This is a genomic window from Pseudoalteromonas sp. P1-7a, from assembly GCF_001401855.1.
In the GTDB taxonomy this organism is placed as follows: Bacteria; Pseudomonadota; Gammaproteobacteria; order Enterobacterales; family Alteromonadaceae; genus Pseudoalteromonas.
The window spans coordinates 56,734-107,624 of the sequence record NZ_LKDU01000012.1; the positions used below are offsets into that span (position 1 = coordinate 56,734).

Here is a 50,891-nt window from a genome sequence, read left to right on the forward strand (position 1 = left end):
CGCGTTTATGATCGCCAAGCACAATTCCGCATGCGTTATAAACCAACGTGGCAATGTCTTTAAAATCTTTATCGGTACATAAAAATTCTTTCATTGTTATACCTTCCCTTGTAAAACTGGCTTGCTGGCATCTTAACTAGCAAGCCAATAGTGGCTAAAACTCTTCCCACTCATCTGCTGAGTCTATAAAGTTTTCGCCTTTGGGCTGGGTATTTTTTAAATAACCGCTGGGTTGACGCGCTGGGGCTTCAGAACGTTCAAAATGTGCATTGGGCAATGTATTCATACCTTGCTGCCCGAGCGAGAAAAAGTGCAGTAATTGGCGCATCTCATTGGCTTGCTCAGCCATGGACTCACCGGCAGCTGAGGCTTCTTCTACAAGTGCCGCATTTTGTTGCGTCATTTCATCCATTTGCGCAACGGCTTTATTAACTTGCTCAATGCCAGCGCTTTGCTCTTCAGAGGCCTCGGTTATATCCGAAATCATTTGCGTAACACGTTGTACGCTTGAAACAATTTCTCTAAGCGTTTCGCCCGACTCATTAACCAGCACAGTACCGTCGGTGACTTTTGCTACGCTGTCTCTAATGAGCTCTTTAATTTCTTTGGCCGCTCCTGCTGAGCGCTGCGCTAAGTTGCGCACCTCGCCAGCAACCACAGCAAAACCTCTGCCTTGCTCACCCGCTCTAGCTGCCTCTACAGCCGCGTTAAGCGCCAGTAAATTAGTTTGAAAGGCAATTTCGTCAATAACACCTATAATGTCAGCAATTTTTTTACTCGATTCGTTAATAGCCGACATACTCGTTACTGCTCTATTAACCACTTCTCCGCCTTGAATTGCTTTGTCGCAGGTTTCTTCGGCCAAATCGTTAGCAACTTTTGCGTTATCTGCATTTTGCCTTACGGTACTGGTCATCTCTTCCATACTCGATGCAGTCTCTTCAAGCGATGAAGCTTGCTCCTCGGTACGCTGACTTAAATCTGCATTACCTTGTGAAATCTCCTCTGCACCACTGGCAACAAGTGTGGCTGAGGAGTTTATGCGATTTATAACATCAGTGAGTTTATCTGCCGTGGTATTAGCATCTTGCTTGAGCTTATCAAACGAGCCTTGATACTCTTTCTCTATGCGCTTTGACAGATCGCCATTGGCCATTGCATCAAGCATTAGAGCGGTATCGCTAACGGCATCATCCACAATTTCCACTAAGCTATTTAAACCCTGCGCCAAGCGTAAGAAAAAGCCTTCTTTACCTGTTTCATCTACACGCGTATCTAAATCGCCTTTACCAGCATTACTCACTAACTGCGCAATTTCCTTTTCTATGGCGACTTCACTTGTTCTATCTTCCCACTCAACTACCGTCCCTATACGTTCTTGCTCTGGTGTGAAAATAGGGTTTGCCACTAACCCAAAGGTTCGTCCGCCTACTTTTATTTCAGCGCGATATGTTGTTGTAAGCTTAGCTAATAAGTTTTGCTGGTGGGCCGGGTTTTTGTGGAATATATCTATATTTTGCTTAATTAAATTAGTGCTATCAAAGTTAGGCAGCTCTTTTTTCAAATCATCTTCAGCAATACTCATCATCGATTTAACCGCGTTGTTCATATAAACAATCACATTTGAGGCATCGGCTATCATGGTGTTTGTTGCTACGGTATCAAGCGCCTGTTTTACTCTTAAGTTTTCTTGAGCTTCAGCACGCTCTTGCTCTGCTTTTGCTACGCTATCGGTAATATCTTCCCATTCAACAATGGTGCCTAAGTGTTTACCTTCATGATTTATCCACGGTGTGGCAATCAAACTAAAAATAAGCCCTGCTAAACGTAACTCAGTTTTGTAAGGTTGCTTTAAGTTTTTTAATAGCTCGCGTTGATGAGCTGGGTGCTTATGAAAATCATCTACACAGGTGCCGATTAAATTATCGACAGAAAAACTAGGTAGCACACTTTGCAAGGCCGTTTCACGTGCTTTGAGCATTGACTTAACTTGATCGTTTACAAATACAATATTGAGATCTTTATCGGCAATCATTACATTGGCTTGGCAAACGGTTAACGCACTTGCTAAGTCCGCAGCCTTTTTAGACTCACGCTCTAGCTGTTTTTGCGCGGTGATATCACTTGCGTATTTAATAACTTTATAAGGCTTGCCATTTAAATCGTATATAGGGTTATAAGAGGCTTGAATCCATATTTCTTGCCCTTGTTTACCTATTCGCATGTACTCGCCCGAGTCGTACTCTCCACGCCCAAGCTTTTCCCAAAACTGTTTATACTCGTTTGTTTTAGCGTATTCTGGGTCCACAAATAATTTATGGTGTTGGCCTTTTATCTCGCTAAGTTGATAGCCTAAACCGTTTAAAAAATTGTCATTGGCAGTAATAATTGTGCCATCAAGATTAAACTCTATCACCGCCTGCGATTTACTAATTGCCTCAAGCTGACCTTGTGCTTCAGCGGCCTGTTTTTTTTGCTCGGTAACATCTGTGGCAAATTTAATTACTTTTAGCACTTGCCCTTGGCTATCAATAATCGGGTTATAGGTCGCTTGAATCCATACCTCACGACCTCCATTTGCAAGGCGTTTAAACTCGTCAGAAATGAACTCACCGCCGCGTAAACGTTGCCAAAAATTTTTATACTCGCTGCTTTGTGCTTCGTCTGGTTCAACAAACATAGAGTGGTGCTGGCCTTGCACTTCTTCTAAGCGATATCCCATTGCATTTAAAAAGTTTGAATTGGCGGTAATTATTCTGCCACTCGGTTCAAACTCAATAACTGCTAATGATTTATTTAATGCATTAACGATTAAGTCATTACTTGATTCTGATTGCTTCGGATTACTAAACCATCCCATGCCCATCACCACCTTTATGTTTGTTTTTGTTGCTACATAGCACTGCGGCTATATATCCATTGTTCTTTGTAAGTCAATTAACGAGACCATTTTTTCACCTACGTTTACCAGCCCTGCCACATACTCACAATTACTCGAATCAGACAGGCTAGGGACGGGCTTGGCGTCTTGCTCTGCAATGCTGTAAACATCAGAAACCGCATCTACTGCGATGCCCATTACTTTTGAATCGTTTTCAAAAGTAACTTTTACAACAATAACAACCGTTAAAGGCCCATATTCAGTACTTGGCAAACCAAAACGTAAGCGCAAATCTATTATTGGCACTATGGTGCCGCGAAGGTTTATCACTCCTTTAACAAAATCAGGAGCATTGGGCAGTACGGTAATTTCTTCCCAGCTTCTGATTTCTTGCACGGTTAATATATCTACACCGTACTCTTCATCAGCCATAATAAAGGTTAGAAATTGCTTAACGCCTTGCTGTTGCTCTAAATCAATTTTGTTATTTAACTCGCTTTGTGCGCTAATCATGAAGCCTCCAGGGGTGTTTTAGAGTCTATGATTAGCTCTTGGCTACCTGGTTTTTTAAGTCCTGATAGTTTTATTAAGCCACTAATATCAACAATTAACGAGACACGCCCGTCGCCTAAAATAGTTGCTCCAGACACGCCATCCACTTTTTGATAATTCGCCTCTAAACTTTTTATTACTACCTGCTGCTGTGAAAGTAAGTCATCAACCAGCAAGCCCACTTTTTGGTTGTCGGTTTCAACAACCACCAGCAAGGTTTTGTCTAATGACTCTATGGCGTTTTGATGATTAAAAATTTGATACAAGCGTAAAATAGGGATGTATTCGTCACGCAGTCTTAGTACATCTAAGTCTCTACCCACTCGGCTTACTTTAGTGATATCAATCTGTAGCGATTCAACAATTGAAATGAGCGGAATAATATAAGTATGCTGCGCAACCTTAACTAATTGACCATCTAAAATGGCAAGCGTAAGAGGTAGCCTTATTGTAAAAGTAGAGCCAACGCCAGCTGCTGATGAAACCTCAACGGAACCATTTAAAGATTGAATATTGCGCTTAACAACATCCATTCCTACACCACGCCCAGATAAGTCGCTAACCGCATCGGCGGTAGAAAAACCGGGCATAAAAATAAGCTCATTGATTTCGTCATCGGTTAAATTACAGTCAGCGGTAATTAGCTCATTAGCAATGGCTTTTTCTTTTATTTTTTGCGTATTTAAGCCTTGTCCATCGTCCATTATTTCTATTACGATATTACCGCCTTGGTGAAAGGCATTTAAGGTCACGGTGCCCACGGGGTCTTTACCTGCGGCAACCCGCTGTTCAATTGTTTCAAGGCCATGATCGAGCGAATTTCTGACAAGATGCACCATGGGGTCGGATATTTTTTCCATTACCGTTTTATCAAGCTCGGTTTGTTCCCCTAATAATTTCAACTCCACCTGTTTATTTAGTTTTTGGGCAATGTCGCGCACTAGTCGCGGAAACCGGCTAAATACAAAGTTAATCGGTAACATACGAATGCGCATCACATTTTCTTGCAGGTCTCGGGTATTGTGTGCCAGCTGCGCAAGGCCTTCTTGTAACGACGTAATGGTCGATTCGCTAATTTCTTGCTCGCTCAACTGATTTAACATGGCTTGTGTTATCACCAGCTCCCCAACCATGTTTATTAATGAGTCTACTTTGTCTATTCCTACTCTTATGGAGGTAGACTCCGGTGCTGATGTTGGCTTTTTATCGGCTGAGGGTTTGCTTTTAGGTTTATCGGGTGCTTTTTTGGCATCGCTAATAGGCTGTGTTTGAGCTGTGCTGTGGTTGCTCTTTTCGTCCGTGTTTGCGGTGTGAGAAGTGTCTTCATCAAATAACCCGCCACAGAGCTCTATTTTTATATCAGCATCATCCTCTACCCATTCAAATACCTCTTTAATGGCGGCTTCTTTTTCGCTGGTATTTAAAAAAAAGCGCCAGTGCAAGTAGCACTCGTCACTGCTTAAATCTTTAATATCTGGGATATCGTCTAAAAATGCCTGCGTTTCAAGCTCGCCGAGTTCAGCTAATTCGCTGATCATGAATAAAGGCTCATTGCCTGTTTTAAAAAGGTGATGATGCGGTTTAAAATCAATTTGAAAAGTATTTATCTCAGCAGCAGTCTTTACTTCGCTTGCCTCGGTTGGGGGTGAATCGGCTTGCATTTCGAGTACAATTTCAAACTGTTTTTTTAAGGTCGTAGCGTGTGATAAATCAGGCTCTTGCTCAGCTTGCAGCTCACCAAGTAACCCACGCAAGCAATCAACAGCTTTAAGCAATAAATTAACATGTTCGGTGGTTAGCTCGCGCTCGCCTTGGCGTATTTGATCGAGTAAGGTCTCAAGCACATGAGTAAACTCAGCGACAGAGTTAAAGCCAAAGGTGCCACTGCCCCCTTTAATTGAGTGCGCAGCTCTAAAAATAGTATTTATTGTTTCTAAGTCTTCTTCGCCGGGCTCTAAATTTAGTAGCTCGGCCTCCATTGTATCTAGGCCTTCAAAACTTTCTTCAAAGAACACTTCAAAAAATTGACTTAAATCTATACTCACGCCGCACTCCTCAGTTAACGAATTACTTTTTTAAGCACCGCTAGTAACTGATCCGGGTTGAATGGCTTTACAATCCAGCCTGTTGCGCCAGCTGCTTTGCCTTCTACTTTTTTATCTAATCCTGACTCGGTAGTTAACATTAGCAGCGGCGTAAATTTGTAATCAGGAAGACCTCTGAGTTCTCTGATAAGCGTAATGCCATCCATAATGGGCATATTTACATCTGAAATGACCGCATCAAAACTTTGCTGCTTGGCAATCGCAAGAGCCTCGCTGCCATCTTTTGCTTCGGTAACATCAAAACCTGCGGTTTTAAGCGTAAAGCTCACCATTTGACGCATTGACGCAGAATCATCAACCGCTAAAATTTTCTTCATATAAACCTCTACCCTTTACTATCAAGTATTAAATATTGACTTAAGCCAAGTTGATTAATGGCGTTTTGAAGTGCATCACTGTTGCCTACCCATACAATTTTGTGATGTATGGTAAGAAGGTGTTTTTGCAAAGCACACAAAAGTTGAATTGACGCGGTATCGGCTGAAATAACCTCACTGACATCTAAACAAATATCGTTGTTGCTATTGAGTTCTTGTAATAAATCTTGGTGAAGAGTCTCTACATGCATAATTGCAAGTTCGCTTGGAAGTTTTAGCATTTTTTCAGGGCTTTCCCTGTCAATTCAATTCATAACAAAAGCTTAGCCTTAGTTATTAAAATTGCCATAAAAGGCTCAAAAAAATTAATAAAACTTTTAAAAGTGGCGCTAAAAAGCAAAAAAGGAGCCTAAGCTCCTTTTAAAATTCGTGAAAAGTGTAAAACTAGTTTTTATAGTAATCCGCTATTTGCTTAAATTCGCTAATAAGTTGAGTGGTATTAATAAGAGGTACATTGCCTTGTTGGAACTCAGGCTTAAATATGGCTCTTACCGCTCCATTTGCATCAACTAAAGCCACCGAAGCACTATGATCGACCGCATACTCTGATTCTTGTGAGTCACTAATGGCATAAATTAGTCCAAGCTCTCTCACCACTGGGAATAAGTTTTTGTGCTCACCTGATACAGCTAAAAAATCAGGGTTAAAATAATCAATATAGGCCTTTCGTTTTACCGCTGTATCGCGCTGGGGGTCTACCGACATAAACCAAATTTGCAGTGGGTATTCGTTATGTAACTTTTTATACACACTATTTAGCTTCGCAAGCGTTAATGGGCAAATATCTGGGCAGCTGGTATAACCTAAAAATACTAAGTTCCACTGCCCCATAAATTGCGCCTTGGTGACTAACTCACCGTTTTGGTCATTAAGCGTAAAATCTGAAAGAGGCTTTGCTTGCTCATACACTAAAGCTTGCACATCGGGTGCACTATTTTGCTCTGAGCAAGCAACAAGTAAAAACGAAAAAATTACAACTAAGCTAATCCGTAACTGCTTCATAAGGGGAGCCATTTATCTATAAATAAGATCACGAAGAGTACCATTAAATGCACAATTGAAAAGCGAAATAAGTCCATGGCATTACTATTATCAGGGGCTAGCTTTAGCTTAACCGCTTTATATAAAAAGAGTGCATTGAGTACACATGCGCCAACCAAATAAATACCGCCCGACATACCAATTAAATACGGTAACACGCATACAAGCGCCAGTAATATGGTATAAGCCACAACACACGTTTTGCAAAAATCGATACCATGAGTCACTGGCAACATAGGAATTTTAGCGCGTTCGTAATCGCTTTTGCGTGCTATTGCCAGTGCCCAAAAATGCGGTGGGGTCCACGTAAATATAATCATTACAAGTAACCATGGTGCGGCTGCCATTTGATTTGTTTCAGAAACCCAACCCAATAAAGGCGGCATTGCGCCAGCTAAACCACCAATCACAATGTTTTGCGGTGTGGCACGCTTTAAAAAAGAGGTGTAAATAAAAGCATATCCCACTAACGCAAACAACGTAAGTACGGCCGTTAGGGTGTTGGCCCAAAGCATTAGCATTATAAAACCGGCAAACCCTATCACACCTGCAAAGCTTAACGCATGGGTTTTACTAAGCCTGCCTTTGGCTACAGGGCGTTGGCGTGTTCGCGCCATTTTTGTATCTATTTCGCTATCAACAACATGGTTTATTACCGCCGCAGCGCCAGAGAGCAACCCAATGCCTAATAAACTAATAAACTGTACTGTAATGCCTCGCCCTACATCAGGCGCCAGTGCCAAGCCAACCCAGGCAGTAAGTACCAACATAGCCACTACTTTAAACTTGCTAATAGCTAAGTAATCTTGCAGTAAATTATAAGCACGTTGAATAAAAGGGTGTGCGCTAATAACTTGTAGTTCTTTTTTGTCTAGTGTGAGTGCCATTATTATTCCCCTTTAAGTGCGTGCTTTTAGGTAGTAACACAACCTAACCATAGTCAATAACAAGATAGCTGCCATTAAATTGTGTGCCAGCGCCACTCCTAGCGGAAAATGCCAATGCACCACCGCAAGCCCCAAACTAATTTGGCACAGTAGCGCAACGAGCACGCTGACAGTACAGTGTTTTATTTTTGCAGATTGCGCCTGACTGTATATACGCCACATAATTAGTGCCAACACAACGCATGTAACTAGCGCCCAAATTCTGTGTAATAGGTGAATAGACATACGCGCCTGTTGCGATAGCACTCCGTACTCATAGTTACTGTGCTCAAGCGGCAGCTGAAACACACTACTGAGTGAAAATGGCTGCGCATAACTACACAGCGGTAAGCCATTACAGTGCGGCGCTGCATAATTTGCTGCAAGCCAACCACCTAATGCAATTTGTATAACCAATACAGCCAATGCAACTAAGCTCAATGAAAAGTAGCGTTTAGCGCTACTATCTCCGCCCTCTATGGGTTTACTGGTTAAACGCAGGTATAAAAGAGTGATTAGCGATAAAATACTAAACCCTCCCAGTAAATGCCCCATTACAATGAGCGGTTGCAAGTTCATAGTAACGGTCCACATACCCAGCGCTGCCTGAAATATAACTAACAACAATAATGCTAGCGGTAATTTAACCGGCGTGTTTGAGTTATGGCGCTTTACAAAAGCCAACACAAATAGCGCTAAAATAAGTAATCCCAGCGCACCTGCAAAGTAACGGTGGATCATTTCTTTCCACGCTTTGGCGGTTTCAAACATCATATCTGGGTAACTTTGGGTAGCCAGTGCGATATCGGCTTCATGCTTTGGTACAGTTAAAAAGCCATAGCAACCTGGCCAGTCTGGACAACCAAGACCTGCGTCACTCAAACGTGTATAAGCGCCTAGCCCTACCACTAATAACGCAAGCAACCCCGTTGCAAGTACCCAGTGTTTATAATTTTTATACATAGGAATCTCCCATTAACAATGCGCTATTAGTTAGCTTGAACGAGAATAATTAAGTAGTTTTTTTAAATCTTTTAATAACCCTTTTTGTACTAAGCGGTTTTCTTGAGGCTGCTCTTTAAACGGATACTCAAGCACCACTAACCCCCTATGATCAATTAAATATAAGCTAGCGGGCTGTAAATTTTGTTGCGCGTTAAAGGTTTTCCAAGGCATGTTCTTAACATTAGGCGCCCCCATTACAGCCATATCAACCTTGCCTTGGTTTTTTCCTAAGGCGATATATAAGTTATCAAGCGCATTGAGCTGCTCATTACACGATGCACTACATTTATTGGAGTAATTAAGTGCAATTGTCCATTGCTTAGGGTTATGTTGCTGCCAGTTTTCAAGCTTTACTTCGTGCTGTAAAAAATCGCCATTATTGGTAATAGCGCTTGGCAACCAGTCTAGTTTTAGCGCACCGTATGCGAGTACGAGTGGTACAGCGCAACATACAACAAATAAAACTAAGGGATTATTCTTCATTGTTAGTCCTCTTTTTACTGGCAAAAATGGCCACCACCACACAAGCTAAGGCTATTAAAAACCATTGCACTGCATACGCTTGGTGCTTTTGCGGACTCATCACCACCGCTGTATAATGCGGTATTGCTAGCGCATCTCCAGTACCTTGACGATAAGCCATAAAGTTAAATAACGATTGATTACTTTGCTTACTTAGCTTTTGTAAATCTATTGATTGAATTCGTTTTTGAAAGTCTTGTTTTGTCGAATTGGTTTGTAAGTTAAAGCTCGCTAAGTTTTGCTCTTTTATTTGCGCTTTAAACATAAGAGTACTTTTAGGAAGTTGGATGTTCGGTAATTCGCTGCGTGAAATAGGCGCTTTTACCCACCCTAAATTAACGAGTAAAGCGCCACTTGCTTGGCTTGGCTTAAATAAAACCAATAAATCGTAACCCACTTGCCCTTGGTAAACTTGGTTATCTAAAAGCCAGTATTGCTGATTTATTATTTTTCCGACAAGCTCAACCTCTACACCTGTTTTATTCCACTTTGAAGGCATGGCCTGTAATTGCTGCCAGCTCATTACGCCTTGGGTTTGCATGTTAGCTATAGCTGTTAACTGTTGCTGCTTTTGCTCAGCCCTTGCTAATTGCCAGTACCCTAAACGTACACATACCAGCACCACAGCTACCACAACGCAAAGTGCGATAAATGAGCTAAGCTTTTGTTTACGCCTTAAAATTAACTGCATAAAGGGTCAACCCAGTGATTATTAAAATTATTATTGTGCTGCTGTTACTATTTATACTTTTCAACTTGTTTAGAGCGCTATTTATTATGGTGACCGATAAATCTGGCAATCGGCCTATGTCGCATTTTTTAGGCCGTCGCGTACTGTTCTCTGTGGTGGTTTTGGTGATGGTGATAGCCGCTGTAAAACTTGGTTTTATAAAGGCTAACCACTCACCACTGACCGTTACAACACATACACAAAAACAAATAAACACAGCCACACCACATCAACAAAATGCCAATACCAAGCCGCTGCTTGAAACGCAAAATGTTTATCTTTCGTAAAATGGCCTTTTAAAATACGCACAAATACAACAAACAAAATAATGGCGCCAAGGGTCACATGCATGCCATGAAAACCTGTCAGCAAAAAGAATGTGTTCCCGTAAATGCCTGCATCTAGTGTTAAGTTTAATTCGTTGTAGGCATAAATATATTCTTCCACCTGCAATGCTAAAAAGCACACACCCAATAAAATGGTTGCCCCCAACATCACTTTTAGCGGTTTACGTTTATTGTTCTCAATGGCTACGTGAGCAAAATGCAAAGTAACCGAAGACGCTAATAAAATAAGCGTATTAATAAGGGGTAAGCCTTGCCACCCCATAGCTTGCGTGGTTTCACCTGCTGGTGTGGTTAGTAGTGGCCATACGGCCTCAAAGGTAGGCCAAAGCACTTCGTTGGTCATCGCATTATTCCCAGCGCCGCCAAGCCAAGGCACCGACAGTATGCGGGCGTAAAATAATGCGCCAAAAAAGGCCATAAAAAACATAACTTCAGAGAATATAAACCAGCTCATTCCTTGTCGAAATGAGCGGTCCATTTGCGCTGAATACAAGCCCTGATCAGACTCGCTAATTACATTTTTAAACCAACTAAAAATCATATACAGCAGCACTGCAGTGCCTGCATATAGCAGGTACACACCGCTGCCCCCTTCACTTTCTAAATTCATAACTGTTAACGCCGCACCCACTGCAATAAAAAATAACGCCACCGCGCCCACTATGGGCCAAGGGCTTTGCTCGGGTACGTAGTAGTTTTCATAATCTTGATTCATGTTACTTGCTCCTAGTTTTACACTAGACATGCAGGCTAGTTATTACTTGCTACTAGCTGCTCACTAATATCAAATACGGTGTACGATAAAGTTAGCTCTTCTACATCGCTCGGCAATGCGGTATCAACATAAAAAAGCAGCTTAAACTCAAGTTCTTCACCCGCTTTTAGGGGTTGTTGATCAAAGCAAAAGCACGCTATTTTATGTAAGTACTTAGCCGCCTTTCCAGGCGACACAGAAGGCACCGCTTGCATTACTTTATCGATATCACTGGTGTTTTTTGCGCTAAACATTACCTCACGCATAGCACCCGGTTTCACATCAACACTGTATTCTTTTGATTTAACAATAAAGGGCGCACCACTTTGCGCATGGGTTGTAAAGCTCACACCTATTTCTCGGTTTTCAGTGATTTGTGTACTTTGCTTAGCTTGCTCAAGCGACGGCTTGCCATTAAGCCCGGTTATGTCGCAAAACACGTCATATAAGGGCACTAAGGCAAATGCAAAAGCAAACATACCTATACAAATAAGAATTAGGCGCTTTAATAGCGGTGCATGTGTCATTATTTAATTTCCGGCGGTGTAGAAAAAGTATGATACGGCGCAGGAGAGTCTACTTCCCACTCTAAACCTTCAGCACCATCCCATACTTTTGCAGGGACTTTATCGCCCCCTCGGGCACATTTAATTACCACAGCCACAAAGAGTAACTGCGATAAACCAAAGGCAAACCCACCTACACTAATAATTGCGTTAAAGTCAGCAAACTGCAGAGCGTAATCGGGAATGCGGCGAGGCATACCTGCCAGCCCAACAAAATGCATAGGGAAAAACAGCACATTAACGCTTACCAGCGATAACCAAAAATGCCACTTAGCCAAGGCAATGTTGTACATATTGCCCGTCCATTTAGGCAGCCAATAATAAGCCCCTGCCATAATAGAAAATATTGCCCCCGTAACTAACACGTAATGAAAGTGCGCCACCACAAAGTAAGTATCGTGATACTGAAAATCAGCTGGTGTTATAGCCAACATCAACCCCGAAAAGCCCCCTAAGGTAAATAGCACAATAAATGCAATACTAAATAACATGGGTACTTCAAAACTTATTGAACCTCGCCACATAGTGGCCACCCAGTTAAAAACTTTTACCCCTGTAGGTACCGATATAAGCATGGTCGCGTACATGAAAAATAGCTCGCCAGCAACGGGCATACCGGTCGTAAACATATGATGCGCCCACACTATAAAGCTCAGTAATGCGATAGAAGAAGTGGCGTATACCATGGAGGCATAACCAAATAGTTTTTTACGAGAGAACGTAGGCACGATGGTCGAAATAATACCAAAGGCGGGTAAAATCATGATGTACACTTCGGGATGGCCAAAAAACCAAAATATGTGCTGAAACATCACCGGATCGCCGCCACCTGCTGCATCAAAAAAGCTGGTTCCAAAGTATTTATCGGTCAGCACCATAGTGACCGCTCCGGCCAATACAGGCATAACAGCAATTAATAAAAATGCGGTTATTAGCCATGTCCAAACAAATAATGGTAGTTTCATCCATGTCATGCCTGGGGCACGTAAGTTAACAATGGTCACAATCACGTTTATTGCGCCCATAATTGAGCTAATCCCCATAATGTGCACTGCAAACACAAACATTGCGGTGTTATCGTTACTGTACGTTGTAGAAAGCGGCGCATAGAACGTCCAGCCAAATGCGGGGCCGCCTCCAGGCATTAATAACGATGCCAATAAAATTAAAAAAGCGAAGGGTAAAATCCAAAAGCTCCAATTGTTCATTCTGGGCAGTGCCATGTCTGGCGCACCAATCATGAGCGGTACCATCCAGTTAGCAAGCCCCGTAAAGGCTGGCATTACAGCACCAAACACCATAATTAAGCCGTGTACTGTGGTCATTTGGTTAAAAAAGTGAGGATCTACCAATTGTAATCCTGGCTGAAATAACTCAGCCCGAATAACCATAGCCATTGCACCACCAATTAAAAACATCGTCAGCGAAAAAATTAAGTACATGCTGCCAATATCTTTATGGTTTGTTGTATATAACCAGCGTTTAAAACCTTTGGCTGGATGGTGGCCGTGGTGAGCGTTATTGGCGTGTGGTTGTTCTACTATGCTACTCATTAGTTCGCCTCCCCATCAGCATCAAGTGCTGCCTGAATTTCACTAGGTTGGATAACATCACCCGTATCGTTACCCCACGCATTGCGTTTGAAGGTAATTACTGCCGCAAGTTGCTTTATAGATAACTGCTTTGCAAATGCCTGCATTGCAGTGCCAGGACGGCCATGAATTACAATATCTATATGATCTTTTATATCACCAAGCACAATGGGGCTACCTTTAAGCGCTGGAAACACACCCGGTAACCCCATACCTGTTGGCTGATGACACGCAGCGCAACTTGCCATATACACTTGCTCGCCTAGCGTCATTAACTCTTCTTTAGGAATCGTTTTCTCAAGTAGGGCTGCATCGGCTAATGCCGCTTTCTGCTTAGCTTGCTTAGCATCTGCAAGCCACGCGTTAAAATCCTCTTGCGACTTAGCTTCAACTACCACGGGCATAAAACCATGATCTTTACCGCATAGTTCGGCGCATTGGCCACGGTAAATACCCTCTTCGTTGATGTTGGTCCACGTTTCATTAATAAACCCTGGGTTGGCATCTTTTTTAACGGCAAAATCAGGTACCCACCAAGAGTGAATAACATCATCAGAGGTCATTAAAAAACGCACCTTTTGATTAATTGGCAGTACTAAAGGTTTATCAACCTCAAGTAAGTAATTGGGGTTTTTATTAGCAAGGTTGGCTATTTCGTCTTGAGGGGTAGACAAAATAGAATAAAACTCCACGTCTTCGCCCATATATTCATAATGCCACTTCCACTGTGACCCAGTGATCTTAATGGTTAAGTCGGCCTTACTGGCATCTTCCATTGCAATCAAGGTTTTAGTGGCAGGGATTGCCATGGCAATTAAAATAACAAACGGAATGGCAGTCCAAAGAATTTCTACTTTGGTACTTTCATGAAATTGGGCAGGAACTGCCCCTTTAGATTTACGGTGATGAATTAGTGCCCAAAACATAATTGCGAACACTATCACCCCAATCACACAACATATTAAAAATATTGTCATGTGTAGCTGATATACATTATTACTTATATCGGTTACGCCCTTGCGCATATTGTATTGGCTATTAGCCAGCACTTGCTGCGGGAACATAATCAATACAAGCCACAAGGCAGAGGTCAGTTTACCCATGTGACGGCTCCTTTGATGCTATTGCGAATGCAAAGCGAAGAGGCATACGGCTTAAACGCCAATTCGTTATTTTTATTATTTAACCAACCTAATTTGTTTTGATTGGTATAGCTGCGCCGACAAAGAATATGTATTTGTGTGTTCTCAAAACCAAAAAGCTATGAGTTATTGTTAGCCCAGCACATTAATGATTAGCTAAAAAACGTACAACAAGCAAGTTTCAGTATAAAAAACAAACAAGTTGTATTTTAAAATAAGCTTTAATTACGCCAGCTTAAACACAAGTTAGTTGCTAAATAGCGAGTAAAACTAGAGGGTGCATCATATAAAAGAGGAGTTAAATGCGAGTGCAAAAAAGTTTACAGGCTAAATAATTTTAGGGCGCTTTGAGGTAGCGGAAGGTCTTTTTTAAAACAAAAATGCACACTTAAAAGTGCGCATTTATAAAAAGTTACTTAAAAATAATTAAAGATTACATCCAGTCGGCATTTCTTATTACGCCAACAGCTAAACCTTCAATATTAAAAGATTCGTTTTCAAGGTCTACCTCTATAGGCGTAAACTCTTCGTTTTCGGCGTGTAATAATACTTTTCGGCCTGCTTTTTCGAGGCGCTTTACGGTTACGTCTTCATCTACCCGCGCAACCACAACTTGGCCATTTTCAGCTGTTTGAGTACGGTGTACAGCAAGTAAGTCGCCGTCCATAATGCCTATATCTTTCATACTCATACCGTTAACACGCAGTAAAAAGTCAGCGGCAGGTTTAAACATAAGTGGGTCTATTTTGCAGTGACTCTCAACATGTTCTTGCGCCAAAATAGGCGAACCCGCTGCAACTCGACCTATTAATGGTAGCCCTAGTTGCTCTGGCTCTTCTTCTTCAACCAATTGAATACCACGGCTTGCGCCTGGCTTCATTTTAATAACACCTTTTTTGGCAAGCGCTTTTAAGTGCTCTTCTGCGGCATTGGCACTTTTAAAACCTAGTGTTTGCGCAATTTCGGCACGTGTAGGAGGCATACCAGTGTCTTTAATAAAAACTTTTATTAGTTCGAGTATTTGAGCTTGGCGTTTAGTTAATGGTCGCATACAACTGGTTTTCCATACAGTACATTTAACTGTGAGTATATACAGTTAAATAAAAATCGCAAATTTAAATTGCGCTTTAAAATAGCTAAACACACCGCACTTGGATATATTTTAGGTAATTACAGACGTTCAGTATTTAAAATGCTATAAATTTGCTTTCAACATAAAGGAGTAATTATGAGTATTTGGCATCAACCCATCACATTAGCGCTTTGCAAACAGTTAGATGAGGGAATAAACGGCCAAGGCACGCTAATGAAAACCATGGGTATAGAAATAACCGAAATAGGCGATGATTACCTAGTAGCTACCATGCCCGCTATTCCTGAGCATCATAACCCTATTGGTATGGTACATGGTGGCGCAAATGTGGTACTTGCCGAAACCGTAGCAAGCTACGCCGCTAACTTTGTAGTGGACTTTACAAAATTTTATTGTGTTGGCCAGGAAATTAGCGCCAGCCATTTAAAGGCCTCTCGAAATGGCACTTTAACCGCTGTTACTCGTGCATTTCATATTGGTAAGCGCAGTTCTGTATGGGAAATAAAAATAACTAATAGCCGCGGCGAACTTTGCTGCGTATCAAAAATGACCGCAGCGGTTGTCGAGCGCAAATAATTAACTATGGCTACTTTTCGATAGGGTAAATTGTTATTTCCATACCCGCGCCAATTGCAGATATACGTAGCAGTGTATCTGCATGTAGAGCTTGGTTAAAACACTTAGGTGACGTGCCCGATTCAAAGCCAATATCAAAGGTTCTGCGCGAACAGCTCAACCATTGTTTGAGCGCATTACGTGAACACGACTCGATTAATTCACATAAGTGGTTAATTGCTTTGTCAGGCGTGGTTATGTCACCCGCGGCTTCAATACGCGCCAATTGACGATATTCGTCTTTGTCATAATGTAAAACCATCGCGTTTTTCTTTAAGTCTGCCACTAGGGCGCTAATATCTTGTTTAGACTCAAGCTCTAGATCTACATTTAAAAATTGAATTTCCGACATTGTCTGCTTTTTACCCTCTTATAGTTTCATCGCAAACTTTAACGCAGTTTTACTTTTATACCAAATCAACTAAGCGGTAAACATGGCTTTATTAATAGAAAAAACCTGTTTAAACGCCATTGGCACCTAATTTGCCTTATTAAACGGGTTAGGCTAGTTAAGCACAAATTTAGCGTTTATGTATGAAAGTTATACACACACTGTGTAATTAAAAGCTGTAGGAGAACAATAATGGTAGATCATGGCCCGCAAATTAAAAATGATGAACAGTACGATGCGCTTCGCGATGAAGGCATGAGCAAACAAAAAGCCGCGCGAATTGCTAATAGTAATACTCATAAAACCGCAGTTAAAGGCGGCAAAGCCTCAAAGTATGAGAAGCGCACTAAAAAACAGTTATACGATAAAGCAAAAGAGGTAGGCATTAGTGGCCGCTCAAAAATGAGCAAACAAGAGCTCATAAATGCCCTGCGTGATCATTAAACGCAGCCTCACTGATTTTTTATCGCTCCTTTTTATTATTTTTATAAAGTTAGAGTAAGCTTATGAATAACTGCGACAAAATGCCGCAGTAAAAGCATGGGCTGCTGTAATACACTAACGCTAAAAATAATAAGAAGCACAAAATGAGAAAGCAACTATTTAAGCGCGCACGAAAACTACATAAGTGGCTAGGCTATTTACTTGCCTTACAAATTTTAGCTTGGCTTTTAGGTGGCTTAGTAATGAGCGCAATACCACTTGAATACGTACATGGTAAGCACCTTGCAAAACGCACACTTACAAACCCATTTACACAAGCAGACTACCCCACATCACTCGATAATATTACGTCACAAGTGGCTAACCCCACTCAAATAATATTTGAGCACTTTTTAACTACCCCGCTTATTACTGTTATTAACAGCACCGAGCAGCAAAGCTTTAATGGCTTAACGGGCCGCCCTTTTAAGCCACCCACTAAAATACAAATCACCGCTAATGCGCAGGCTCATTTGCTCATTGACGCTAAGCCAATTAGCACCACACTTTTAAAACAAGGTACACGAGAGGTCGGATATAAAACAAATGTGTGGCAAGTACAATTTAACGACACCTTTAATACTACGCTGTATTTAAATGCAGTTAACGGCAAAGTTATTACCATTCGCAGCACGCTATGGCGCATCTTCGACTTTTTTTGGATGCTGCATATAATGGATTACGGCGAGCGAGAAGATTTTAACAACCCGTTACTTATCAGCTTTGCAGCCACCAGCGTGCTATTTTGTTTGTGCGGTATCATTTTATTAATGCAGAACGTTAGGCTAAAAAAACTTACACGTGTTGGTCAATCAAAATAGGGTTTCCGTCTGGGTCGGTAATAATAAAACTTTTATCACCCACAGACTCAACGCTTATATTAGCGCTTTGAAAATACTCACTAAGCGCATCAACATCTTTAAAGTTTGTAACGGTTTGTGCATGCTGATCCCAACCTGGGTTGAAGGTCAGCATGTTTTTATCAAACATACCCGAGAACAAGCCAATTAAATGCTCACCATTTTTCATCACTAGCCAATTTTGTTCTATCTCACCTGCAAACTCACTAAAACCCAGTTTTTCGTAAAACGCTTTAGAGGCTCCAATATCTTTAACCGTTAAGCTTATTGAAAAAGCACCTAGCATGGTCATCTCCTCGCTATTTTTTATATCAGTATAGAGTGAACTAAACATTGCAGATTAAAATTTGTTCACGCTTTATCTTATAGCAGCAAAACTTTAAACTAGCGCCTCCTGTAGTTCACGTATGTGATGGATATGCTTAAATTTATTTTAGCCTTTGTGGCTTGTTGTATTTGTTTTTCGGCATCGAGTGAAGAATTTACCCGTTTTTCAACGGCTAAAAGGCACTTAATTAAAACCCTACCTAATAACGCCAAAAGCCTCTACTGCGGCTGCGACATCAAAAAACAAGGTAAAAAACTAGTGCCAGATCCAACGGGTTGTGGTTATGTGCCTCGTAATACATTTACCCGCTCAGGCAAAGTAAACCAGCGCGCTTTACGTATTGAATGGGAGCACATAGTGCCCGCATGGGAATTTGGCCACCAGCTACAATGCTGGCAAAACGGCGGACGTAAAAACTGTCGAAAAGTCAGTGCCAAATTTAGAAAAATGGAAGCCGACATAAACAATTTAGCCCCCGCAATTGGCGAAATTAACGCCGATCGCTCTAACTATCGCTTTGGAATGCTGAGCGAAAGCGCCACTCAATATGGCCGCTGCCAGGTAAAGGTTAACTTTAAACAACGCGTAGTAGAGCCGCCATTTTATGCCCGCAAACGCATTGCCGACACCTACGCTTATATGCAAAAAACATATGGCTTAAAAATATCAGCCAAACAACAAAAGCTATTTGATGCATGGAAAAAACAAGCATTTGCAGATAAAAGCAGCGCAAGCAAGCTTTAACACAAGCGAAATGTTATACACTCATTTACATAATTTAGGGTCTAATACGTTGAATAAATGAGCGGTTGTTGTAGTATTTTAAACAACTTATTTACAAAAAGTAGTTCTGTATGTTTAAAAATAACAAAGCATCACTCGCTATTATTGCTGCACTCTCAAGCCTAACACTTGCTGGCTGTGGCGGTGGTAGCAGCATGAATGAAACGCCCGCTCCAATCATCACACCTCCTGCAAGCACAGCCCCCACATGGACGGCAGGTGTATTTGAGCCATCGGATGAGTTAAAAAACTTTTGCGAAAACCCACGCACAGGTAACGATCCGTTTAATAATAATGAGCCTTACCCAGACCAAGCTGGTTCAGCACTTTACGAAAAGCTTTGGCTTCGCTCGTGGAGCAATGAAACCTACCTTTGGTATGATGAAATAGCCGATAACGACCCTGAAAACTTTGCTACAGTGGCCAGTTATTTTGCCCAACTAAAAACCGAAGAACTAACCGACTCAGGTGATAAAAAAGATAACTTTCATTTTTCAGAACCCTCCGAGGACTACTTTCAAGAAGCACAATCAGGTGTAACCTCAGGCTATGGCATAAACTGGGCATTTATAGGCGACCCAGCTGATAGAATTTTGCGTGTTGCCTACCTAGAAGATGACTCACCAGCAAGCCAAATTGGTTTTCAACGTGGCGATACGGTGCTCGAAGTTGATGGCGTAAGCATTAATACTAGCACACAAGCAGGCGTAGATACCCTAAACGAAGGCTTATTTAGCCCCACTAATGGCGACTCGCACACCATCGTTGTGCGCAGTAACGATGGCGCTGAAAAAACCTTTAACGTAACGGCTGGCAACATAGAACAAACGCCTGTACAAAACGTAAAAACCATTACCACCGAAAATGGCACTAGCGTAGGATACATGCAGTTTAATAGTCATATAAGTATTGCTCAAGAAGGCTTAATTGCGGCGGTTAATAAATTTAAAACCGATAACGTAGAAGAACTTGTTATTGATTTTAGATACAACGGGGGCGGTTTATTAGCGCTTTCTTCGCAGCTTGCCTACATGGTAGCCGGCAGTGCTAATATCCAAAACCGTATTTATTACCAAACTCAGCGAAACGACAAGCAACCTGTAGAGTCGCCTTTTCCGTTTATAGATGAAGAAATTGATTACTCAACCTTTTTTAGCACCGGTGATAACCTACCCGACTTAAACTTATCTAAAGTGTATGTGCTTAGCACATCAGGCACCTGTTCAGCATCAGAAGCCTTTATTAATGGTCTAAAAGGCATTGACGCCGAGGTAATACTCATTGGCGACACGACCTGCGGTAAACCATATGGTTTTACTCCAACACATAACTGTGGCACCACGTATTACACCATTCAATTTAGCGGTATCAACAGTAAAGGGTTTGGTGAATATGCAGCAGGGTTTACGCCTACGCCAACACCGCAGTTTGATGCGGATGTGAAAGGTTGTGTAGTGAGTGATGACTTCGACAATCAATTAGGCGATCCAAACGAAGGGATACTCTCTACTGCGCTTTACCATATAGATAATAACGGGACGTGCCCTGTTAGCACCGCCTCTGCGAGTATCAAAACGCAAATTCAAAGCGCGGCTGGCGATAGCAAGCAACTATTACCTCTAAACGCACCTAACGACTTTAACCGTGGCAATATGGATTTCACATGGCCTACGTTAAATAAGGATAAGTAATGGCTAAACTACTGGCAATATTAACCTTATTATTTATTGGAGGCTGTAACAGTATGAATACTGCCACTGCCAAGCCTGCACTACTTACCGAGGTAAACCCAGGCGTTATAGCCACGCTACAGCAAGCGATTATAAAAGCGAAAGGTGGCACACTAGTTACACTTGCCGACACCGTTTTTACTAAACGCAGCGAGCTGTTACTAAGCCATGGAAATAGTAAAGACTCAAATGGTATGCCCATAATGGGCGCGCATAATATCAAGTCAGAAAAGTTAGTTTTACAAATAATTGCCGAGCAGTGCGTGCTTTATTACCCTAAAAAAGATATGGCTATTGAGCTTAAAAACGTAAGTTGTAAAGCACAATAAAATACTATTAAAAAGGCACACAACATTAATCTGTGTGCCTTTGTCATTTTTCCCTTGGTTTATAAGTCTTGATGCGGGCCAAAAACTTCGTAATGAATATGCTCGTTTTTAACACCTAGCGCCAGTAACTGGCTTTTCACAAACGCCATAAACCCAGCGGGGCCACATAAGTAAAAATCACCATTTGTAAGGGGTAGCTGTGTTTGTATGTCCGTTAAGTCCATCAACCCTGTAAAATCAGCCCCATCACTGCCTTGATTAAGCCATGTCACAGCTTGTAAACAGTTATAAACCGTACTTAATTCATTTAAATAGTGTGCAAACGCGTGCTGCTGGGTATTTTCGCATGCATGTAAATACATAATATTTTGCTTAGGGTTATCGCTTAATAACGTTTCGAGCATCGCAAGCATTGGCGTTTGCCCAACACCTGCTGAAATAAGTACCGCTGGGTTTTTACTATTTCGTAAAAAGAAGTCTCCTGCTGGCGGGTATAATTCAACTATGTCACCTTGTGATAGTGAGTGTAAATAATTAGACACCACACCAGGCTTTGGCTGTAGCTCTTTTTTAACACTAATACGGTAGTTTTTACCGTTACTTTTTTGCGAAATAGAATACTGGCGAATTTCTGCATATTCAGCGCCCTCTGGCTTAACTTTAATCCCTAAATATTGGCCAGGTTTATGGGCAATAACCGCTTTGCCATCTACAGGTGTGAGTGTAAAACTTGTTACTAGCTCAGATTCAATCTGCTTATTGGTTATTTCAAATTGGCGAGTACCCGCCCAGCCACCGAGTGTGTTTTTACTATGTTCATACAAAGCCGCTTCTTCGGTAATACAAATATCAGCAAGCAGTGCGTAAGCTTCACGCCATGCGTATTCTACATCTGGCGTAAACTGCTCTGGTATTAGCTCTTTTAAGGTGCCAATTAAATGAGCACCAACAATGGGATAGTGCTCTGGTAAAATATTTAAACTGGTGTGTTTATGGTTAATGCGCGCTAATGCCTCTTTTAACACCGCTAAATTATCAATATTTTGGGCGTATGCCGCTAAGGCGTTAAACAAAGCAAATTGCTGGCGGCCGGTGTCTTGATTCACCATATTAAAAATATTTTTAAGCTCTGGGTTATGGCTAAATAGTCGCTTATAAAAATGATCGGTCACAACGGTACCAGCCTGTGCTAACAGCGGAACAGTGCTTTTAACAATTTCAATGGTTTTATCAGATAACATAAAATAGTCCTATAGGTAAGCTAACCACGACGCCCATCAACACGACGCCGCGTTAATATAGGTGTGCAGTAAATTAAAAATAATAAAAAAGCCACTAACCACAACAAGGCACTTATTTGCCAAGCAAAGTGTGGCCCAATAATTAAGGGGAGTATTGAGCGCGTAATCGCTGCTACCAGCACTAGCAAAAAAGCAACAGATATATATTTAGGAGTATTAAGCGTCCGCCCTGTATGACCAAGCGATACACGGGTCATCATGGCTAAAATCATCATCCCTATTGTGCCAATAGTGATAAAGTGGAGCGCATCTTTGAAGGGTATTACGTTTGTGTAAAAGCTAAATGCAATCATCATTAAGCCAACACCTAACGCAAAATAAGAAAAATGCAAAGACCATAATAAAGGGACTTTTAGCACTTTTGCATTCCACCAAAGCTTTGCTCGAATTAAGTGAAGCGCAGCAACTATTGCAACAATTAATGCAGGACTAATTGAGCTTAAAAATAACTTGCTGATAAAAAACAAAGTAATTGCCAGTATTGATAAATACAGCAGTGCTTTATCAATTTTAGGAGTGCGTGTTTGCTCGCTAAGCAATAAACCTTTAGCAGTAAAAAAGGGAAGCACCCTTCCTGCAACAATGCCGACCAATAAGCTAATAACGAGTACAGCGGTGTCAACCACAGCCAATGCAAGCTGCATGTTGTTATTTAAAACAAGGAGTAAATAAAGTGTATTGAGGACGCACAACACGCTTAAAATAGCTAAAAACTGATAGTTATTTTTACTGCGTGCTGTAAATAGCATATTAGCCAGTGCCGTAATTGCACCTACCCACCATGCTAGCTGTAGCAAAATGACAAGCCATAAATTAGCGTTAGCAAAATTTGGCATCTCTATAAAAAACGCTAAACGCGCACTTACCCATATTAAAGTAAGTAGCATAAGTGCTTTACCACTTATGCTTTCAACGCCCGTCCACGTTTGTGCCGCCGTAAGTAAAAAGCCTACAGCTACTACGCCAGCAAAGCCAAATAGCATTTCGTGCGCGTGCCAAAGTGTGGCTGGTATTGTTAAATGCCAATTAGCATGGCCTGTTAAAATAAGTAACCAATAACCTATTGATAAAAATGCCAGCAAACCGCCTGCTAAAAAGTAAGGTCTAAATGCAAGCATCCATAACGGCCATTTAGTAACTTGATAAATAGCTATGCGCGCCGGCACTGGCTCTGTTAAGTTTAGTGGGCGCATTAGCGTACTTCCTGCCCTAAACCATGCTGGGCAACACAACGCAGTACATAACTAACTTTTAAAATAGCTGCCACTACAATAGTGCCAACATGCGCTGATATTTGTACCTGCATCGAAAAGTACTCTGCATATGGGTAGCTAATTAAAATGCTCACAACCATACAAACAGCGCTAAGCCCTAATACGGCATTAGCAGTAAATAAAAGCGATTCAAAAAATGAGCCTAACTCAATATTGTTGCTTACATTATTTATTGGAAGTGTGTTCATAACGACCCCGTAACTATTAACGTTACTTAGCTATTACACATACTGTGCCAACAAAATAAAGCCATACTATTCAGTACTTTAAATAAAAACACTTTACAATTTGAGTCTTTATGACACACTCCAATTTAATTCATAAAAACACAAATAGGTCATTTTGACATGAACCAACAGTTCAACCTTACCCAAGTAGCTTTAGAGCTTGCCCAAAGCACTCTGCACGAGCACAGCTTTAATCAATTATTGGCAACGGTTGAGCGTGTAATACCTAGCGATGCCAGTGCATTACTTGTCATGCAGGGCGAGCAACTTAAGCCCTTAGCTATTAAAGGTCTGATGCCCGACAGCCTTGGCAGACGCTTTAAAATAGCAGAGCACCCTCGCCTTAAGGCTATTTGCAGTGCAAGCCACGCATTACAGTTTGCACACGACTGCCCACTGCCCGACCCATACGACGGCTTACTGCTGGCTAAAACGGGCGATGTACCTGTGCATGCCTGTTTAGGCTTACCCCTTTATGATAAAAATACTCTACTTGGCGTACTCACGTTTGATAGCCTTAACGCAAATGCCTTTAGCAGTATCAGCACAGATACGCTAAGCACCTTACAAACGCTGTGTAGTGCACATTTTAAAACGGCTCTAGAGCTTGCCCATTACAAACACCATGCGCAGCATTCAAGTGCACTTGTGCAAGAGTTAACGCGTGATGCGCTTACTCGCGATGGCGGTGAAATAATTGGCCAAAGCCCAGTAATGCAAACGCTTAAAAACGAAATAAAACTGGTTGCGGCCTCTAACTTTAGTGTGCTGGTGTTAGGAGAAACGGGCGTAGGAAAAGAGCTAGTAGCGCGTAATATTCACTTAAATTCTGCCCGTAAAAATCAGCCACTCATTCATTTAAATTGTGCATCACTTCCCGAAAATCTTGCAGAGAGTGAGTTTTTTGGCCACGCCAAAGGCTCATTTACTGGCGCACAAAATGCCCGCCAAGGTAAGTTTCAGCTAGCTGATGGCGGCACATTATTTTTAGACGAAATTGGCGAGCTGCCATTGGCTATGCAAAGTAAATTACTACGCGTACTGCAAAGTGGTGAAATTCAAACCGTTGGTGAAGACACACCAAAATACGTAGATGTTCGTGTGGTGGCTGCCACTAATCGTGATTTAAAGCATGAGGTAGCACAAGGCCGCTTTAGAGCCGACTTATATCACCGGCTAAGCGTTTATCCTATTACCGTACCACCACTTAATAAACGTGAGCACGACATAACCCTACTCGCGGGTTATTTTATTGAGCAAACAGCCCGTAAATTAGGTATTAAACAATTAAAGCTAAGCACTGAAGCGCAAGCATTGCTCCACCAATACAGTTGGCCTGGTAATGTACGCGAGCTTGAACATGTTATTAGCCGCAGTGCATTAAAAGCTAAGCAAAGCCAATGGCAAAACCCTATAGTTACAATTACCAGCAAGCACTGCGATTTAACCCCACAGTTAAGTCATACAGAGCAAGTTAGCACGCAAAGCACCGTTAACTCTGCCTTCAATCAGCCATTAAAGCAGGCCGTTGAATCTTTACAGTTTAAAGTTATAACCGAACAACTAAAGCTGCATAATTATAACTGGGCAGCCACTGCACGCATGCTTGAGCTCGACAGAGCTAACCTAGTACGCCTTGCTAAACGTTTAGGTATTAAGGTTAAAAAAACTATTTAAGGGTTTGAGGCTTATTAAAGTGCGCTTTTAATAAGCTTGCAAATGCTTGTACTTTTGCAGTGCGATGCACTAAATGATGTGTTACAAGCCATACATCAGTTTGCCAACTCAGTTCACTATGTAAAATAGGTACTAAATCAGTATATTGGGCTGCTACCCCATGCTGTAAACCGCCTATACCTAAGCCTTTAATTATAGCCCGTGTTGCTTCGGAGGTTTCTGAAACCCGTAGCTTTATTTGCTGCGCCGGAATGTGCTTATCAGCCCACTCAAAATAAGGAACACGTGCATTAAAACCCGCCACACCCGATACAAAGTTATGATGCTGTAAGTCATTTAATGTTTTAGGCATACCATACTTGTTTATATAGCGTTTGTTGGCGTAAAGGCTCGATGTAAGCTTAGTTAAATGCTGAGCGATATAATCCCCCTCATCTGGCCTTGGCCCTGCGCGCACTGCAATATGTGCTTGGCCATGATCTAGCCTTAACCGCTTTTGTTCTAAAATAACTTCAAGCTGCACCTGAGGGTGTAAAGCCTGAAACTTTTCGCACACATCGCCCAGCACATCCATAAACCCACTTACCGTAGTAAGTAATAAACCTCCGCGTAACGTACTGTCGGCAGCGGCAATATCGTTATGTAATTGCTCAAGTGACGAATCTATAGTTTGCGCTGTAGTAAATAATTTAGCGCCAATTTCAGTTACCTTATAACCCCGAGCATGGCGATGAAATAAACGCGTATCTAAGTTTTTTTCAAGGCTATTAATACGCCTAAGTACTGTACTGTGGTGCACATTTAATGCCTCTGCAGCAGCTGTAAGCGTACCAAGCTTTGCTACCTCAAAGGCAACTTTTATGTCTTGCCAATCATCAAATTTAATTGCCATGCTACCCGCCTTCTACTTATGTGCATATACGCACACAAGTGTTGCGTTTATTCGGGTTTTCTACAAGTGAAAGTTTGCTACATTAGAGTCACTTCCAGCAAATAAAAGGTCTCAATTATGTCAGCACCAAAAATTATCGCGCTCGCGGGTAGTCTGCGCAAAGATAGCTTTAACCAAAAACTCATTAACGAAGCAGCACGTTTTGCTCTGCAAACAGGTGCTGAAGTAGAAGTAATTAAACTCGCCGATTTAAATTTGCCGTTATTTAGCGAAGACATTGAAGGGCAAGGCACCCCAGCCGATGCACAACATTTAAAAGACAAGTTACGCGCTGCTGATGGTATTTTACTGGCAAGCCCAGAGTATAACGGCTCCATTACTGCTGCACTTAAAAATGCAATTGATTGGGCGTCACGTACTGAGCAAGGCGCTCTGCCTGCATTTCGCAACAAAGTAGTGGCATTATTTGCTACATCACCTGGTGGGCTTGGTGGCTTGCGCGGCCTAAACCATGTACGCGATATTTTAAGTGGTATTGGCTCATTAGTACTTGCCGATCAGCTTGCTGTGCCTTCGGCATTTACTGTATTTGGCGAAGATGGAAAAATCACTGATCCAGCCACTGCTGAAAAAGTTAGCGTATTAACGCAGCAGCTCGTTTCTGTTGCTAGTAAATTAAGTTAATTTTTACGATTGTGTCGCTGCTAATTTAGCAGCGATAAAATCAGTGTGCGCTACATATAAAAGCCCAGCCACTTTGCGTATAACATACTCTTCTTGGGGATCTATCTCCCCATCGGCATACGCCAATCGCCATAATAGTTCAATAATTTCAATGCGCTGCGCCGCACTGCAGTGATCGTTAATCTGCTTAGAAAATTGAAAGTAATCAATTGCCCCATCTAAGCTGCCTGCGGCATTGGTCGTGAGCTCTTCAACTTCTGAATCTGTTAAATTAAAGTATTTTTTTAAGGTTACAGTCAGGGTGTGTTGTTCATTATGGTCAAGCTTAGAATCAGCACGCATTACTTCAATAAGCAGCGCAGCAACCGCTGTTTTTAGATCATGCTGCTCTATGCTTGGCTGTTGCTCGTCAAAAGCGGCAAACAGTTGTTTTATTTGTTTGAACATCACATATTCTCTTTTTGGGTGTTAGACTTAACTTAAATACATCGTGCTTAATGTTTTATTAATGGGTATTAAGTTCGCAAATTAAAGGATACATTTTTATGAAAGGCTTATACACACCGCATTTAATTGCTGGCGCTGCATTGCTAGCCTTTTCTGGTATAGGGAGCGCCTTTGCAGAAGTGGGCGAAAAAGAAAAGTCATACGACTTTGATAACAAAGTGCATTACTACCAAACCAAAATTGACAACAGCAATTATAAAATAGAAATACAATCAGACGATTACAAACACTTTGCTAATCAAAGTATGTTTTTACTGCGCCATGCAGACAGGTTATGCCGTGGTAACACTTTTATGTTAAAAGTGCTTGAAGGCGTGCAAGAGTACGAACGTTTTCCTACTAAACCACGCGCTTATCAACCACCTTTAACGGTTTTATTGCAATGCGAGGAGCCTGAATAATACGCTTACTCTTCGTATCCCCATGGTGCAGCGGGTGGCGTAATAGGTTTAGTTAAATCAAAGTCCACCTTAAACTCGCGCCCTTGGCGAATTAGCCTATAAGTAAACACCTCAGGATAAATATACATTTGCCATGTATTACCTGCCGACTGTGCAATACCTTGTGCTACAAATAATTCTTTAGAGTATTGATCGGCCGGGAAAGACTGCATTTGTGCAAAACCGGCATCAAGTGTATGACCGCCATACATAGTTGAAGCATCGTCGCTGCCATCTTTATGACGATGATCATGCTTTAAGCTCAAACCACTGCCCGTTTTAGTAATGATCCACGTACGCGATGCATCATCTCCCACATGAAATGGCACTTGCAGCTCGCTATCTGTACATTTACGTACATGCATAACTAGTTTTTTATTTTCAAATGAGCTCGGGCCTTTTGCGTTATCTACGCTTACTTTGCCCTCAAACGCTTTACCACAATGCGCTGCAATATTATTAAAAAACGCATCATGTGTGGGTATAGACACCAAAGGCGCTGGGCGCGCAAAAGCTGCTGATGAGGCAAGTAATAAGGTTGCTGCCGTTAATAATTTCATAAAGTACTCTTATAATAGTTTTTTAATACCATAGCGGTTTAAGCTAATAATGGGAAATAGCTGCGGTGAGTGGCTTTTCTGCTCTGTTTTTCATTAATGTTAAAAGTGAATGATGGAAGTCTTGAAAAATTACCTCACCCCATATTCGCGAATAAACACCAAAATTTGTATTATCTTGCACGGTTGTTTTTAAAGTTAAAATGGTATGGCCGCTTTTATCTTCACTTAACGCATACCCACCGTAAAGAGGTGAAAAGTATTCGCCGCCTAGCTTTACGTGTTTATCGAGTGCGTCATCGGGAATGGCATCAGGGTCTATCTCAAATCTATAAAGCATCTGTTTATTTGGCTGCCAATCCGTAATCACTTCCTTAAATATAACCCCTTTTTGCCATTTACTGATTCTAACAGCCCCAACACCCGTTGCATTCATATTTGCCTCTAAAGGTTTAGGTACACCTATTAATTGAGTGAGTGAAAATGGTAATTCTTGTGGCTCTATCTTGCTTACATTTGCAAGCTGCTGCCATACACGATTTATAGGCGCTTCAATAACTATAGCGTTGGTGACTTCATATGTTTTTGATAAGTGTAAATAATTCACCTCAATAGGTGAGAGCAATACAGGAAGCAAAGCAATTGAAAGTAAAGAGCGGTTAGCATTTTTTGTTTTACGGTGTTTAATAAAGCCTGCCAGTAAACCGCCCATACTTGCAAAGAGCATAAAGGCAGGTAATGCCATTGCCACGCAAATGCTACCTTCAAGTAACGTAATAACACTTACAAGTAAAAAAACAAAAATTGGTTGCCAAGCAATTGTCACCATTTGCCTTTTAGTTAATGTTTTTGAGCTTTTAAATTCAAAATGAATACGAATATAGCCAATTGCAACGGGCACTAAAAACATAAAGGAAATAGACACAAGGCTGCTTAAATTGTATGTATCAAGTAGATCTACAAACAGCCGCATAAATATGCCGTAAAGCGTACCGAGTAAAATACCAATTGATTTAGGGGATTGAATTTGCATTATATTTCTTATTATTTGAGTAACCATTGAACGTAGCAGATGCGCTATATCAGTTCAATTAAAATACACAGACCACTACTTAGACTAAAGGATAACAGCCCTACTTTTATAATGCTTCATCTAATTAGAACAAGCAGAAAAAATATAAGCACATGATTTAAAATAAAATAAAGTTAAGTTTATTTTCTAGCTGAGAAATTCAACTCGCAGGTTTAGCGTTAAATAAAGCCATACACGACCTTTTGCCTATACATTCCTGAGTAAAAGCTGATCTACCCTGCTCCTTCACTATTCATTTGCTTTAACAAAAGCCGTATTAATAAATAAGCAACGAGTAACAGGAGGGACTATGTCAGTAACCCCAAAGGGTCACAATTCAGATCACAAAGATACATTGCACGACAATACCAACAGCTATCAAAACAACCATAAACCCAGCTCAGAGTTTAATACTCGCGACGAGTATCTCGAACATGAATTACAGATTATGCAGCCTAAGCGCTGGCGGCCTAATTTACCATTTAAAGACTACCGCTTTGAATTTGAAGACACCATTCCAGCGATGGCGGGCACCATTGGTAAAGTCGTTATGGTGGGGGCTATTGCCGCTACTTTTGCAGCGCCACTGGGTTTAAGCGATGCGTTTGTGTTAGAAAACGTACGCTATGAATTACTGATTGTTTCTATTTTTATTATTTTGTTTTCGGGCTTTATTTTACCTACGGCTAACTTAGCCGGTACTCACGGCCCACTTATTCCGTTAATCCCCATCGTTGTTGCCGCTGGCGGCCATCCTATGGCATTTGGCTTACTCATTGGTGCCTTTGGCTTTATTTTAGCCATAACCAAAGGAGGAAGTTTGCTCGCACGCTTAACCAGTAAAGGGGTGTGCGGAGGCTTACTCATATACTTAGGCTTTATTGGTACTATTTCGCAAGTTAAAAAGCTGTTTGCATGGGCTGAGGCCATTGATATGGCACACATCGCATTTATTGTTATTTTGGCGACCATTTTATTGTATGCGTTACTTGAGCATTTTAAAAAGCGCTGGTTAGCCGTGCCGCTTAGCTGCCTTATTGGCGGTGGAGTTGCCTTTGCACTCGGTGCGCCGTTTGAATTTAATACCGCGCCGGGCTTACCTAATATGAACCCAGCTTATTGGTGGGGCGAAAACACGGGTTGGATGCTTGGCCTACCAACACTTGAAAGCTTTGTGGTTGTGCTGCCGTTTGCGGTACTGGCTGTCGCTATGTGGTCGCCGGATTTTTTAGGACATCAAGTTTTTCAAAAAATTAGTTACCCGCAACGTACTGAAAAAGTACAAATGAACATAGACGACACCATGCTAAGCGCATCGGTTAGGCAAACCTTTGGCTCGCTGGCCGGTGGTGCTAACTTTACCTCATCGTGGGGGACCTACATTGTACCTGCTGCTATTGCTAAACGCCCTATACCGGCTGGCGCCATTTTAACAGCTGTATTTTGTATTATTGCGGGTTTATGGGGCTACCCAATGGATTTAGCCATTTGGCAACCCGTGCTTTGCGTTGCGCTTATTGTTGGTGTGTTTATTCCACTGCTTGAGGCGGGTATGGAAATGACACGCGAAGGTAAAACAACGCAATCGGCCGCTATTGTTGTGTTTGCGTCAAGCTTGGTTAACCCTGCGTTTGGTTGGTCACTAACTATGCTGCTTGATAACTTAGGCTTAATTGGCTGTAAAGAGCGCAGTGCTAATTTAACTAAAATGAGCCGCTGGGTTATTCCGCTCATTATGTTTGTGGTTTTAACTACCGTTATGGCCATTGTTGGTATGCTGCCAGGCATACCTGCGCTAATGGCAGATTTTAGACACTAATAATTAGAAGAGTTAAACATAAAAAAGCGCGGCTGATATACTCAGCCGCGCTTTGTTTTCATATGTAATTAATTGCTTTTCGTTACTGCCAAGGGCGATCAGCTGCTAGTTGTTTTTCAAACGCATCAATTTGTGGGTTTAGCGTTTCGGTCACACCAATAAAGTCTAAGCCACTTAATAAACGCTCTTTTACGTCTTTACGAATATCAAAACTAATTGGCGCAAACTTATCGCTTGTGAGTGTTTGGTTTTCAAGATCGATTTGAATGTTTATATCGTCGTACTGCTCACTAAGTACAAACAATTGCTCAAGCGTGTCAGCTGGTAGCGCAATGGCTAGCATTTGGTTGTTGCCACAGTTATTAAAGAAAATATCAGCAAAGCTTTCCGCTAAAATTACTTCAAAACCATATTGCTTAAGTGCCCACGGCGCATGCTCGCGTGATGAGCCACACCCAAAGTTGTCGCGCGTTAATAATATTTGCGCGCCTTGGTAGCATGGGCGGTTTAAAATAAAATCAGGGTTTGGCTCGCCGTTTTCTAGGTAACGCCAATCGTAAAACAGCGCTGCATCAAAGCCATCACGGCTAGTTGATGTTAAAAACTGCTTTGGAATAATTTGGTCAGTATCTACATTGTTTTTATCAAGTGGGGCCATTAAGCCACTAAAAAATACGCTCATTAGGCTTCTCCTCTAATATCAACAAAGTGACCATGTATTGCAGCAGCTGCTGCCATTGCTGGGCTTACTAAGTGCGTACGCCCGCCACGGCCTTGGCGGCCTTCAAAGTTACGGTTAGACGTAGATGCACAGCGCTTACCTGCTTCTAAGCGGTCGTCGTTCATTGCTAAACACATTGAACAGCCCGGCTCGCGCCACTCAAAACCTGCCGCTTTAAAAATATCGGCCAAGCCTTCGTCTTCAGCTTGCTTTTTAACAAGGCCAGAACCCGGTACGATTAACGCTTCTATGCCAGCCACTACCTGTTTGCCTTCAACAATTTTTGCCGCTGCACGTAAATCTTCAATACGGCTATTAGTACACGAACCAATAAATACTGTATCAACTTTAGCGCTTGATAATTTATCGCCCGCTTTTAAGTCCATGTATTTAAGAGCACTGCGTATAGCATCAGCTTTAATTAAATCAGGTTCTTGATCAGGGTCGGGTATGCATTCATCAACGCCAATTACTTGCTCTGGGCTGGTGCCCCATGTAATTTGTGGCTGAATGTCGTCGGCTTCAAGCTCAACACTTAAGTCAAACTCAGCGCCTTCATCTGTTTTTAAAGTTTCCCAATATTCAACTGCGGCATCAAAGTCAGCACCTTTTGGCGCAAATGGGCGGCCTTTTAAGTAATCATAGGTAATTTGATCTGGTGCTATTAAACCTGCTTTTGCACCCATTTCAATACTCATGTTACATAGCGTCATACGGGCTTCCATTGAAAGCGCTTCAATGCCTTCACCACAAAATTCAGCAACATAGCCTGTACCACCAGCAGTACCTAATTTACCAATAACCGCCATAATTAAGTCTTTAGAGGTGACAGTTGGGCGAAGCACCCCGTTAATTTGAATTTTTAACGACTTTGCCTTTTTTTGCTGTAGCGTTTGCGTTGCTAATACGTGCTCCACCTCAGACGTACCAATACCATGCGCTAATGCGCCAAACGCGCCATGCGTAGAGGTATGGCTATCGCCACATACAATGGTAGTGCCAGGCAAGGTAATACCTTGTTCAGGCCCCATTACATGCACAATACCTTGGTTAATTGAGTTTAAATCGTAAAGTACAATGCCAAACTCTTTACAGTTAGCATCAAGTGCCATTAACTGGTTTTTAGAGACTTCACTTGCGGCATCAAGTGATCGGCTTTTAGTCGATACATTATGATCCATCGTTGCAAAGGTTTTTTCTGGGCAACGTACTTTACGGTTTTTTTCACGTAGGCCTGCAAAAGCCTGTGGTGATGTCACCTCGTGTACTAAATGACGGTCAATATAAAGTAAATCAGTTTGCTCGTTTATGCTGGCAACCGTATGTGCTTGCCAAATTTTGTCGTATAACGTTTGGGCCACTTGCTAATTCCCTACTCTGTTAAGTCGCAGCATAACGGTGCTGCGATTTATATATTAAATACGTGAAACGATGGCGGCTGCCACATCACTTGTGCTGTATCCACCTTGTGGGTAGATGTCTGGCGTACCAACACCTGCTTCAACGGCTTCGGCTACGGCTTTTTCAATGGTGCGCGCGGCTTCGTCTTGCCCTAATGAGTAACGTAGCATAAGTGCAGCACTTAAAATTTGTGCAATCGGGTTTGCAACACCTTTACCAGCAATATCTGGCGCTGAGCCACCAGCAGGCTCGTACAAACCAAAGCCCGATTGATTTAAGCTTGCCGATGGTAATAAGCCCATAGAGCCTGTGATCATTGCACACTCATCTGACAAAATATCACCAAATAAGTTATCGCAAAGTAGTACGTCAAACTGGCTAGGCTGTTTAACTAACTGCATTGCTGCGTTATCTACGTATATATAATCTAGGCTTACTTCTGGGTAGTCTTTGCTCACTTCGGTGACTACTTCACGCCATAATACGCTTGATGCAAGTACGTTTGCTTTATCTACTGAGGTTACATGGTTACTACGTAATTTTGCCGCTTCAAAGGCAAAGCGCGCAATACGTTCAATTTCTTTACGCGAGTAAGTTTGTGTATCAAATGCAGCTTCTTCAGCGCCTTCGCCACTTCGGCCTTTTTCACCAAAGTAAATGCCGCCAGTAAGCTCGCGCACACACAAAATATCAAAGCCTTTTTCGCTGATATCTGCACGCAATGGCGATGCTGCACTAAGCGCTGGTAAAAGTTGTGCTGGGCGTAAGTTACAAAATAAACCAAAGTGCTTACGAAGCGGTAAAAGCGATGCACGCTCAGGTTGCTCGTTAGGGGGTAGGTTTTCCCATTTTGGGCCACCTACTGAGCCAAATAAAATGGCATCGGCGTTTTCACATGCGCTTAGCGTTTTTGGTGGTAATGCTTCACCAAATTCGTCAATGGCTGCGCCACCAATAGCATGATGCTGACGGTTCAGGGTAAAACCAAACTTATTGCTTACAGCATCAAGCACTTGCTCTGCTGCTGCCATTACTTCTGGGCCAATACCGTCGCCAGCTAATACGGCAACGCTGTAGTTTGTTTTACTCATCCTGCTTTCCTTTGTTGTTTTAAATCAGACACTTTTTGTGCACGATAAATTAAGTTGTAAACACGGATCATGGCGCGTACCGACGCCTCTACCACATCCGCAGCAATACCCGCACCGTGATAAGGGCGGCCATCGTATTTAGCAATAATGTTTACTTGGCCTAGCGAGCTTGCGCCTTGGCCAGTGGCTTCTAAGTTGTATTCAATCATTTCAACGCTCATACCTGTTAAGCGCTCAATAGCCGCAAACGACGCTTCAACAGGGCCATTACCTGTGGCTGCTTCTTGCTTTGCTTCGCCATCAATTAACATTCCAATGGTAGAGCTGGCTACCGACTGTGAGTTAGACGCTGAGTTAACAAACTCTAATTGGTATTTTTCGTCTTTGTCGTTAATTTGATTAAAGTAAATCATGGCTTCAAGGTCGTAATCGTATACGGTACCTTTTTGATCAGCTAACGCTAAAAAGCTCTCGTATAAGCTGTCCATGTCGTAATCAGCTTTTTGGTAACCTAACTCTTCTAAGCGGTGCTCAATAACATGACGACCCGAACGCGAAGTCATATTTAATTGGTTATTTGGCACACCGACGCTTTCTGGCGACATAATCTCATAAGTATTTTGCGCTTTTAATACGCCATCTTGGTGAATGCCCGAGCTATGTGCAAAGGCGTTTTCGCCCACAATGGCTTTATTTGGCTGTACCGGCATATTACATATTTTTGCCACTTGGCGAGATGCGCGATAAATTTCTTCGCTTTTAATATCGGTGTGTACGTTTAAGTGGTCTTTGCGCATTTTCATGATCATTGCCACTTCTTCTAACGAACAGTTACCCGCACGCTCACCAATACCATTTATTGTACATTCAATTTGACGAGCACCCGCTTGTACCGCAGCTACCGAGTTAGCCACAGCTAAACCTAAATCGTTGTGGCAATGTACACTTAAACGCGCTTTATCAATATTTGGCACGTTATTCATTAAATGATGGATCATTGCGGCGTATTCGTCTGGCGTTACAAAGCCAACGGTATCGGGTAAATTAATAGTTGAAGCACCCGCATTAATTGCCTGCTCAACAATTTTACATAAATCCCAATGTGGCGTGCGCCCTGCATCTTCACACGAAAACTCAACATCATCAGTGTAGTTACGCGCTAATTTAATTGATTTAACCGCCATGGCCGTTGCATCGTCTAGACTCATACGTAATTTATGTTCAAGGTGTAAAGGGCTTGTAGCAATAAAAGTATGAATACGGCTTTGTTGTGCTGTGCGAAGCGCCTCACCACAGGCTTCAATATCTTTTGCTACTGAACGTGCTAAACCACAAATAATAGGGCCTTTAACCTCGGTTGCAATACGTTGCACCGAGCGAAAATCAGCGGGGCTCGAAACTGGAAAACCCACTTCCATCACATCCACGTTCAAGCGGCTAATAGTATGCGCTAGCTGAATTTTATCGTCTTCAGTAAGGCTTGCTTTAAGTGCCTGCTCGCCATCACGTAAGGTGGTATCAAAAATCCATACTTTATCTTTGTCTTGCATAACTGCCCCTCATTCCTCGATTACCCAAATTTCAATTTATCCCAGCCGCGAGATAATAAAAAACCCCGCAATTGCGGGGTTTTTAGTGTTTAACTCGATGCAAACACACTAATCCCCGCTCACTGACCATAGCAGTAAGAGGTTAAGTTTTAGTGTAATTAAACGAATATTTTGCATCTTGTTTCTTGTGTGTGTGTTCAGTGAGGCCTATTTTTATCATTACAGCGCAGTGGGTGCAAGCATAAATATTCCAAATCAAGGAATGAAAACCCTAAATTAAAGAAATTTATATACCTAAAAATAGAAAATTAAGGTTTTATAAATCACACAGCTGCACTTTTTAGCTTAAATTAATGTGTTGAGTAAACTTGCGTGCTTAGATTAACTTATTGCTAATTTTTTAAGCTAAACCTGATTATTTGTTTCACGAATATAATGCCCTGCACCGCGGGTGATATAACGCAGCTGCCAAATAACACGCTCAATTAATTCATCACGTTGCTGACCTTCAATGTCGAGTGCTTCAGCACCGGCATTAAATACCAGCGTTACCATGGCTTCGGCCTGAATATAAGCATGAATTGAATCGCACTTGGTTTCGCTTTCTAAATAATGCGCAAGCTCTAAAATAAAGTGTTTTACCTCACGTGCAACAGCAGCTCTAAAGGCTTTTGAGGTGCCAGAACGCTCGCGCAGCAGTAATCTAAATTGGTTGCTTGAGTTATCAATAAACTCCATAAAGGTAACAACCGAGGTATTTATTACGCTACCACCACTGGCTATACGTCTGCGAGCTTGGCGCATAAGCTGACGAAGCGTTAAACCGGCTTCGTCGACCATGGTTAAACCTAGCTCGTTCATGTCTTTAAAGTGGCGATAAAAAGAGGTGGGGGCAATACCTGCTTCGCGGGCAACTTCGCGTAAGCTTAAATTAGAAAAACTATGATCAGCACTTAGCTGATTAAATGCCGCCTCAATTAAGGCTTGTCGTGTTTTTTGTTTCTGTTGTGCTCTAACACCCGACATCCACAGCTCCCTGAGTAATTTTATATGAAGTTTTAATGATAATTAGCCGAATTGTCTAGTCTAATACTTGACGCCAAGAGATTGAAACACTATTTTAGCTTACAGTTGTACGCTGAGAGTAAAAACGATGAATAAACCACCGATTATTTGGACAAACGTCCTATTTTTTAGCCTAACCTTTTTGGCGGCTGTCACCCTTGTACCTTGGTACGGCATTAGTTACGGATTTACCAGCGCGCATTGGATTGCATTTGTAGGCTGTATGTTTTACGCAGGCCTATCTATCACTGCCGGATACCACCGATTATGGGCGCATAAAGCCTATAACGTTCACCCTGGAATAGAATTTATTTTTGCACTTGGTGGCGCATTTGCTTTGCAAAACAGTGCGTTGCACTGGAGTAGCGATCATCGTATACACCACGGTCAAGTAGATGACCCAGTAAAAGACCCTTACGCCGCAACTAACGGTTTTTGGTACAGCCACATTGGCTGGATGCTACGTGATTACCAAGGCGATAGTTATAACGATTACAGTAATTGCCGTGATTTACAGCGCAACAAAATTGTTATGTGGCAACACAAGCACTACCTAAAGTTAGTTATTGCGATGAATGTTGGCCTACCGCTTGTACTTGGTTTATTGGTAGGTGATGTGTGGGGCATGCTACTCCTTGCCGGTTTACTGCGTTTAGTATTGAGCCAGCACTTTACCTTTTTTATTAATTCATTGGCTCATATTTGGGGTTCACGCCCATACACTGAAAAAAATACCGCGCGCGATAATGGCTTTTTAGCATTATTTACTTATGGCGAGGGTTACCATAACTTTCATCATATTTTTGCAAGCGACTACCGTAACGGCATTAAGTGGTTTCATTACGATCCAACTAAATGGATGATTCGCTCTTTAGCAGCGCTCGGTTTAGCCAGTAAATTAAAGCGCACCCCGGTTGAGCGCATAGAAAAAGCCAAAGCCGAAACGCTCATGAGTAAAACGCAAACGCGCCTTTCAAAATTGCCTTTAGCGCAAGATAAGCTTACATTATTACAACAAGAGTACGATTTACTGCTGAAAAAGCTGCAAAATTACTGTTCACTACAAAAACAAGTGTTAGAAGCTAAAAAAAATAACATGGCAAAGCAGTGTGAACAATCAGCATTAATGACACAATACCATGAGCTGGAAGCCGCCTGGGAAAATCAAAAACAGGCATGGCTAGCACTTAATGCGAGGTTATTAAAAGCCTCTTTTAATTAATTTAGGAGTGGCTGTGGCCAAACAACCAGAACAAAAAAAAGCACCCGTAGTTTACCAATATGACGCAATAATTATTGGTACGGGCCCTGGCGGTGAAGGCACCGCCATGAACCTATCTAAAAACGATAAAAAAGTAGCGGTAATTGAGCGCCAACAAGCTGTTGGCGGTGGCTGTGTACATTGGGGGACAATTCCTTCAAAAGCATTACGCCACTCGGTTAGCCGCTATATTGAATACAAAGCTAACCCATTATTTAATGTTGGCGAGCGCCCTAGTCGCTTAACATTTCCTGATATTTTAAGCCATGCAAGTTCTGTTATTTCTAAGCAGTCAAACTTACGTAGCAGCTTTTACGACCGTAATCGTATTCATATGTACCAAGGCGATGCGAGCTTTGTAGATAAACACACGGTTGAAATTAAGCGCCTTGATGGCTCAGCAGAGCGTATTACCGCTAAAACCATTGTAATTGCTACCGGCTCGCGCCCATACCGCCCACCTGAGGTCGACTTTAGCCATTCACGTATTTACGACAGCGATACTATTTTAGGCCTAGAGCACGACCCACAACGCGTACTTATATACGGTGCGGGTGTTATTGGCTGTGAATACGCTTCAATCTTTAAAGGCTTAGGCGCTAAGGTAGATTTAGTAAACACGCGCGATCGCTTATTGGCCTTTATGGATGCAGAAATCTCTGACGCGCTTAGCTACCACTTTTGGAACAGCGGTATTGTTATTCGCCACAACGAAGAGTTTGACCGTGTAGAAACACGGGACGATTGTGTTGTTATGCATTTAAAATCGGGCAAGCGTGTAAAAGCCGACTGTATTTTATTTGCTAACGGCCGTACAGGTAATACCGATACGCTAAATCTTGAAGCTATTGGCTTAAAAGCCGATGGTCGAGGCCAGCTTAAAGTCAACGAAATGTACCAAACTGAGGTAGACAACGTTTACGCAGTAGGTGATGTTATTGGCTATCCGAGCTTAGCTAGTGCAGCGTTTGATCAGGGCCGTATAGCTGCCGATGCGATTGCCTGCGGTAATTGCGAAGATAAGCTGATTATAGATATTCCAGCAGGTATTTATACCATTCCTGAAATGAGCTCAGTAGGTAAAACAGAGCAACAGCTAACCGCTGCAAAGGTACCGTATGAAGTGGGCCGTGCACAGTTTAAGCACTTGGCTCGTGCGCAAATTGCGGGCACAGAAGTTGGTAGTTTAAAAATATTGTTTCACAGTGAAACCAAAGAGGTACTTGGCGTGCATTGCTTTGGCGAACGTGCCTCGGAAATTGTTCACATTGGCCAAGCCATTATGGAGCAAAAAGGCGCTGGCAATACAGTTGATTACTTTGTAAATACCACATTTAACTACCCAACTATGGCAGAAGCCTACCGAGTTGCGGCGTTAAATGGATTAAATAGGTTATTTACTTAATCCGATTATTACACAGCAAAAAGCCCGCTAATTAGCGGGCTTTTTAATAGCTATTAATACCACTGCTGTTATTTGTGGTATTGCGCGCTTAGCTCATGTACTGCGTTGATAAATACACCGGCGTTTTCTGGGTCTACATCTGGTGTAATACCGTGGCCTAGGTTAAATACGTGGCCATTTCCTGTGCCAAAATCTTCTAAAATAGTGCCTACTTCTTGGCGGATACGATCAGGCGTACCGTGAAGCATTGACGGGTCCATATTACCTTGCAATGCAACTTTATCGCCTACACGACGCTTAGCGTCGCCAATATTAATAGTCCAATCAAGACCTACTGCATCACAGCCTGTGGCTGCAATTGCTTCAATCCACTGGCCACCATTTTTGGTAAATAGCGTTACCGGCACTTTACGACCGTCGTATTCGCGAATTAAACCATCAACAATTTTATGCATGTATTGCAGTGAGAACTCGTTGTAATCGCGCGGGCTTAATACGCCGCCCCATGAGTCAAATACCATTAGTGATTGCGCACCGGCTTTTACTTGCGCGTTTAAATAATCAATAACCGAATCAGCGAGTTTATCGAGTAATAAATGCAGTGTTTGCGGCTCTGCAAACGCCATTTTTTTAATTTTACCAAATACTTTACTGCTGCCACCTTCAACCATGTAAGTTGCTAGTGTCCATGGTGAACCCGAAAAACCAATAAGCGGTACTTCGCCCTTTAACTCACGGCGAATTGTGCTTACTGCGTTCATTACATAGCCAAGCTCGTCAGTTGGGTCTAGCTTTGGAATTTTTTTAACATCAGCAAGTGACGAGATAGGGTTTTCGAACTTAGGGCCTTCACCGGTTTCAAAGTACAAACCTAAACCCATTGCATCGGGAATCGTTAAAATGTCACTAAATAAAATAGCGGCATCTAATGGGTAGCGACGAAGTGGTTGTAGTGTTACTTCACACGCTAGCTCAGCATTACGGCACAGGCTCATAAAATCGCCCGCTTGTGCACGTGTAGCACGGTACTCAGGTAAATAGCGTCCTGCTTGGCGCATCATCCATACCGGTGTTACATCAACGGGTTGTTTTGCAAGTGCACGTAAATAACGGTCATTTTTTAATTCGCTCATAGCTTAATAATCCTGAGGCTTATAGAAATTGTTCAAGATTGTACCACCATATTCTTCGGCTCTCTATCGCTATGCTTGTAAAACATGTGTTATAGCTAACCGTCCCTACTTTGTTGCTTATTTAGTCACGTTTGCGCACTAAACAATCAAAAAGAACTAACAATAAAAACTTTTTGTTAATATGTTTGCAACATTACAAAAACCTTGGTATTGTTTGTCCCGCGTTAACAAGAACAATAATAAAAATCTTAAACAACAATAACAAAAATATTTATAATAAAAATAACAAAAATCTTCTATAACAATAAGAAAGCTTGTATTAACAGGCCAAAACAAGAAATTAAGCCACCTTAACCGGTGGTTTTTTCTTGCCTGCAATAAAATAATAAATTACCTACAATAAATACACGTATACCCCAGCTCATACCTTTTACTTGTTGATATACACTTAAATAAAATATATCTTGATGTATAAGAAGATTTAAATTTAACCATAAAAGTGACCCAGCTTAGGAGAACAGTAATGCTGACGCGCGTAGAGAAAGCTCAACAAAAATGGGGTGGTAGCCATACTGTCATTGATAAATGGTTAAACGAGCGCCAAGAATTAATCGTACTTTATTGTAAAATGGCTGGGTTTTCGCCATACGATAAAAAAGATCACGCCTTACCAGAGCCAGAGCAGATTCAATCATTTTGCCAAATTTTAATGGATTACTTATCTGCCGGCCATTTTGAAGTGTACGATGACATTGCTAAAGCCTGTGAGAGCAAGGGCCTTGAAAGCCAACAGCTGGCAAATACAATTTACCCGCGCATTTCAAGCACAACAGATATTGCTTTAGATTTTAACGATAAATACGCAGAAGTAGATAAAGAGGACTTGTTAGCAGAGTTTGATAATGATTTGTCGGTACTTGGCGAAACGTTAGAAGCGCGTTTTGAACTAGAAGATGAGCTAATAGATAATTTGTTTTCTAACCACACAGATTAATAAAATAGCCTACAAAAAAGGGACCGTTATGGTCCCTTTTTGCGTTATAAGCTACTGCTTATTGCGCTGGTGCTTCGTCATCTTGTATTTCAAGTAGTTCTACTTCAAAAACAAGCGTTGAGTTAGCTGGAATTTTACCTAGGTCACGATCGCCGTAAGCAAGTTCAGAAGGAATAGTAAACTTATACTTAGACCCTACAGACATAAGCTGTAAACCTTCAGTCCAACCCGCAATTACACGGTTAAGAGGGAACGTAGTTGGCTCGTTACGCGCATAAGAGCTATCAAACTCAGTGCCATCTAATAAAGTACCTTTGTAATGTACTTTAACTACGTCTGTTGCTTCAGGCTTTTCGCCTTCCCCTTCGCTAAGTACTTCGTACTGTAAGCCTGACTCAGTGACTGTTACGCCTTCTTTTTTAGCATTTTCTTCTAGGTATTTTTTACCTGCTTCTTTGCTTTTTTCAGACTCAACTTTAGCTTTAGCTTCTTGCTTTGCACGCACTGAAGTATCTAATTCAGTAAGTACTTCACGGATTTTTTCTTCATCGATTTTTGCATTACCAGCAAGCGCGTCTTCAAAACCACGAATTAATAGTGCTTGGTCTAGTTCAATACCAATCTCTGATTTATCAGCTAGGTCTTTATTTAAAAAGTTACCTACTGATGCACCAATACCGTATGCTTGTTGCTGCTCTACAGTGTCTAATTTAACTTCAGCTTTTTCTTGTTTTGCTTCTTGATTACAAGCTGTAAGCGCTAAAACCGACGCTGCAATCAATGACAATCTAATCGTCTTTTTCATTTTAAATCTCCGACACACTTTGCAGTTGTCATTTATTGTATTATTACTAGTTAAAGATTAACGGCCTACATGATAGGCTGCTTGTTTAATAACTAACTAAATTAAAACCTAACCTATTATAGTGATTAGACAAACACCCTAGGCCTTCAACGTGACCTAGTCTAACCTCTCAGTCACTAAGAGTTAAGAGGAAATACCTGTAATATGTCGATATTTCGTACTTTTTTAATCGCTTTTAGCTGTTTATTAGCCCTAGCTTGTAGCGATCAAAAACAGCAAGCTGCACAACGCTTTGAACACGCAGCACAGGGTGCGTTTTCTGCGGCAGTATCTAACGATGGTAAATACAGCTTAGTCTCCTCCATTCACCATGGGGTCGCCCTGTGGGATAATCAACAGCAGGTGCTAAAATATCAATGGTTTCAACAACAATCACAAGAAAGCCTAGTGTATGCTGTGGCTATTGCCTTTGATAATAGCGTGGCCGTTACCGCAGAAAAAACCACCTTTGCCGTGTGGGATATTAACAGCGGCGAAAACCGTGGCTATTATAAAATTCAACAAGCCACTATTCGCGATATTGCGATAAGCAACCAAGGTCGCAGTGTTTTATACGGCAGAAGCGACGGCGTAGTGGTATTTTTAAACCTAGAAACCGGACGCCGCATTGAATTTTTAGGCCACCAAGACAAAGTAAACACCGTTGATTTATCGCCTAACGGGCGCTATGCCCTAAGCGGCTCGAACGATTACGTTGCCTATTTTTGGGATACACGTACAGGGCAAGTAATTCATCGCTTTAATCACCCTACGCGAGTTACCCAAGTAACCCTAGACCCACAAGGTCGCTACGCATTTACCGCAGATAGTATGAAGCAAGCACATGTATGGAAGCTGACTACAGGTGATCTTGTGAGTAAACTGGCGTATATTGCGCGTCAGAAAATTTTTACTGCGGTACGCTTTAACGAACAAGGTACATTGCTGGCAACGGGTTCGCCCAATAAGCGCGTTGATTTATGGCAACTACCCAGCGGAGAGAAAATTCAAACTTGGCAAGTCACACCACGTAAAGGCAGTAAGCCTAAATCGGCTGTGGTGCTAGATGTAACGTTTATAGATAACGGCAAGTCGTTATTAACCGAGAGCTCGAGCGGAATTGCAGAGCACTTTACAATACGAGAAGCAAATGAACACAATTGAACATCGTTTAATGGAGCTTGAGGCAAAAGTTGCTTTTCAAGACGAAACAATAGAAATATTAAATGACGAGCTAAAAGCACACCAACAGCAGCTTGCAAAAATGAAGCGCCAAACTGAGCTACTAGCAGAAAAGCTTAAAGAAGCGCAGCAACCGTCGCTAATGTCACAAATGCAAGAGCCACCTCCGCCACATTACTAAAATAAAAACCGGGTTAATCGCCCGGTTTAAATACACCAATAACTTGTTCAAATTGGCGAGTAGATGCCTGAACTGCGTTATCTGGCTGCGCCATTTTGTGGCCGCACTCTACGCACTCTACTTTTTCAACATCATGTTCTCTGTATAGCATCATGGTATCCATGGCTTTACATTCAGGGCACGATGCACCAGCAATAAATCGCTTCTTTTGTCTCACAACATTTTTCCTGTGGTTTGAACTGCACATATTTTATCGTATAACTTCCTAGGTTGATACGCTTGATAAGAGCAATACGTTCTATGGTATGATAGCGCCAACTTAACAAGGGCACAGCAAAGTAACGTATTCATGATCCAAATCTCAGAAATAGAACTACTTCGTGGCGGAAAAGCCTTATTAAAAAATGCTTCGGCTACATTATTTCCACAACACAAAGTAGGTCTTGTAGGCGCTAATGGCTGTGGTAAATCTACGTTATTTAGTTTATTAAAGTCTGAGCTACAGTTAGATGCCGGTGATTGCAGTATTCCTAAAGATTGGTCTATTGCCTCTGTAAAACAAGAAACTCCCGCCCTTGAAATAAGCGCCATTGATTATGTACTGCAAGGCCACCCAGAATACTACGCACTGCGTATTGCACTGCGTGAAGCTGAGCAAACCAACGATGGTGACACCCAAGCCAAAGTACATATTCAGCTTGAGAATATTAAAGGCTACAGCATAGAGTCAAAAGCGGGCGAATTGCTGCACGGCCTAGGCTTTGCTAATCACCAAATAGAAAACCCAGTAAGCGCCTTTTCGGGTGGTTGGCGTATGCGTTTAAACCTTGCACAAGCACTTATTCGCGATGCCGACTTACTATTACTCGATGAGCCAACCAACCACCTTGATTTAGATGCCGTTTACTGGCTTGAGCGCTTTTTACGCGCCTATACAGGCACACTAGTGCTTATATCGCATGACCGTGAGTTTTTAGACGCCGTGGTTGATCAAATTTGGCATGTAGATAAACAGCTTATTAATGTGTACAAAGGTAACTACTCACAGTTTGAGCGCCAAAAAGCAGAGCGTTTGTTGCAACAACAAGCTATGTTTGAAAAACAACAAGAGCAAATTGCCCACCTTGAGCAGTTTATAACTCGCTTTAAAGCCAAAGCCAGTAAGGCCAAACAGGCACAAAGCCGTGTTAAAGCACTCGAACGTATGGAAAAACTGGCTCCTGCACATGCCGACTCACCATTTGACTTTGAATTTGCCGAGCCAACAGCCCTGCCTAACCCGCTAATGACCCTAGATAAAGCAAAAGCAGGTTATGGCGATGTCACTATTTTAAATAATATCGCGCTAAACCTAGTTCCTGGCAGCCGTATTGCGTTACTCGGTCGTAACGGCGCGGGTAAATCAACGCTTATAAAGCTATTAGCGGGCGAGCTTGAGCCGCAAGCAGGTAAAGTGGTTCAACACCATGGCTTAAATATTGGTTACTTTGCACAGCATCAATTAGAGTCGCTTGATTTAAAAGCCAGTGCAGTGACTCATATTCAACGCTTAAACCCTCAGGCCACTGAGCAATCATTGCGTGACTTTTTAGGCGGCTTTGCCTTTATTGGCGATAAAGCACTTGAACCCGTGGCACCGTTTTCGGGCGGTGAAAAAGCCCGCTTAGTGCTAGCCATGTTGGTGTATCAAAAGCCCAATTTACTACTACTTGATGAGCCAACAAACCACCTTGATTTAGAAATGCGCCACGCGCTAGTGATGGCACTGCAAGGCTTTGAAGGCGCCATGGTTACCGTATCGCACGATCGCCATATGCTCAAAAACACCGCCGATGAATTTTATTTAGTCGATGATGGCAAAGTGACTCAGTTTGGTTACGATTTAGATGCGTATTACCAATGGTTACTCAATGCCAATAAAGAAGCCGCTAAAAGCCAGCAACCTGACGAGCCAAAAGCGAATTCTGGCATTAACCGTAAAGAGCAAAAACGTTTAGAGGCCGAGTTTAGAAAAACCATTCAACCGCTTAAAAAGCAAATTGAAAAGCTTGAAAAGCAACTAGACAAATACTCTGCAGAGCTTAGCGAGGTCGAAGTCGCCCTTGGCGATAACGAACTCTACAACGACAATAATAAAGCCCAGCTAAAAGAGTTAATTGCTAAGCAAGCCACGCTTACCCCTAAAGTAAACGACACCGAAGAAGCGCTCCTAATGGCGCTTGAAGAAATGGAAGAAAAAGAACAGGCCTTTGCTGATGAACTTGCTCAATAGCAATGATTTTTGGCAATTTGCGTGCACCTTGTACGCAAAGCCTGGGCAACAACAAGCCTTGCTGACTCTTCAAAACCAGCAAGGTAAAAACGTAAATCTGTGCTTATTTTTATTGTACTTAGATTCACTTAAGCTAAGCATTAACACCGAGCAACTCAGTGCGTTAATAGAATCAATTGACGAATTTGATACACAAGCACTTAAGCCTCTGCGCTCTGTCCGTCGCTATTTAAAAGCAAATCAGGAGACGATTGCTGACTACACAAAAATACGTGAAGAGTTACTAAGCACAGAGCTAAAGCTTGAAAAGCAGCAACAGCAAATACTTGTTGATACAGCGAATAAACTTAGCTTTTTAGAAGCTGTAAAGCCAAACAATATTGAGCTGTATGTGAAAGCCACTTAGGCTGTCAGTTTTCATACCCTCTTCTAATGCCCATTCTATTTTCTTTGTACAAAAAAATCTTTAAGTAGTTTATTCACAAAGAGGATAAGAGACGCTGCGCTTTTAGAGGAAAATAAAAGCCAAGTTATTATCGCTAAAAATATGAGTCTAGCCTCTGCTGGCTCGTGGCTACCTTTCTCATTTACTTCTCATTCTCTTCTCTTAGTGCAAAAAAACCTTTAAGTAATTTACTCACAAAGAGAACTAGAGACGCTGCGCTTTTAGAAAAAATAAAGGCCAAGCTAATATCGCTAAAAATATGAGTCTAGCCTCTACTGGCTCGTGGCTACCTTTCTCATTTACTCCTCATTCTCTTCTCTTTGTGCAAAAAAACCTTTAAGTAATTTACTCACAAAGAGAACTAGAGACGCTGCGCTTTTAGAAAAAAATAAAAAACAAGTTATTATCGCTAGCAATATAAGTCTAGCCTCTGCTAGCTCGTGGCTACCTTTCTCATTTACTTCTCATTCTCTTCTCTTAGTGCAAAAAAACCTTTAAGTAATTTACTCACAAAGAGGATTAGAGACGCTGCGCTTTTAGAGGAAAATAAAAACCAAGCTAATATCGCTAAAAATATAAGTCTAGCCTCTGCTGGCTCGTGGCTACCTTTCTCATTTACTTCTCATTCTCTTCTCTTAGTGCAAAAGATCTTTAAGCAAATTGATTATTCAAAGCCTATAAGTGCTGCAGTAACTAGCTAGCCTCTAAAACATGATCTACATCAACTTTACTTGGTTACTTTTTCTACTTAAGAAAATTGTTTGATCTCGATCACGTTACGCCTTGCAAACTCGCTCTATGATTAACCCATCAACTGAACGAGGAGATTAATCATGAACGTGTTCTTTAGAGACTTTTTTAGCGACCCTGTTTTATTTATGTCTTTTGGGATTTTAGGCGTAGTGATTTCTCTTTGCCTATTTTACGCTTTTTACTTTATTAAAAAAATTAGCGAGGCTGAAGTTCCCGAGCATCATTAAGCACGACGCACAAAGCGCCTACTCAGGTTACTGATTAGGCGCTTTTTATTTTATAAAGCGAAAAATTTGGTACACTAACGTTTCGTTTTTTTCATAGTGCGTAGTACAAACATGATCAATAAGTTTAAACCAGCATGGTGGATGACCAATCGTCACGTTCAAACCATAATGCCGCGTTTTTTCCGTCCATTTCACAATACGTCCTACGAACTTGAGCAACTTGATACGCCCGACGGCGATTTCATTGAACTTGCATGGTCGCTGCCTCATAACGAAAACGCTCCCCTTGCAGTGGTTTTACATGGCCTTGAAGGCAACATAAATAGCTTTTATGCCAAAGGCATGATGAAAGCCTTAAAAAAACAAGGTTATGCCGTAGTACTTATGCACTTTAGAAACTGCTCAAGTGAAGTTAATCGCTTACCGCGTGCTTATCATAGTGGTGATACCGCCGACTTAGCTTTTTTTATAAATCATTTAAGGGCGCAATTCCCAAGCCGCCCTATTATGGCTGTTGGTTTTTCGTTAGGGGGTAATGTACTGGCTAAATACCTAGGCGAAGAGCGCGAAAACTGCCCGTTAAGCGCCGCTGCAGTGGTTTCGGCACCTTATGATTTATCATCATCAAGCGAGGTTATTCGCAAAAGCTTAGGTAAAATTTATCAAAAGTATTTGCTCGATAGAATGAAAAAATCAATGCAGCGTAAATTGCCACAAATTAAGCAGCAAGTACCTATTACCTCAGAGCAGTTAATGAAAATTGACGATTTGCTAGAGTTTGATAATCAACTAACCGCTCCACTGCATGGCTTTGAAAACGCACACGATTACTATCGCCAAGCCAGCGCCATGCCTTACTTAAAGCATATTGCGATTCCTACGTTAATCATTCATGCCAAAGACGACCCAATGTTGTCGATTAAAGCCGTGCCAAGTAGGCAAGATGTGAGTGAGCATGTTACCCTGAGCGTCTCTGAAAAAGGCGGCCACGTAGGGTTTATTAGCGGTAATAATCCGTTTAGGCCGGTATTTTGGCTTGAGCAAGCCGTTCCTTATTATTTTGGCCAGCACGTTCCCACTAAAGCGAGCAGTAAGCAGTTATGATTATCCCTTTTGAACAACTTGATAAAGACACCCTCTATAACCTAATTGAAAGCTACGTGCTTCGTGAAGGCACTGATTACGGTGAGCAAGAAGTGAGTATTCAAAGTAAAGTAGCGCAGGTTAATCAGCAACTTAAAAATGGTGAAGCCATGGTGTTTTTTTCTGAGCTACATGAGTCAGTCACTATTATTTCAAAAAATGAATTTAAAGCACTGCAAAGTGAAGCACAGTCGTTTGATTAGCGCCTAACACTTGTAACTTTTGAGCTGAACGTACACAATGGCTTTTTACCCAAAGAGCCAAAACATGATAAAACTCAGCACTCTAGTGGTAGCCATATCACTAGCTTTAACACCACAAGCCTTTGCAGAGCAAGTAAAAAGCCCGTCAGACAAAGCAGTAAAACTAGCAAAAGACACTATTTTAATCGACACCCATATTGATGTACCTTATCGTATCCACGAAAAATGGGTTGATGTCACTAAAGCTACCGATGGCGGCGACTTTGACTACCCTCGCGCAGTTAAGGGCGGTTTAAACGCGCCATTTATGTCTATTTATATTCCTGCTCACTTAGAATTTGAAGGCAAAGGTAAAAGTTATCAGCTAGCCAATCAAATGATTGATAGCATGGAAGCCATTGCACAGCGCGCCCCAGAAAAATTTGCCATTGCCAGCTCTACTGCAGATATAGAAGCGCAGTTTGAGCAAGGTAAACTGTCAATTGCGATGGGTATGGAAAATGGCTCGCCAATTGAAGGTAAAATGGAAAACCTACAGCACTTTTTTGACCGCGGTGTACGCTACATCACGCTTGCGCACTCACAAAGCAACCATATTTCTGACTCATCATACGATATTCGCCGTAAATGGAAAGGCTTAAGCCCATTTGGTAAAAAGCTGATAACTGAAATGAACAACGTTGGTATGCTCATTGACGTATCGCATATATCAGATGATGCGTTTTATCAGGTAATGGAGCTATCTAAAACACCGGTTATTGCCTCACACTCTTCATTACGCAAATACACACCGGGCTTTGAGCGTAATATGAATGATGACATGTTGCTAGCGCTGAAAAAGAATGGCGGAGTTATCCAAATTAACTTTGGCTCAAGCTTTGTAACCTCCCAAGCAGGTTCATGGTACAAAGACCTGAAAAGTACAAAGGAGGCCGTTAAAAAAGAAGGCACTAAGCCAGGCAAAGACTTTGACGCAGCGTACCGTGCTAAAAACCCATTCCCGTTCGCAAGTCTTGAGCAAGTCCTTGATCACATTGACCATGTAGTTGAATTAATTGGTATTGATTACGTAGGTATTGGCTCTGACTACGACGGTGTAGGGGATTCATTACCGATTGGCCTAAAAGATGTAGCGAGCTACCCTAACCTAGTGCAAGGGTTAATGGACAGAGGCTATAGCGATGCCGACATTAAAAAGATTTTAAGCGAAAATACGCTAAGAGTGTGGAAGCAAGCTGAGGCGTATGCGAAAAAACACTAGCGTGTAAGCTGTAAGCTGTAAGCTGTAAGCTGTCAGTTGTCAGTTGTCAGTTGTCAGTTGTCAGTTGTCTGATCTGACTCCATAAAAGTAGACACCTATTTAGGAGTCAGTTGTCATGAAAGTAAAAGCGTTTCGTAAACATACAGAGGAATTTAAA

General features: G+C 41.8%; 55 protein-coding genes (1 of these 55 running past the window's edge). 22 read left to right on the top strand and 33 right to left on the bottom strand.

Features of this window, described 5'->3' with window-relative positions; translation table 11 throughout:
- From AN389_RS09720 to AN389_RS09770, 11 genes are all read right to left on the bottom strand, one after another.
- Positions 1-94, bottom strand: partial view of a protein-glutamate O-methyltransferase CheR gene (locus AN389_RS09720; RefSeq protein ID WP_055015455.1) — the 5' end (the start) only. It extends 737 nt beyond the left edge of the window; the window shows 94 of its 831 coding nt (coding positions 1-94); the start codon lies at positions 92-94; its stop codon lies beyond the left edge, outside the window.
- Between the two features lie 60 nt (positions 95-154).
- Complete coding sequence (locus AN389_RS09725) at positions 155-2,860, bottom strand: methyl-accepting chemotaxis protein (protein ID WP_055015509.1); 2,706 nt, start codon at positions 2,858-2,860, stop codon at positions 155-157.
- Positions 2,861-2,908: 48 nt separating this feature from the next.
- On the bottom strand, positions 2,909-3,394 hold the full coding sequence (locus tag AN389_RS09730; protein WP_055015456.1) for a chemotaxis protein CheW: 486 nt from the start codon (positions 3,392-3,394) through the stop codon (positions 2,909-2,911).
- Positions 3,391-5,478 carry a chemotaxis protein CheA gene (locus tag AN389_RS09735; RefSeq protein ID WP_055019708.1) on the bottom strand — a complete coding sequence of 696 codons (2,088 nt, stop codon included), beginning with the start codon at positions 5,476-5,478 and terminating at the stop codon, positions 3,391-3,393. The genes AN389_RS09730 and AN389_RS09735 overlap by 4 nt, the downstream gene beginning before the upstream one ends.
- Before the next feature lie 14 nt (positions 5,479-5,492).
- The gene (locus tag AN389_RS09740; protein WP_029773320.1) at positions 5,493-5,855 is read right to left on the bottom strand and encodes a response regulator; all 363 of its coding nucleotides are present in this window, start codon (positions 5,853-5,855) and stop codon (positions 5,493-5,495) included.
- 8 nt (positions 5,856-5,863) lie between these two features.
- The gene (locus tag AN389_RS09745; RefSeq protein WP_055015458.1) at positions 5,864-6,136 is read right to left on the bottom strand and encodes an STAS domain-containing protein; all 273 of its coding nucleotides are present in this window, start codon (positions 6,134-6,136) and stop codon (positions 5,864-5,866) included.
- A gap of 163 nt (positions 6,137-6,299) precedes the next feature.
- The gene (locus AN389_RS09750) at positions 6,300-6,917 is read right to left on the bottom strand and encodes an SCO family protein (protein ID WP_055015459.1); all 618 of its coding nucleotides are present in this window, start codon (positions 6,915-6,917) and stop codon (positions 6,300-6,302) included.
- Complete coding sequence (gene cyoE / locus AN389_RS09755) at positions 6,914-7,843, bottom strand: heme o synthase (RefSeq protein ID WP_055019709.1); 930 nt, start codon at positions 7,841-7,843, stop codon at positions 6,914-6,916. Before cyoE ends, AN389_RS09750 begins: the two co-directional genes overlap by 4 nt.
- A 12-nt stretch (positions 7,844-7,855) precedes the next feature.
- Complete coding sequence (locus tag AN389_RS09760) at positions 7,856-8,845, bottom strand: heme A synthase (RefSeq protein ID WP_055015461.1); 990 nt, start codon at positions 8,843-8,845, stop codon at positions 7,856-7,858.
- A 30-nt stretch (positions 8,846-8,875) separates the two neighbouring features.
- Positions 8,876-9,370, bottom strand: coding sequence for a hypothetical protein (locus AN389_RS09765; RefSeq protein WP_055015462.1), 495 nt, complete (start codon positions 9,368-9,370; stop codon positions 8,876-8,878).
- A complete protein-coding gene (locus tag AN389_RS09770) occupies positions 9,360-10,100 on the bottom strand; it encodes an SURF1 family protein (RefSeq protein WP_055019710.1) in 741 nt (246 codons plus the stop codon). The genes AN389_RS09765 and AN389_RS09770 overlap by 11 nt, the downstream gene beginning before the upstream one ends.
- A gap of 14 nt (positions 10,101-10,114) precedes the next feature.
- Between AN389_RS09770 and AN389_RS20805 the strand changes: the two genes are divergently transcribed.
- Positions 10,115-10,426, top strand: coding sequence for a DUF2909 domain-containing protein (locus AN389_RS20805; RefSeq protein ID WP_082429327.1), 312 nt, complete (start codon positions 10,115-10,117; stop codon positions 10,424-10,426).
- Here AN389_RS20805 and AN389_RS09775 read toward each other — a convergent pair.
- The 5 genes from AN389_RS09775 to lexA all read right to left on the bottom strand — a co-directional run bounded on the left by AN389_RS09775 (position 10,326) and on the right by lexA (position 15,591).
- Positions 10,326-11,201 carry a cytochrome c oxidase subunit 3 gene (locus AN389_RS09775; protein ID WP_055019711.1) on the bottom strand — a complete coding sequence of 292 codons (876 nt, stop codon included), beginning with the start codon at positions 11,199-11,201 and terminating at the stop codon, positions 10,326-10,328. The genes AN389_RS20805 and AN389_RS09775 overlap by 101 nt on opposite strands.
- Positions 11,202-11,236: 35 nt before the next feature.
- Positions 11,237-11,767, bottom strand: coding sequence for a cytochrome c oxidase assembly protein (locus tag AN389_RS09780; RefSeq protein WP_055015465.1), 531 nt, complete (start codon positions 11,765-11,767; stop codon positions 11,237-11,239).
- A complete protein-coding gene (gene ctaD / locus AN389_RS09785; protein ID WP_055015466.1) occupies positions 11,767-13,359 on the bottom strand; it encodes a cytochrome c oxidase subunit I in 1,593 nt (530 codons plus the stop codon). Before ctaD ends, AN389_RS09780 begins: the two co-directional genes overlap by 1 nt.
- Positions 13,359-14,501, bottom strand: coding sequence for a cytochrome c oxidase subunit II (gene coxB / locus AN389_RS09790; protein ID WP_055015467.1), 1,143 nt, complete (start codon positions 14,499-14,501; stop codon positions 13,359-13,361). Before coxB ends, ctaD begins: the two co-directional genes overlap by 1 nt.
- Positions 14,502-14,973: 472 nt before the next feature.
- A complete protein-coding gene (gene lexA / locus AN389_RS09795) occupies positions 14,974-15,591 on the bottom strand; it encodes a transcriptional repressor LexA (protein ID WP_004588213.1) in 618 nt (205 codons plus the stop codon).
- A 177-nt stretch (positions 15,592-15,768) separates the two neighbouring features.
- Here lexA and AN389_RS09800 point away from each other — a divergent pair, with 177 nt between their 5' ends.
- On the top strand, positions 15,769-16,209 hold the full coding sequence (locus AN389_RS09800; RefSeq protein WP_055015470.1) for a PaaI family thioesterase: 441 nt from the start codon (positions 15,769-15,771) through the stop codon (positions 16,207-16,209).
- Positions 16,210-16,219: 10 nt separating this feature from the next.
- Here the strand turns inward: AN389_RS09800 and AN389_RS09805 are convergent, their stop codons facing one another.
- Positions 16,220-16,600, bottom strand: coding sequence for a hypothetical protein (locus AN389_RS09805; RefSeq protein WP_055015471.1), 381 nt, complete (start codon positions 16,598-16,600; stop codon positions 16,220-16,222).
- 231 nt (positions 16,601-16,831) lie between these two features.
- Here AN389_RS09805 and AN389_RS09810 point away from each other — a divergent pair, with 231 nt between their 5' ends.
- A complete protein-coding gene (locus AN389_RS09810; protein WP_055015472.1) occupies positions 16,832-17,083 on the top strand; it encodes a Rho termination factor N-terminal domain-containing protein in 252 nt (83 codons plus the stop codon).
- Positions 17,084-17,226: 143 nt separating this feature from the next.
- Positions 17,227-17,943: a hypothetical protein gene (locus AN389_RS09815; protein WP_055019712.1), complete on the top strand. Its 717-nt coding sequence runs from the start codon at positions 17,227-17,229 to the stop codon at positions 17,941-17,943.
- Here AN389_RS09815 and AN389_RS09820 read toward each other — a convergent pair.
- Positions 17,918-18,268 carry a VOC family protein gene (locus tag AN389_RS09820; protein WP_055015474.1) on the bottom strand — a complete coding sequence of 117 codons (351 nt, stop codon included), beginning with the start codon at positions 18,266-18,268 and terminating at the stop codon, positions 17,918-17,920. The two genes, AN389_RS09815 and AN389_RS09820, sit on opposite strands and share 26 nt — an antisense overlap.
- A gap of 126 nt (positions 18,269-18,394) precedes the next feature.
- On the opposite strand from AN389_RS09820, the gene AN389_RS09825 reads away from it, so the two are divergent.
- The 3 genes from AN389_RS09825 to AN389_RS09835 all read left to right on the top strand — a co-directional run bounded on the left by AN389_RS09825 (position 18,395) and on the right by AN389_RS09835 (position 21,152).
- Complete coding sequence (locus tag AN389_RS09825) at positions 18,395-19,054, top strand: endonuclease (protein WP_055015475.1); 660 nt, start codon at positions 18,395-18,397, stop codon at positions 19,052-19,054.
- Positions 19,055-19,164: 110 nt separating this feature from the next.
- A complete protein-coding gene (locus AN389_RS09830) occupies positions 19,165-20,784 on the top strand; it encodes a S41 family peptidase (protein ID WP_055019713.1) in 1,620 nt (539 codons plus the stop codon).
- Complete coding sequence (locus AN389_RS09835; protein WP_055019714.1) at positions 20,784-21,152, top strand: hypothetical protein; 369 nt, start codon at positions 20,784-20,786, stop codon at positions 21,150-21,152. The genes AN389_RS09830 and AN389_RS09835 overlap by 1 nt, the downstream gene beginning before the upstream one ends.
- Positions 21,153-21,211: 59 nt before the next feature.
- On the opposite strand, the gene hmpA is transcribed toward AN389_RS09835, so the two are convergent.
- The 3 genes from hmpA to AN389_RS09850 are packed head-to-tail and all read right to left on the bottom strand — an operon-like array spanning position 21,212 to position 23,915.
- Entirely contained in the window at positions 21,212-22,393 is a 1,182-nt protein-coding gene (gene hmpA / locus AN389_RS09840) for an NO-inducible flavohemoprotein (RefSeq protein ID WP_055019715.1), read from the bottom strand.
- Positions 22,394-22,413: 20 nt separating this feature from the next.
- The gene (locus AN389_RS09845; RefSeq protein ID WP_055019716.1) at positions 22,414-23,646 is read right to left on the bottom strand and encodes an NnrS family protein; all 1,233 of its coding nucleotides are present in this window, start codon (positions 23,644-23,646) and stop codon (positions 22,414-22,416) included.
- On the bottom strand, positions 23,646-23,915 hold the full coding sequence (locus AN389_RS09850) for a hypothetical protein (RefSeq protein ID WP_055019717.1): 270 nt from the start codon (positions 23,913-23,915) through the stop codon (positions 23,646-23,648). The genes AN389_RS09845 and AN389_RS09850 overlap by 1 nt, the downstream gene beginning before the upstream one ends.
- A gap of 159 nt (positions 23,916-24,074) precedes the next feature.
- Here AN389_RS09850 and norR point away from each other — a divergent pair, with 159 nt between their 5' ends.
- Entirely contained in the window at positions 24,075-25,631 is a 1,557-nt protein-coding gene (gene norR / locus AN389_RS09855; RefSeq protein WP_055019718.1) for a nitric oxide reductase transcriptional regulator NorR, read from the top strand.
- Here norR and AN389_RS09860 read toward each other — a convergent pair.
- Positions 25,624-26,523 (bottom strand): LysR family transcriptional regulator, encoded by a 900-nt coding sequence (locus AN389_RS09860; protein ID WP_055017986.1) that lies wholly within the window; start codon positions 26,521-26,523, stop codon positions 25,624-25,626. The genes norR and AN389_RS09860 overlap by 8 nt on opposite strands.
- 117 nt (positions 26,524-26,640) lie before the next feature.
- Here AN389_RS09860 and AN389_RS09865 point away from each other — a divergent pair, with 117 nt between their 5' ends.
- Positions 26,641-27,207, top strand: a complete 567-nt coding sequence (locus tag AN389_RS09865) for an NADPH-dependent FMN reductase (RefSeq protein WP_055015483.1) — start codon at positions 26,641-26,643, stop codon at positions 27,205-27,207.
- Between the two features lie 3 nt (positions 27,208-27,210).
- On the opposite strand, the gene AN389_RS09870 is transcribed toward AN389_RS09865, so the two are convergent.
- Positions 27,211-27,654: a TerB family tellurite resistance protein gene (locus tag AN389_RS09870; protein ID WP_055015484.1), complete on the bottom strand. Its 444-nt coding sequence runs from the start codon at positions 27,652-27,654 to the stop codon at positions 27,211-27,213.
- A 98-nt stretch (positions 27,655-27,752) separates the two neighbouring features.
- On the opposite strand from AN389_RS09870, the gene AN389_RS09875 reads away from it, so the two are divergent.
- Positions 27,753-28,115 carry a hypothetical protein gene (locus tag AN389_RS09875; RefSeq protein ID WP_055015485.1) on the top strand — a complete coding sequence of 121 codons (363 nt, stop codon included), beginning with the start codon at positions 27,753-27,755 and terminating at the stop codon, positions 28,113-28,115.
- Positions 28,116-28,120: 5 nt separating this feature from the next.
- Here the strand turns inward: AN389_RS09875 and AN389_RS09880 are convergent, their stop codons facing one another.
- Complete coding sequence (locus AN389_RS09880) at positions 28,121-28,714, bottom strand: hypothetical protein (protein ID WP_055015486.1); 594 nt, start codon at positions 28,712-28,714, stop codon at positions 28,121-28,123.
- A gap of 43 nt (positions 28,715-28,757) precedes the next feature.
- Positions 28,758-29,744 carry a hypothetical protein gene (locus AN389_RS09885; RefSeq protein ID WP_055015487.1) on the bottom strand — a complete coding sequence of 329 codons (987 nt, stop codon included), beginning with the start codon at positions 29,742-29,744 and terminating at the stop codon, positions 28,758-28,760.
- A gap of 349 nt (positions 29,745-30,093) precedes the next feature.
- Between AN389_RS09885 and AN389_RS09890 the strand changes: the two genes are divergently transcribed.
- Complete coding sequence (locus AN389_RS09890) at positions 30,094-31,602, top strand: DUF3360 family protein (protein ID WP_055019719.1); 1,509 nt, start codon at positions 30,094-30,096, stop codon at positions 31,600-31,602.
- A gap of 82 nt (positions 31,603-31,684) precedes the next feature.
- On the opposite strand, the gene leuD is transcribed toward AN389_RS09890, so the two are convergent.
- From leuD to fabR, 5 genes are all read right to left on the bottom strand, one after another.
- Positions 31,685-32,284, bottom strand: coding sequence for a 3-isopropylmalate dehydratase small subunit (leuD, locus tag AN389_RS09895; RefSeq protein ID WP_055019720.1), 600 nt, complete (start codon positions 32,282-32,284; stop codon positions 31,685-31,687).
- Positions 32,284-33,684: a 3-isopropylmalate dehydratase large subunit gene (gene leuC / locus AN389_RS09900; RefSeq protein ID WP_055017988.1), complete on the bottom strand. Its 1,401-nt coding sequence runs from the start codon at positions 33,682-33,684 to the stop codon at positions 32,284-32,286. The genes leuD and leuC overlap by 1 nt, the downstream gene beginning before the upstream one ends.
- Before the next feature lie 54 nt (positions 33,685-33,738).
- Entirely contained in the window at positions 33,739-34,815 is a 1,077-nt protein-coding gene (gene leuB / locus AN389_RS09905; RefSeq protein WP_004589388.1) for a 3-isopropylmalate dehydrogenase, read from the bottom strand.
- Entirely contained in the window at positions 34,812-36,365 is a 1,554-nt protein-coding gene (gene leuA / locus AN389_RS09910) for a 2-isopropylmalate synthase (RefSeq protein ID WP_055015492.1), read from the bottom strand. The genes leuB and leuA overlap by 4 nt, the downstream gene beginning before the upstream one ends.
- Before the next feature lie 405 nt (positions 36,366-36,770).
- Entirely contained in the window at positions 36,771-37,391 is a 621-nt protein-coding gene (fabR, locus tag AN389_RS09915; RefSeq protein ID WP_055015493.1) for an HTH-type transcriptional repressor FabR, read from the bottom strand.
- Positions 37,392-37,518: 127 nt separating this feature from the next.
- Here fabR and AN389_RS09920 point away from each other — a divergent pair, with 127 nt between their 5' ends.
- Positions 37,519-38,652, top strand: a complete 1,134-nt coding sequence (locus AN389_RS09920) for a fatty acid desaturase (protein ID WP_055015494.1) — start codon at positions 37,519-37,521, stop codon at positions 38,650-38,652.
- Positions 38,653-38,665: 13 nt separating this feature from the next.
- The gene (gene sthA / locus AN389_RS09925; protein ID WP_055015495.1) at positions 38,666-40,096 is read left to right on the top strand and encodes a Si-specific NAD(P)(+) transhydrogenase; all 1,431 of its coding nucleotides are present in this window, start codon (positions 38,666-38,668) and stop codon (positions 40,094-40,096) included.
- Positions 40,097-40,164: 68 nt separating this feature from the next.
- Here the strand turns inward: sthA and hemE are convergent, their stop codons facing one another.
- Positions 40,165-41,229 (bottom strand): uroporphyrinogen decarboxylase, encoded by a 1,065-nt coding sequence (gene hemE / locus AN389_RS09930; protein WP_055015496.1) that lies wholly within the window; start codon positions 41,227-41,229, stop codon positions 40,165-40,167.
- 523 nt (positions 41,230-41,752) lie between these two features.
- Between hemE and AN389_RS09935 the strand changes: the two genes are divergently transcribed.
- Positions 41,753-42,223 (top strand): Rsd/AlgQ family anti-sigma factor, encoded by a 471-nt coding sequence (locus AN389_RS09935; protein WP_055015497.1) that lies wholly within the window; start codon positions 41,753-41,755, stop codon positions 42,221-42,223.
- Positions 42,224-42,281: 58 nt separating this feature from the next.
- Here AN389_RS09935 and fkpA read toward each other — a convergent pair whose 3' ends face one another.
- On the bottom strand, positions 42,282-43,028 hold the full coding sequence (gene fkpA, locus AN389_RS09940; RefSeq protein WP_055015498.1) for an FKBP-type peptidyl-prolyl cis-trans isomerase: 747 nt from the start codon (positions 43,026-43,028) through the stop codon (positions 42,282-42,284).
- A 204-nt stretch (positions 43,029-43,232) separates the two neighbouring features.
- On the opposite strand from fkpA, the gene AN389_RS09945 reads away from it, so the two are divergent.
- A complete protein-coding gene (locus AN389_RS09945) occupies positions 43,233-44,231 on the top strand; it encodes a WD40 repeat domain-containing protein (protein ID WP_055019721.1) in 999 nt (332 codons plus the stop codon).
- Positions 44,218-44,430 carry a SlyX family protein gene (locus tag AN389_RS09950; protein ID WP_055015500.1) on the top strand — a complete coding sequence of 71 codons (213 nt, stop codon included), beginning with the start codon at positions 44,218-44,220 and terminating at the stop codon, positions 44,428-44,430. Before AN389_RS09945 ends, AN389_RS09950 begins: the two co-directional genes overlap by 14 nt.
- Before the next feature lie 13 nt (positions 44,431-44,443).
- Here AN389_RS09950 and AN389_RS09955 read toward each other — a convergent pair whose 3' ends face one another.
- The gene (locus AN389_RS09955) at positions 44,444-44,647 is read right to left on the bottom strand and encodes a YheV family putative zinc ribbon protein (RefSeq protein WP_004589620.1); all 204 of its coding nucleotides are present in this window, start codon (positions 44,645-44,647) and stop codon (positions 44,444-44,446) included.
- A gap of 132 nt (positions 44,648-44,779) precedes the next feature.
- Here AN389_RS09955 and AN389_RS09960 point away from each other — a divergent pair, with 132 nt between their 5' ends.
- From AN389_RS09960 to AN389_RS09980, 6 genes are all read left to right on the top strand, one after another.
- On the top strand, positions 44,780-46,702 hold the full coding sequence (locus AN389_RS09960; RefSeq protein ID WP_055017992.1) for an ATP-binding cassette domain-containing protein: 1,923 nt from the start codon (positions 44,780-44,782) through the stop codon (positions 46,700-46,702).
- Positions 46,686-47,108: a TIGR02444 family protein gene (locus tag AN389_RS09965; protein WP_055015502.1), complete on the top strand. Its 423-nt coding sequence runs from the start codon at positions 46,686-46,688 to the stop codon at positions 47,106-47,108. The genes AN389_RS09960 and AN389_RS09965 overlap by 17 nt, the downstream gene beginning before the upstream one ends.
- A gap of 872 nt (positions 47,109-47,980) precedes the next feature.
- Positions 47,981-48,127, top strand: a complete 147-nt coding sequence (locus tag AN389_RS20540) for a hypothetical protein (protein ID WP_004589623.1) — start codon at positions 47,981-47,983, stop codon at positions 48,125-48,127.
- A 111-nt stretch (positions 48,128-48,238) separates the two neighbouring features.
- Positions 48,239-49,231 (top strand): hydrolase, encoded by a 993-nt coding sequence (locus AN389_RS09970; RefSeq protein WP_055019722.1) that lies wholly within the window; start codon positions 48,239-48,241, stop codon positions 49,229-49,231.
- Positions 49,228-49,473 (top strand): YheU family protein, encoded by a 246-nt coding sequence (locus AN389_RS09975; protein ID WP_055019723.1) that lies wholly within the window; start codon positions 49,228-49,230, stop codon positions 49,471-49,473. Before AN389_RS09970 ends, AN389_RS09975 begins: the two co-directional genes overlap by 4 nt.
- A 64-nt stretch (positions 49,474-49,537) precedes the next feature.
- Entirely contained in the window at positions 49,538-50,734 is a 1,197-nt protein-coding gene (locus AN389_RS09980) for a dipeptidase (RefSeq protein ID WP_055019727.1), read from the top strand.
- Positions 50,735-50,891 lie beyond the last annotated feature (157 nt).

Excerpts from the sequence above, each read along its gene's own strand:
- AN389_RS09815 (WP_055019712.1), top strand. The coding sequence starts at position 17,227 with ATGAGAAAGCAACTATTTAAGCGCGCACGAAAACTACATAAGTGGCTA.
- norR (WP_055019718.1), top strand. The coding sequence starts at position 24,075 with ATGAACCAACAGTTCAACCTTACCCAAGTAGCTTTAGAGCTTGCCCAA.
- AN389_RS09975 (WP_055019723.1), top strand. The coding sequence starts at position 49,228 with ATGATTATCCCTTTTGAACAACTTGATAAAGACACCCTCTATAACCTA.
- lexA (WP_004588213.1), bottom strand. The coding sequence starts at position 15,591 with ATGCGACCATTAACTAAACGCCAAGCTCAAATACTCGAACTAATAAAA.
- hmpA (WP_055019715.1), bottom strand. The coding sequence starts at position 22,393 with ATGTTATCTGATAAAACCATTGAAATTGTTAAAAGCACTGTTCCGCTG.
- leuB (WP_004589388.1), bottom strand. The coding sequence starts at position 34,815 with ATGAGTAAAACAAACTACAGCGTTGCCGTATTAGCTGGCGACGGTATT.
- AN389_RS09730 (WP_055015456.1), bottom strand. The coding sequence starts at position 3,394 with ATGATTAGCGCACAAAGCGAGTTAAATAACAAAATTGATTTAGAGCAA.
- AN389_RS09920 (WP_055015494.1), top strand. The coding sequence starts at position 37,519 with ATGAATAAACCACCGATTATTTGGACAAACGTCCTATTTTTTAGCCTA.
- AN389_RS09810 (WP_055015472.1), top strand. The coding sequence starts at position 16,832 with ATGGTAGATCATGGCCCGCAAATTAAAAATGATGAACAGTACGATGCG.
- AN389_RS09780 (WP_055015465.1), bottom strand. The coding sequence starts at position 11,767 with ATGACACATGCACCGCTATTAAAGCGCCTAATTCTTATTTGTATAGGT.
- coxB (WP_055015467.1), bottom strand. The coding sequence starts at position 14,501 with ATGGGTAAACTGACCTCTGCCTTGTGGCTTGTATTGATTATGTTCCCG.
- AN389_RS09885 (WP_055015487.1), bottom strand. The coding sequence starts at position 29,744 with ATGCAAATTCAATCCCCTAAATCAATTGGTATTTTACTCGGTACGCTT.
- AN389_RS09835 (WP_055019714.1), top strand. The coding sequence starts at position 20,784 with ATGGCTAAACTACTGGCAATATTAACCTTATTATTTATTGGAGGCTGT.
- hemE (WP_055015496.1), bottom strand. The coding sequence starts at position 41,229 with ATGAGCGAATTAAAAAATGACCGTTATTTACGTGCACTTGCAAAACAA.
- AN389_RS09870 (WP_055015484.1), bottom strand. The coding sequence starts at position 27,654 with ATGTTCAAACAAATAAAACAACTGTTTGCCGCTTTTGACGAGCAACAG.
- AN389_RS09745 (WP_055015458.1), bottom strand. The coding sequence starts at position 6,136 with ATGCTAAAACTTCCAAGCGAACTTGCAATTATGCATGTAGAGACTCTT.
- AN389_RS09865 (WP_055015483.1), top strand. The coding sequence starts at position 26,641 with ATGTCAGCACCAAAAATTATCGCGCTCGCGGGTAGTCTGCGCAAAGAT.
- AN389_RS09860 (WP_055017986.1), bottom strand. The coding sequence starts at position 26,523 with ATGGCAATTAAATTTGATGATTGGCAAGACATAAAAGTTGCCTTTGAG.
- AN389_RS09800 (WP_055015470.1), top strand. The coding sequence starts at position 15,769 with ATGAGTATTTGGCATCAACCCATCACATTAGCGCTTTGCAAACAGTTA.
- AN389_RS09875 (WP_055015485.1), top strand. The coding sequence starts at position 27,753 with ATGAAAGGCTTATACACACCGCATTTAATTGCTGGCGCTGCATTGCTA.
- AN389_RS09950 (WP_055015500.1), top strand. The coding sequence starts at position 44,218 with ATGAACACAATTGAACATCGTTTAATGGAGCTTGAGGCAAAAGTTGCT.
- AN389_RS09820 (WP_055015474.1), bottom strand. The coding sequence starts at position 18,268 with ATGCTAGGTGCTTTTTCAATAAGCTTAACGGTTAAAGATATTGGAGCC.
- AN389_RS09935 (WP_055015497.1), top strand. The coding sequence starts at position 41,753 with ATGCTGACGCGCGTAGAGAAAGCTCAACAAAAATGGGGTGGTAGCCAT.
- ctaD (WP_055015466.1), bottom strand. The coding sequence starts at position 13,359 with ATGAGTAGCATAGTAGAACAACCACACGCCAATAACGCTCACCACGGC.
- AN389_RS09970 (WP_055019722.1), top strand. The coding sequence starts at position 48,239 with ATGATCAATAAGTTTAAACCAGCATGGTGGATGACCAATCGTCACGTT.
- AN389_RS09765 (WP_055015462.1), bottom strand. The coding sequence starts at position 9,370 with ATGAAGAATAATCCCTTAGTTTTATTTGTTGTATGTTGCGCTGTACCA.
- leuD (WP_055019720.1), bottom strand. The coding sequence starts at position 32,284 with ATGAGCGTATTTTTTAGTGGCTTAATGGCCCCACTTGATAAAAACAAT.
- AN389_RS09750 (WP_055015459.1), bottom strand. The coding sequence starts at position 6,917 with ATGAAGCAGTTACGGATTAGCTTAGTTGTAATTTTTTCGTTTTTACTT.
- AN389_RS09945 (WP_055019721.1), top strand. The coding sequence starts at position 43,233 with ATGTCGATATTTCGTACTTTTTTAATCGCTTTTAGCTGTTTATTAGCC.
- AN389_RS09850 (WP_055019717.1), bottom strand. The coding sequence starts at position 23,915 with ATGAACACACTTCCAATAAATAATGTAAGCAACAATATTGAGTTAGGC.
- AN389_RS09890 (WP_055019719.1), top strand. The coding sequence starts at position 30,094 with ATGTCAGTAACCCCAAAGGGTCACAATTCAGATCACAAAGATACATTG.
- AN389_RS09805 (WP_055015471.1), bottom strand. The coding sequence starts at position 16,600 with ATGTCGGAAATTCAATTTTTAAATGTAGATCTAGAGCTTGAGTCTAAA.
- AN389_RS09960 (WP_055017992.1), top strand. The coding sequence starts at position 44,780 with ATGATCCAAATCTCAGAAATAGAACTACTTCGTGGCGGAAAAGCCTTA.
- AN389_RS09725 (WP_055015509.1), bottom strand. The coding sequence starts at position 2,860 with ATGGGATGGTTTAGTAATCCGAAGCAATCAGAATCAAGTAATGACTTA.
- AN389_RS09760 (WP_055015461.1), bottom strand. The coding sequence starts at position 8,845 with ATGTATAAAAATTATAAACACTGGGTACTTGCAACGGGGTTGCTTGCG.
- AN389_RS09825 (WP_055015475.1), top strand. The coding sequence starts at position 18,395 with ATGGATATGCTTAAATTTATTTTAGCCTTTGTGGCTTGTTGTATTTGT.
- leuA (WP_055015492.1), bottom strand. The coding sequence starts at position 36,365 with ATGCAAGACAAAGATAAAGTATGGATTTTTGATACCACCTTACGTGAT.
- fkpA (WP_055015498.1), bottom strand. The coding sequence starts at position 43,028 with ATGAAAAAGACGATTAGATTGTCATTGATTGCAGCGTCGGTTTTAGCG.
- AN389_RS09830 (WP_055019713.1), top strand. The coding sequence starts at position 19,165 with ATGTTTAAAAATAACAAAGCATCACTCGCTATTATTGCTGCACTCTCA.
- cyoE (WP_055019709.1), bottom strand. The coding sequence starts at position 7,843 with ATGGCACTCACACTAGACAAAAAAGAACTACAAGTTATTAGCGCACAC.
- AN389_RS09775 (WP_055019711.1), bottom strand. The coding sequence starts at position 11,201 with ATGAATCAAGATTATGAAAACTACTACGTACCCGAGCAAAGCCCTTGG.
- AN389_RS09740 (WP_029773320.1), bottom strand. The coding sequence starts at position 5,855 with ATGAAGAAAATTTTAGCGGTTGATGATTCTGCGTCAATGCGTCAAATG.
- AN389_RS09845 (WP_055019716.1), bottom strand. The coding sequence starts at position 23,646 with ATGCGCCCACTAAACTTAACAGAGCCAGTGCCGGCGCGCATAGCTATT.
- fabR (WP_055015493.1), bottom strand. The coding sequence starts at position 37,391 with ATGTCGGGTGTTAGAGCACAACAGAAACAAAAAACACGACAAGCCTTA.
- AN389_RS20540 (WP_004589623.1), top strand. The coding sequence starts at position 47,981 with ATGAACGTGTTCTTTAGAGACTTTTTTAGCGACCCTGTTTTATTTATG.
- AN389_RS09980 (WP_055019727.1), top strand. The coding sequence starts at position 49,538 with ATGATAAAACTCAGCACTCTAGTGGTAGCCATATCACTAGCTTTAACA.
- AN389_RS09770 (WP_055019710.1), bottom strand. The coding sequence starts at position 10,100 with ATGCAGTTAATTTTAAGGCGTAAACAAAAGCTTAGCTCATTTATCGCA.
- AN389_RS09880 (WP_055015486.1), bottom strand. The coding sequence starts at position 28,714 with ATGAAATTATTAACGGCAGCAACCTTATTACTTGCCTCATCAGCAGCT.
- AN389_RS09965 (WP_055015502.1), top strand. The coding sequence starts at position 46,686 with ATGAACTTGCTCAATAGCAATGATTTTTGGCAATTTGCGTGCACCTTG.